This window comes from Dactylosporangium sp. NPDC051541 (assembly GCF_044454505.1).
GTDB lineage: Bacteria > Actinomycetota > Actinomycetes > Mycobacteriales > Micromonosporaceae > Dactylosporangium.
The window spans coordinates 1-57,671 of sequence record NZ_JBITDU010000031.1 but is presented as its reverse complement, the minus strand read 5'-3'; the positions used below and the strand labels follow the sequence as shown (position 1 = coordinate 57,671).

Below are 57,671 nucleotides of genomic sequence, written 5' to 3'. Positions count from 1 at the left end.
GTACTGCCGCTGCTGGTGGTGGTCATCCCGTTGGTACTGCTGCCCCGCCGACCAGTGATCGCGCTTGCCCTCATGCTGACCGGTTGCCTGGTCACCGCCGCCTACGTGTGGTCGTGGGAGTTCGGATACCTGCGCGACGTGCGGTTTCTGCAGTTCATCACGATCGATCTCACGGTCGGCTACATCGCCACGCACCGCCCGCCGCGGGTGTCGACCCTGGCGGCGATGGTGGCGTGTTTGGCCGAGATCGGCGCCATCGCCGCCGGCCGGCTCGCGAGCGCACCGTCGTTCGTCCTGGCCCTGGCCATGGCGATGCTCGCGGCCTGGCTGGTCGGCAACCGCAACCGGGAACGCCGGGCGCACGCCGACGCGGTACGCGCGCAGGAGGCGGCACAGGCGATCACCGCCGAGCGGCTGCGCATCGCCCGGGAGCTGCATGACATGGTCGCGCACAGTATCGGCGTCATCGCGATCCAGGCGGGTGTCGGCGCCCGCGTGATCGGCACGCGGCCGGTCGACGCGCACAACGCGTTACAGGCGATCGAGACGACCAGCCGCCAGACGCTGGCCGGCCTGCGCCGGGCGGTCGGGGCGCTGCGCGGCAAGGAGACCGTCGACGGTCGCCAGGCACCGCCGCTGGAACCGGTGCCCGGCTTGGCCGACCTCGACCGGCTCTTCGCGGCCACCGCCGACGCCGGCGTCACCGTCGAGCTGCGCCGGCAGGGGGCACGCCGCCCGCTGCCGCCCGATCTGGACCTTGCGGCGTTCCGGATCATCCAGGAGGCGGTGACAAACGTGGTGCGCCACGCCGGCACCGACGCCTGCCGCGTGACGATCGGCCACGGCGACGCCGAACTGACCGTCGAGATCGTCGACCGAGGCCCGGCCGGGCCGGCCGCGTCCGGCGCCACGGCGGAAGCCAAGTCCGGCGGCGGGTTCGGGTTGCTCGGTATGCGGGAGCGGACCGCACTGTTGGGCGGACACTTCACCGCCGGACCACGGACCGCCGGCGGATACCGGGTCGCCGCCCGACTGCCACTGTCCAGGACCAGCTGAACACCCGCCGGAGCGACATGATGCAACTACAGGACGGCCCACCGGTACGGCTCGTTCTCGTCGACGACCAACCACTGATCCTGGCCGGGCTGCGAGTGCTCATCGCCGACACACCCGGCATCGAACTCGTCGGCGAGGCCGGCAACGGCCAGGACGCGGTCCGGTTGGTCCGCTCGGTGCGCCCCGACGTGGTCGTCATGGACATCCGCATGCCCGGCATGGACGGGATCGAGGCGACCCGGCAGCTCATGGCCGAACCGGGCACAGCCCGGGTGTTGATCCTCACCACCTTCGACGAGGACGAGTACGTCTACGCGGCACTGCGCGCCGGAGCCAGCGGATTCCTCGTCAAGGACATGGCGCTCGAGGACATCGTGCAAGCGATCCGCGTCGTCGCCGCCGGGGACGCACTCATCGCCCCGAGCGTCACCCGCCGGCTGATCGCGGTGTTCGTCGCCGCGGCGGCACCACATGCCGAGCCGGGTAGGTACCGGCTGCCCGACAGCGTCACGCCCCGCGAGACGGAGGTGCTCACGCTCGTCGGTCGCGGCCTGTCCAACCAGGAGATCGCCGCACACCTCACCATCAGCGTCGCCACGGCGAAAGCCCACGTGGCACGGCTGCTCACGAAGCTGGACACCAGGGACCGGGTGCAGCTGGTCATCCGCGCCTACGAATATCAGCTCGTGCCGTGATTACGCCCCCAGCACTACCTGCCTCCCGCAGCTGCAGCCCACGGACCGACGACACGCCAGCTGATCACCAGCATCGTGGAGCTACGGTTCGAACACAGCAGGAGGACACATGACAGGAACACCTGCGGCACACATCGACGGGATACGCCTGACGCGCAGGCAAGCGATCGCGGCCGCGCTGACCGTTGCGGCGGCCGCGCCGATCGGGCTCGCGAACGGCTCCAGCGCGTCCGCCGCCCCGGTTCCGGCACAGCTCGTACTGCCCAGACCCACCGGACCGTACCCGGTCGGCACGGTACCGTTGCACCTCATCGACGGCTCGCGTCCAGGGCTGCGCCGCGAGTTGATGATCAGTATCTGGTACCCGGCGCAGCACGTCGACCGCCATCCACCGGCACCGTGGATGCCACCCGCGGTCCTGGCGGCGCTGCTGGCCTCGGCCGGGTTCGCCGCCGACATCGCCGCCGCGCCCTTGACCGCCGGGCACGAGGGCGCTCCGGTCCGGCACACCATCGGACGACTGCCGGTGATCATGTACTCCCACGGTGCGCATGGCCACCGGGCCGAGAACACCATCGTCGTGCAGGAACTCGCAAGCCACGGGTACGCGGTGGTCACCGTCGACCACACCGATGACGCGTTCAGCCAATTCCCCGACGGCCGGGTCATCGTCCCGCTGCAGGACCCGGAGCGGGCACTGGGCCCAGCGGACTTCGCCGCCGACATCCGCTTCGTGCTCGACCGAATCGTGGAACTCGCCGCCGGCGTCAATCCCGACGCTGCGCACCGGCCGCTGCCGGCCAACCTGTGCGGGGCCCTCGACCTGAATCGGATCGGCATGTTCGGCTGGTCCAAGGGCGCGACGGCAACCGTCCTGGTCATGAACGCGGACCGCCGAATCCAGGCCGGGCTGGCCATCGACGGCCCGATGCAGCCGGCGATCACCGCCGACCTGAACCGTCCGTTCCTGCTACTGACCGCCGCTTTCACCCGGGCTGAACCCAGCGTCGCCCAGCTCTGGTCACACCTGCGCGGATGGCGGCGCAATCTGCAGGCCACCGGCGCGGTCCACTCCTCCTACAGCGACTACCAGGCCCTGATGCCACAACTGGCCGTTGTCGCCGGCATGCGTGACGACGAACTACGCGACTGGATCGGCACCCTCGACCCGGCCAGGGCGGTACGCATCCAGCAGGCGTATCCGCTGGCGTTCTTCGACCTGCACCTGCGGCGACGTCGACAGCATTTGCTGGACGGTCCGAACCCGGCCTTCCCCGACGTGATGTTCGTACCGTAGCCGACGGCTGCGGCATGTCAGCACAGCACGCACGGCTCCGGCACAGATCAGGCCGTGACCGGAGCCGGAAGATGGCCTCGTTGCGGAGGCCGGCGAAGCCTTTGCCGCGGCCGGCGGCCCGGACGCGGCGGGTCACGTGGTCGCCGGAAAGCGGACCGGAGTCACATTGCCGACGTACGCCACGGCCGAGGCCGCCAGTCGTCTCGAAGTCAGCGGTTGCGCTGGCGCCGGCGACCGAAGGGAACGCACCGTGCAGGATTTCGGAGACGCATTCGAGTTCGTAGGCAGCACAACACCCGATGACGACGAGGCGTTCGAGGAGTACTCGCGGCTCGTCCAGCGCGGAACGCTCAAGGAGGCCCCGACCAACTGGAACGAGGTGTACACGATCGCCGATCAGCAGACCGATCCCGGGGTCCTGCTGCTGATGCTGCGCAAGCTGCGGCCGGCCGACGCCAAGCACGTGGACACGCACCTGCCCCTCGCCCGGCACCTCTGCCAGCTGTACAGCAAGCTCGTCACGGCGCCGCCGCCGCTGCCCGCGTTCACGGCGCCGCCGGCCCCGGTCCAGGCCGACTGGCCGGCGTTCCTGCAGGCGCTGCTGAAGACGGACGACCCGGGCAGCATCGCCGCGCTGCCGGCCGCGATGCTGCCCGCCGACACGGACGTGCAGGCCCAGGCCGCGGCCTTCGTCGCCGAGCGGAACCGGTCGCTCACCGGCCAGGTCGAGAGCCGGATGCTCAACGGGACGTCGGCGCTCGGGCTGGAACTGCAGGACCTCAACAGCTTCATCGCCGAGGTGCCGGACCTGGCGGTGGTCGACCCATGGCTGGCCGGGCTCGTGACCACGGTGCCGACGGTCCTCTGCGGCGACGCGTTGCTGTGGAAGGCCATCGGCGACGGTACCAACCTGGAGTTCGTCACCGAGCCCACCAACAACCGGCACGTGCTGACCCAGGTCCTGACCGAAGTCTGCGCGGTCCACGCCCTGCTGCGCACCGCGACGCCCGGTCTGTACCGCGTCGGCGGCCGGGTCATCGGCATCGTGAACGCCAAGTCGGTCAGCGACGGCGCGCAACCCCAGTTCAACGTCGACATGCCGCTCGCGCGAATCGTCCCGGCCCTGCTGCAGTTCGAGCTCGCGCTGGACGAGGACGCGGAGGTGGGCCACGCGCAGGCCGCCAGCGACCGGCGGTACACCTGGCTGTTCGGCGTCCAATCGAAGCTGTGGAGCGCCAAGAAGATCGACGAGGAGATGGGCGCCGTGGTACGTGCCGCCCGGGCGATCGCCGATCTCCCCGAGAAGGCGTTCGCATCGCTGGTGCCGCCGGGGATCCGCGCCTCGGCGAACCTCGACCAGATCCGCGGCTACCTGCTGCTCATGGCGATGTGCGCGAACCACCGGATCTTCTACGACAACGTCGACCTGCCGAAGGACATGCCGCTGCTGCCCAAGACCAACCTGGCCGACCTCACCAGGCAGCTGTGCGACGTCGGCTACCTGGCCGCGGACCCGCGAAAGGCCGCGGCGGACGTGCTGGCGTTCCTCGACAAGTCCGACTTGATCGCCGGCCGCTCGAGGAAACCCACCTGGTACCACGCTCGAATTCGCCTGATGGCGGAGCGGATGTCGGCCGGGAACCATCCCCTGGAACGGGTCGACGGGCTCACGCCTGCGGTTCGGGACGACCGGTTCTCGGTCGTGCTGGAGTTCCGCCGGGTCGGCATCCTGCCGGCCGGACAGTGGGTCACCGGCGCCCAGCGGGCGTTCGACGAGTTCGTCGCCGACCCTGACCGCCGCTACGGCTGAGACGCCTCGTCGCCAGGCTTGTCGGTGCGGTAGGAGACCTCGGCCCGGCTGGGCACTCACGCGAGTGCACCAACAAGCGCTGCGGGCGGCGGGAAGGGGTGTCAGCGTTCGCGGCGCATGAGAAACGGGGTGCCGGTCAGGCCGACACCGATGAGGCTGCCGCGGTTGTTCTCGGCGGTCACCAGGCTGAAGGGGCCGCCCTCGGCCGGTGGGTTGTCGACGAGGTCAGCCAGGTCGAGACGAACGCCCGGCCGGGGCACGATGAAGCTCTTGCCGACGTCGGTCGACGGTGCGCTGACCGCGGTGATGACGATCAGGTTCTGGTCGTTGAAGAGCAGCCGGTTGCTGATCGTCGGGGTCTCGGGGGTGCCTTCGACGAAATACTGGTGGAAGTGGTTCAGTCGGTCCCAGACGCCGATGCGCTCGGTGGCGGCGGGGTTGAAGGAGTAGCCCAGGACGTTGACCCGGTTGTTGATGCCGAGGCCCCAGGCGGTCGACTCGGTGGGAAGCGGCTCGAGGATCGTGCTGGTGCGGGTGAAGGGGTTGTACCGGAACGCCCGGGCGGGGGTGCCGGTGGGGTGCTCGGTGCCGGCGATGAAGCCCTCGTCGTCGAGCTGCCGCGGGTCGGGGTCGGCGACGTTGGCTCCGAAGCGCAGCACAGTGGAGTGCCCGCCGTTGTACAGCAGGTAGGTCGCGTGACCCGAGCCGTCGATCGACGCGACGATGGCCGAGCCGAGCCGGTTGAGGGCCACCACGTAGCTGGACTCCTCGCCCGGCCGGCGTGCGATGATCTCCGCCCGGGTGCCGGTGAAGATCGCCGCCTGCTCGACGAAGTTCGCCGGGTCGGTCAGGATGCTGCCACCGACCACGCCCAGCGAGTTCACGACGCGGGCGAGCGACGGCCGGGCCTGCAGAACGGTGGTCGTGCCGGGCGTCCACCGGGACACGTGCGGCACGAATTGACTGTCGTAGGTGTTGCCGTAGACGCGGTCCCGGTCGTCGATGCCGATGGTGAGGTCGTTGAAGACGTAGCCGTCAGGCAGCGGCGCTTCGGCGAGCGAGGTGTAGTGATACCCGATACCGGTCACATCCTGGGCCGCAGCGGCAGCGGCGCTGGTCGGCGTCGATACCGCGATGAGGAGAAAAGCCACCGTCAAGACCGCGTATCGATGCACTGGTCCGGCCCTTCCGAAGTCGACGCGCAACTGGCCACCTGCCGCTCCAGCAGTACATCGCCCATACTCGGATATTGACATCCTGCGATCAGCCACCGATGGCCGGTATCCGGGTGGCGTCAACGGTCCGAGGCGCCCCGGGTGGCGGTGGCGATGCCGTTCATGAAGATGTCCATCAGGCGGGCGGCCTGGGCGCGGCTGGTGGTGAGCGGGGCGACGGTGGAGATGCCGATCAGGGCGGCCGCTATGTCCTCGGCGGTGACGTCCAGGGCGATGGCATCGGCGGTGCGGCCGGCGGTGAGGATTTTGTCGATGGCGGCCAGGAGTTCGGTCCGGGTGTCGGAGTGGCCGAGCTGATTGCTGTTCATCATGGCTCGCAAGGTGTCGACCATGCCGTTCTTCGTGGCCAGCCACTCGCTGAACAGGTCCATCCAGTGGCGCATCGCCCGGGCGGGAGCGTGAGCGGCCAGGAGTTGATCGGCGCCCTCGGTCAGGCGGCGGACCTGGTCCTGGTACACGGCCTCGACCAAGGCCTCGCGGGTCGGGAAGTGCCGGTACAGCGTGCCGATCCCGACCTCGGCCTCGCGGGCGATCAGCCGCATCGAGGGTTCGTCGCCGGGGGCGGCCGCGATGAACAGTCTCGTCGCGATCTCGATGAGCGCCTGCCGGTTGCGGGCCGCGTCGCTGCGAACGGGGGAAGACACCGCGCCACTCTAGCGGAACACGCTCCGGTTGTGTACCGTCGCCCACGGAAACGGAACATGCTCCTATTAGCCGTGCGGAGAGTACCCATGCATGTCTTCATCACCGGCGGATCCGGCCTCACCGGGCCGGCCGTCGTCGCCGAACTCCTCGCCGCGGGCCACCGGGTCACCGGGCTGGCCCGCTCGACCGCCTCGGCCGAGCGCCTGACCAAACTGGGGGCCGAGCCGTTCGCGGGCTCCCTCGACGATCTCGACCGGCTGCACGCGGGCGCGAAGGCCGCCGACGGCGTCGTGCACATGGCCGCCGGCGGCGAGCCCGGCGACTGGGCCGGCATCACCAAGCGGGACGTCGACGCGATCGAGGCCCTCGGCTCCGCGCTGGCCGGCACCGGCAAACCGTTCGTATCGACGTCCGGCACGATGGTCATGACACCGGGGCGGGTGAGCGAGGAGACCGACGCGCCCAGCCGGGACGCGTTCGCCGCCTACCGGATCCCCGGCGAGCAGGCCTGCCTGGGCTTCGCCGAGCAGGGCGTGCGCTCCAGCGTGATCCGGCTCGCCCCGACGGTGCACGGGCCGGGCGACTACGGGTTCGTCGCCATGCTCGTCGCGACCGCTCGCAAGACCGGCGTGTCCGCCTACATCGGAGACGGGGCCAACCGGTGGCCCGCGGTGCACCGGCTCGACGCGGCCACCCTGTTCCGGCTCGCGCTGGAGCACGCGCCGGCCGGGACCGCGCTGCACGGTGCGGCGGAGGGCGGCATCCCGCTGCGGGACATCGCCGCGACGATCGGCCGCGGCCTCGACCGGCCCGTGGTGTCGGTCGCTCCGGACGAGGCCGGGTCGCACTTCGGCGGCGCCGCCCTGGCCTCCGTGTTCGCCGCCGACGTCCCGGTCTCCAGCACCCGGACCCGCGAGCTGCTCGGCTGGGCCCCGACCCACCACACGCTGCTCGAGGACCTCGAGCACGGCGACTACTGCAGCGGCTGAAGCCGTCACAGCCACCGGCGGACGCGGGCGCGGTAGTCGGCGTAGGCGGGGCCGAAACGCTCCGCCAGGTACCGCTCCTCGGGCCGGATCACCACCAGCCGCACGACGGCCACGACGACGGGCCCGAGCAGCAGCGGCCACCACGACCCGAGCAGCAGCGCGGCACCCACGTAGACGATGGCCAGCGCGGTGTACATCGGGTTTCGCGACAGCCGGTACGGCCCGCCGGTGACGAGGCTGGCGACCGGGCGGTGCGGCACGATCGTCGTGCGGTGCCGGATCACCATCGCCACGCCCGACGCGGCCAGCAACACGCCGAGCACCAGGACCACCGCCCCGATGTACAGGGTGGCCGGGCGTCCGCCGAGCGGTAACGCCACCACGGCGTTGAGTGCCATGCCCCCGGCCAGGCCGGCGGCGTAGTAGATGGGCGGCGGGATCGGGAACACCCGGGCGCCGCGGCCCGTCTCCGTGCTGGTGACCATCGTAGGCCCCTTTTCGGTAGTGGTAAACTCTATCCAATAGAGCACTACACTCGCCGAGTGGCTGTCAAGAGGCGGTACGAGTCGCAATACCGGCAGGAGCAGGCCCGGCAGACGCGGCGGGCGATCCTCGACGCGGCCGCGGCACTGTTCGTCTCCCCCGGCTACGCGGCGACGCCGTTGACCGCGATCGCCGCCGCGGCCGGGGTGGCGATCCAGACCGTGTACAAGACGTTCGGGACCAAACAGGCGCTGCTGTCCGCGCTCGTCGACGTGACCGTGGCCGGCGACGACGAGCCGGTCGCCCTGGCCGAGCGGCAGTTCGTCGCCGACATCCAGGCGCTGCCCGACGCGCGGGCGAAGCTGGGCCGCTACGCCCGGCACCTGGCCGAGACCCACGCCCGCCTGGCGCAGGTGATGTTGGCCGTGGCCACCGCCGCGACCGCCGACCCGGACGCGGCCGCGATCTGGCAGAAGAACAGCGACGAGCGCCGGGCCGGGATGACGATGTTCGCGGCCGAGCTCACCCGGACCGGTGAGCTGCGGCCCGAGCACACCATTGACACCGCCGTCGACGTGCTGTGGCTGGCGATGGACGTGCGCAACTACGACTGGCTGGTCCGGCAGCGCGGCTGGCCGGCGGAGCGCTTCGAGCGGTGGTACGTCGACACTGTCGCCGCGGCGCTGTTCATCCCGCGGTGACCGTCGCCAGCCACGGGTGGCCCGGGTGCACGAGCGCCAGCGCATCGGTCAGCCATCGACGCTGGTCGGCGTCGAGGGCCGGCAGTGTCACGGCGAAGTCGCGGGCGTCCTTGTCCCGCGAAGCCTTCGCCTTGAACAGCAGCACCACCTCGGGCGCCATGAACGGCAGGCCGGCGCCGTCGTGCCGGATCAGCTCGGCATACGGACGGCGAATCCGCTCGTCGCGGCGGCAGATCCACATCGCGCCGTCATGCGGCTCCCGGAACACATCGAACCGCCAGCGGTCCGCGGCGCGGTCGAGGGCCCACGTCTGGTGCTCCTGAGCCAGAAGTGCAGGCGTCGACGGTACCAACACGCCTTCGACCGGCACATGAAAGTCGACGTCGGGAAACCGCTCCGCGACCTCGCCGAACCGCGCGTGCGGCACCGCGAACTCCACGTCGCCGTGCTCGCGGGTCTGCCGCCCGAGAAACAGATCCAGCGCCCAGCCGCCCGCGAAACACCACGGCACCGCCACCGCGGCCAGCCGCTGCGCGACCACACTCGGATGCCACGGCTCCCACGCGTCGATGCCCGCCACGCATCGACGCTACCGCATGCTCGCGCCGGCTCGGCGTACGTATCGCCCGAGCAGGAACTCGCGCGCCGTTTTGCCGCATCCGCTGTGGGTAATGTGCTGCACAACCGGCGACACCTGGATGCCGGCGAACGCTTCGGAAATCGTGGGGCCCTACTGATGCGGCTCAGCATGACGGTGGCGCTGCCGCGGCGGACGTCGTCGGTCGGCGAGGCCCGCCACATCCTGGACGTGCTGCTCAGCCTGACCACGGCGTCGGAAGCGACCCGCGACTACCTGGCGATCCTGCTCACCGAAGCCTGCGCCAACGTGGTCCACCACGGCGACGCCGGCACCAGCATCGACCTGCGCATCACCATCGAGGCCGGCACCTGCGTGCTGGAGGTCGGCAACCACGGCCGCCGGCCCGACGGCGGCGACCCCTTCACGCACCTCGCGCCGCCGGACCAGCCGCACGGCCGCGGGCTGCCGCTGATCGCCGCCTTGGCCGACACCGCCGAGTTCCTCGACACGACACCCGGGTATGTGCTGCTGCGCATCGCCCGTCGCCTGCACGATCCCGGCGGCGAAGGAGCCGCGGACCTGTCCGGCCCGTAGCATGGTGCCCGCAGCTGGTAGATCGTCCGTTTCGAGCGGGAGCCTTCAGTGGACTTCTCCTTCACGACCAGGCCGGGCCGCGGTTGCCTCGTCGTGCGCCCGGACGGCGTGCTCGACCTGGGCACCGTCCCCGAGGTGCGCGAGCACCTGCAGCACGCGCTCGACGACGGTGCGCGGTTCGTCGTGCTGGACCTCACCGCCGTGCGGCTCATCGACTCCACCGCGCTCGGCATGCTGGCGTGGCTGCACAAGCAGCTGGTCGGTCGGGACGGCCGCGTCTACGTGGCCGCGGCCCGACCGGTCGTGCGCAACGTCCTCTCGCTGACGTCGGTGGACCGCCTCGTCCGCCTCAGTGACGACGTCGAGGCGGCCGAGGCCGACATCGCCGGCTGAGCACCGCCGCCGGCAACGGCGTTCAGCCGGGCAGGCGTCCGCTGGCCCGGTCCGAGTCGGCGCCCGAGCGGCTGCGCCGCCCCAGTATGTGCTCGTCGTACCAATCGATGATCAACAGCGTCGCATCGTCGGCGAGCACCGGACCGGCCACGGCCAGCACCGCGTCGGCCAACGCCCGGGTCGCCTCCCGCGGATGCAGCCCGGCGACCCGGCGCACCTCGGCGTGCAGGTCCAGCTGCGCCGCCCGCCGCTCCGTCATGCCGTCGGTCACGATCACCAGCCGGTCACCGGCCCGCAACGGCACATCGGCGCCGACGAACGTCGAGTCGGGCAGCATGCCGAGCGGGAAGTTCTTCGGCAACCGCACCGGCTCCACGTCGCCGTCGCGGACCAGCAGCGGCGGCAGATGCCCGGCGTTGATCAACGTGCACACGCCGCTGGCCAGGTCGACCCGGCCGAGGACCGCGGTGAGGAACGAGCTGCCGGCCCCCGCGTGCTCGGCCACCGCGGCGTTCGCCGCCTGCGCCTGCTCCACCAGGGTCCGCCCCTGACGGCGGGTGTTGCGCAGGCTCCCGACGCCCAGCGTGGCGGTCAGCGCGGAGGCGACACCGTGGCCCATCGCATCCGTCAGGCTGAAGTGCAGCAGGTCCCGCGCCAGGGAGTAGTCGAAGGTGTCCCCGGCGATGCTCGCCGCCGGCTCCAGCCACCCGGCCAGCGTGAACGCGCCCGCCTCGCAGGTGAACGCCCCCGGCAGCAGCCGCCGCTGGATCTCCGCGGAAAGATTGAACGGCGTGGTGCGCTGCCCCCACTCGAACAGGTCCGTGTGCCGCCGGTTCGCGATCACCACGAACCCGAGCAGGTGGGCGACCCGGCCGAGCTCCACCAGCGCCCCGACGGCCGGCTCGACCGGCAGCACCAGCTCCAGCAGCCCGATGGCCTCGCCGCGCTCCGTGACCGGCGCCCACACCGTCCAGGCATCACCGCCGGCGAACACCTGCGGCTCCTGCGTCCGCAGCGTCTGCTCCATCGGACCGCCGTCCAGCGGCAGCACCGTGGCGACCTCGTCATGACGCCGCCGCACGTCGTGCCCCCCGGCGTCACCGCTCGCCGCGTGCGCGAGCCGCACCAGCGCCCGGCCCCCGAAATCGGCGATCAGGAACGACGCGGAGCGGGCGTCGAGCGCTTTCGCCAGCTCCCGCGTGATCGCCTCCACCGCGTCGACCGGCGCCGCGTCCTCGACCGCACCGAGCATCGCCGCCATCATCGACGTGCCGCTGAGCTCCACCCTGGAAGCATACGGCGGGTCCACTCCCCCGCCGGGTGTGGTCAGGCCGGGCTGAGAAACACCACGACCTCGTCGGCGGTGTCCGGGATCGGGTGGGCCGGCTGCCAGCCGTGGCGCCGGTAGAAGCCGATCGCCTGCGCGGAGGTGGTCCAGGTCAGCAGCCAGGCCCGGCGGTCGGGGACCGTGGCGAGGGTCGCCTCCAGGAGCCGGCCGCCGACGCCGCGGCCCTGCACGGCCGGGCTGACGGCGACCTCGTCGATCTCCAGAGCGCCGACGAGCAGCTCGTCGGTGCGGCCCGGGCCGAGGCGGTCGCGGACGGCGCCGTAGGCCCGGCCGGCCGGGAACGGCCGCCGGGTGGGCCAGGCGGTGGTGAAGCCGGCCCAGCGCCCGTCGACTTCGGCGACGACGGCGCGGAAGCCTGGCCGGGCCGCGTCCTGCCGGAGGCGGGCACGGAACTCCTCGACACGGGCCTCGTCCTCGTTCCAGGGCGGCGCGGTGAAGACATCCCGGTACAGGCCGGCGAACCGGTCCGCGGCCGCCCGGGTGGCCGCCGCGTCGTACGTGTGCACGGTGAGTCCTCGGACCGTCACGGCAGTGCCTGGCGGATGCGGCGGGCCGGGGTGAACGTGTACAGGTCGAGGAGGTCGGGCGGGTCGGCGAGGCCGGGCCCACCGGCGCGGACCCAGGCGTCGATCATGTCGGTGGTGTCGGCCTGGTTGACGAGGCCGAGCCAGACGGGCCGGCCACCGGCGCGGCGCCCGGCCGGTGAGGGCTGCACGACGACGGCGTTGGCGTACTCGCAGGCGTCGAGGCAGTCGCTGGTGCGCACCTGGGCCGCGCCGTCGAGCCGCCGGCGCAGCTGCGCGAGCTGTGCGGGGTGGTCGAGGCCGGGGACCTTCGCGGTGCCGCAGCAGCAGCCCCGGCAGACCGTGACGGTGCACCCGCCGCCGTCCCGCCCCGCGGCGGCGCGCCCGGCCGTTCCGGTGATCATGATGCTGGAGTATAGGTCGCGCGCCTGATCATCGGGCGGGGGCCGGCGATCAGGCGCGCTGCACGTGACGGCCCCGGCGGGGTCGCCGCCCGCCGGGGCCGAGTTCGCCGGTCGGCTCAGAAGGCCGGCTTGATCACCGTCGAGCCGGTCGTGCCGAGGTGACCGCTCCACAGGTGGTCGGGGTTGTTCTCGACCTCCTGGACGGTCTCGCGCATCCGGGTCAGCACCTCGGGCTCGATCTCGTCGTAGACCTCGCCCTGCAGCAGCTTCAAGACGCTCAACCGGTACCGCGGGTCCTGCACGAACGCGCTGAAGAGCACGTTGAGCCGGTAGTACATCGTGATGAACGTGTACCAGTTGCGCACGCCGCGGCGCAGGGTCGTCTCGTAGTCGACGAACCGGGCCTTGCTGTAGTCGCCCGCCTCGGCCGCCTTGATGACGTCGGCGCTGAGCAGTCGGGCGCCGTTCATGGCGATGCTCACGCCGCTGGAGAAGATCGGGTCGACGAACCGGGCGGCGTCACCGACCAGGGCCCAGCCGTCGCCGACGATCTCCTTCATGCCGTAGCTGTAGTCGCCCTCGGTCTTGAACGGCCGCACCCGTTCCGCCGACGACAACGCGTCCACCAGCTCCGGCCGGGTCCCGACGCACTCCCAGAAGAACGCCTCCTGGTCGCCGCCGCCGGCCCGCAGCCGCTCCTTCTTCGTCACGATGCCGACGCTGGTGATGTCGTCGGTGATCGGGATCTGCCAGATCCAGCTGTCCGGGATCGGCAGGTGGTGGATGAAGATGTAGTCCTCCTGGCCGCCCAGGTCGCCCAGCTTGGCGATCGCCGCCTTGTCCAGGTTGCGAAACCACGTGTGCACGGCGTACTGGTTGAAGACCGGGTCGTTCTGCTTGAGCTTCAGGTGCCGGCCGAGGAAGGTCTGCCGGCCGCTGGCGTCGATCACCATGCCGACCCGGACCGTGTCGGTGCCGTCCTCGCGCTTGATGCGCAGCTTGTTCTCCCCCGCGGCCAGCTCCGCGTCCTGCACCCGCACGCCGTAGCGGACCTCGGCGCCGAGCGAGGCGGCGTGGTCCAGCAGCAGCTGGTCGAACTTGCCGCGGTCGACGTGGTAGGTGTAGGGCTGGTCGACGCCGAACTGCTTGCGCTCGCGGAAGCCGATGTGCGAGAAGTTGAAGTCGTGGGACATCCCGGTGAAGCCCAGCTTCGGGATCGACTTCGGCGCGGCCGAGGTCCAGGCCGCGCCATACTTGCGCGGGAACCCGGCCCCGTCCACCTTCTCCAGGGCGCCGATCTCCTCCAGCACCGGCGTGGTCGTCGGCACCAGGGACTCGCCGATGTGCGGGCGCGGGAAGTGCTCGCTCTCCAGCACCACCACGCGCAGTCCGGCGCGGGATAAGTACGAGGCGGCGGTCGAGCCCGCGGGGCCCCCGCCGATGATGCCGATGTCGTAGTCGTTCCTGGGCATGTTCACGTCCTCCAGAGGCCTGCGGTTGCTCAGGTGGTCGTTGCCGCGGGCGCGCGGAGCGTGCCCAGGTAGGGGTGCCACAGGTGGTCGGGGTTGCTCTCCACGGCGGCGACGATCTCGCGCATCGCCTTGAGCGCCTCCGGCTCCTCGCCGTCGTAGACGTCGCCCTGCAACATCTTGAGCACGTCGATGCGGTACCGCGGGTCCTGCACGAAGGCGGTGAACAGGATGTTCAGGCGGTAGTAGATGGAGATGAACTCGTACCAGTACCGCACCGCCCGGCGGATCTTGTCCTCGTAGGGCGCGAACCGCTCCTTGCCGAACTCGCCGGCCTCGAACGCGGCGATGATGTCGCGGGACGCGAGCCGGGCACTGTTGAGCGCGACGCTGACACCGCTGGAGAAGATCGGGTCGACGAACCGGGCCGCGTCGCCGATCAGCACGAACCGGTCGCCGCAGATCTCCTTCATCGAGTAGCTGTAGTCGCCCTCGGGCTTGAACGGCCGGACCCGGCGGGCCGCCTTCAGCGCGTCGTGCAGCTCGGGCCGGCTGGCGACGAAGTCCCAGAAGAACGTCTCCCGGTCGGAGCCGGCGAGGGAGAACCGCTCCTTCTGGGTCACCACGCCGACGCTGGTGATGGTGTCGGTGATCGGGATCTGCCACACCCAGGTGTCCTTGATGGGCAGGAAGTGCACGAAGATGTAGTCGACTTCCTTGGAGTCGCGGGCCAGGGCGGCCCGGTCCAGGTCCTCGAACCAGGTGTGTACCGCGTACTGGTTGAACACCGGGTCGGTGACCTTGAGCTTGAGCTGCTTGCCGATCGTCGTGTGCCGGCCGGAGGCGTCGACCACCATCCGGGCCGTGACGTCGAGCTCCTTCGGGCCCATCTTGCAGTTGGCCCGGACCAGCTCGGGGTCGGAGAAGTCGATGCCGAGGACCCGGACGCCGGTGAACACCTTGGCGCCGCGGCTCTCGGCGTGCTTGAGCAGGATGGTGTCGAACTTGCCGCGGTCCACATGGTAGGTGTAGTCCCGGTCGACGCCGGCCTGGCCGCGCTCGACGAACTGCACCTCGGCCGACCAGTCGTGGTTGAGGCCGCTGAACCCGTTGGCCGGCATGTGCCGGGTCTCGGCGGAGGTCCAGGCGGCGCCGTACTTGCGCGGGAACCCGGCCTCGTCGATCTTGTCGATCGCGCCGATCTCCAGCAGCACGGGCGTGGTGGCCGGCACCAGCGACTCGCCGACGTGCGGGCGCGGGAACAGCTCGCTCTCGAAGACGCCGACGGAGAGCCCGGCGCCGGCCAGATAGGACGCGGCGGTCGAGCCGGCCGGGCCGCCGCCGATGATGATGACGTCGAAATCGGTCTCGGTCATGGTGTCCGCCTCAGCCGCTCGTGACCGGCAGGGACTGGCAGATCATCGTCGCGATGTGCCGCACGTCGCGGAAGTTCTTCGCGTCGACGGCCATCGGCGGCACGGTCACGCCGAGCTCCTCGCGGATGAACTTCAGCAGCACCGCGGTGCTCAGCGAGTCGAGGATGCCCCACTCCAGCAGCGGCGTGGACTCGGTCAGCTCCTGGCGCTCGTCGCCGGACAGGAAGCGCTCCCGGATGAACGCGGTGATTACGGCGACGACCTCGTCTTCGGACATCTCGTTCCTCTCGGTGGTCATGCGGACTCCATCCCTTCGGCCAGTGCGACCCGGTCGACCTTGCCGTTGCGGGTGCGCGGCAGGGCCGCCACCACACGAATCTCGTCGGCCACCAGGTATCGCGGCAGGCGCTGGGAGCAGTGCCGCTTGAGGCCGAGAATGCCGGGCCGGCGGCCCGGTTTCGCCACGACGAACGCGGTCAGCCGGGCGTCGATGCCCGAGCCGACCACGAGCGCCGCGCAGTCGTCGACGTCGGGGTGCGTGCCCAGCGCCGCCTCGACGTCGCCCAGCTCGATGCGGTGGCCGCGGACCTTCACCATGTGGTCGCGGCGGCCGACGTAGTCGAAGGCGCCGTCGGGCAGGACCCGCACGACGTCGCCCGTCGGGTAGGGGCCGTGGTGGGGTTCCTGGCCCCAGTACCCGAGCATCACGGTCGGGCCGTCGACGATGAGCTCACCCTCGTCGCCCGGCCCGGCGACCCGGCCGTCCGGCATCGCCGCCCACACCTTGTCGCCGCAGACCGCCGCGCCGATCGGCACCGGGCGGTCGCGCCGCAGGTCCTCCGGGCGCACCAGCTGGGCGGTGCAGACGTTGGTCTCGGTCGGCCCGTAGAGGTTCATCAGCGTCGCGGCGGTCCACTCGGCGAGCCGGCGGACCTGGGCGATCGGGAACGGCTCGCCGGCGAAGAGCACGGCCCGCAGCGACTCCGGCGCGGGCCCGTCGAGCAGGCCGCCGTCGCGCATCATCAGCGTCAGGGCCGAGGGCACCGAGTACCAGACGGTGATCCGCTCGTCGTGCAGGAACTGCACCAGCTGCACGGGCGCGTAGGCCAGCTCGGCCGGGACCAGGTGCACGCTCGCGCCGACGGCGAACGCGGCGTAGAGGTCCAGCACCGACAGGTCGAACGTCAGCGGCGCGTGGTTGCTGAAGCGGTCCTGCGGCCCGGCGTCGATCGCACCCGCGGCCCAGTCGACGAACGCCCGGGCGTTGAGGTGCGAGATGCAGACGCCTTTCGGCTTTCCCGTCGACCCGGAGGTGTACAGGATGTAGGCGGGATCGTGCGGCCCGACCGGCTCGGCCACCGCCTCGGCCCGCGGCTCGCCGGCGGGCGGCACCTCGGCCAGATCGAGCAGTCCCGGGCCGGCCTCCTCACCGAACTCGGCGCGGACCTCGGCGAAGCGGTCGGCGGTGGTGCACACGACCCGGGCCGCGCAGTCCCGCGCCACGACCGCGACCCGGTTCAGCGGCGTGCTGCCGACCTGCGGCACGTAGGCGGCGCCGAGGCGCATGACCGCCTGCATGGCCACGATCCCGGCGGTGGACTTCTCGGCCCACACCACGACCCGGTCGCCGCGGCCGACGCCCAGCCCGCGCAGCCGGTGCGCGACGGCGTCGGCGGCCGCGTCCAGCTCCGCGTAGGTCAGGGTCCCGTCGGCCGCGCTCACGGCGAGCCGCTCGGGGAACCGCCGGGCGGCGCCGACCACGAGCTCGTAGAGGTTCACAGTCCCGCCTCCCGCGCGATGATGCCGCGATGGATCTCGTTGGTGCCGGAGAAGATGGCGCTCGGCACGGCGTCGCGCAGCTGCTGCTCCACGCCGGTGTCGCGCAGGTAGCCGGCGCCGCCGAAGATGCCGATCGCGTCCAGGGCGTTGGCCACGGCGGCCTCCGAGACGGCGACCTTCGACATCGACGCCTCAGCCAGATGGTCGCGGTCGTTGTCCATCAGCCAGCAGGCCCGGTGCAGCAGCAGCCGCGCGCTCTCCAGCCGCTGGCGCATGCCGGCGATGCGGTGCGAGACCGCCTGGAAGTCGCCGATCGCGTGGCCGAACTGCCGTCGCTGCCGGGCGTGGCCGACGCAGCGCTCCAGCTGCTCGGTCATCACGCCGAGGTACAGCGCGAAGAGGCAGGCCCGCTCCCAGCCCATCGAGTGCTGAAAGACGCGGCCGCCCTGCCCGGGGGTGCCGAGCAGGTAGCGGGCCGGCACCCGCACGCCGGTGAACGTGATCCGCCCGGCCGGGCAGCCGTGCAGGCCCATCTTGTGCAGCGGCGGGCTGACCGCGATGCCGGGCAGATCCATCGGGATCGCGAACGCGCTCACGCCGAGGAACCGGGCGCCGGGGTCGGTGACCGCGTAGGTGACGACGAGGTCGGCCAGCGGCGCGTTGCTGGAGAACGACTTGACGCCGTCGAGGACGAAGCCGTCGCCGTCCGGCACCGCGGTCGTGGCCAGCCGGCCCACGTCGGAGCCGGCGTCGTCCTCGGTCATCGCGTTGGCCGCGATGATGTCGCCGCCGGCCAGGCCGGTCAGCAGCGGGCCGCGCACGTCGGCCCCGGCGAAGTCGCGCACGGCGACGGCGCAGGCCAGCAGGTGGGCGGCGACGCCGAAGACGAGCCCGGTGTCGGTACAGCCGCGGCCGAACGCCTCCAGCGCGAGCGCGGTGTCGAGCGCGCCGAGGTCCTGTCCCCCGAACTCGGCCGGCAGGCACAGGCCGGTCAGGCCGAGCCGGGCGGCCGTGCGCCAGTCGTCCCGCCCGAAGTGCTCGGCGGGGGCGGCGGGCGAGCGGCCGGGCAGACTCTCCCGCACCGCGGTCAGGGTTTCGGTGTACCGCTTGTGCTGTTCGGGGGTGAGGTCGAAGTCCACGGCCGCCTCACCCCCCGGCCGGCTGATCGAGAAGCTTCACGACCGCGGCCGCCAGGTGGACGCCGGGCCCGAGGCCGAGCAGCAGCAGATGGTCGCCGGGGCCGGCCTGCCCGGTCGTCACCAGATGCTCGAGCGCCACCAGGTGGTCGCTCGCGCCGAGGTGCCCGACCGTCCGGCCGAAGTCCCAGACCGAACGCTCCAGCGGCAGGCCGAGCGCGGCCATGCAGCGCTGCTCGACCATCGGCCGGGAGAAGTTCAGGAACAGCACCCGGTGCACGTCGGCCAGGGTGATGCCGGCCTCGGCGAGCGCCCGGTCGGCCACGGCCATCGTCTGGCCGTGCACCTTCAGCAGCGAGGAGGTGCCGACGCCGTCCCGCTTGAGCTGCTCGCGGAAGCTGGTCGCACGGGCGGTGAAGTCGAGGTCGCGGCCGAGCGTGATAGGGGGCGGGAACAGCTCCTCGCCGGCCCGGTGCATCTCCTCGGCCTCGGGGACGCTGACCGCGCACACCGACAGCAGCTGCGCGAAGCCCGGCTCGCGGGTCAGCACGGCGGCGGCCGCGGCGTCGCCCGGGATGTAGCCCTCGCCGACGGTCCAGCGGTCGATCTTCGGGGTGCCGAAGTTGTCGGCGGCGACGATGAGCGCCGTGCGGCTGCCGGCGGCGAGCTGCCCGGCGGCGAGCTGCAGCGCGACCAGGACGCCGTTGCAGCCGCTGTGGATCTCGGTCGCCAGCACGTCCGGGGCGTCGAGGTGGCGCTGCAGGTAGGACTGCGGCAGCCAGCCGTCGGGGCCCTGGTGCCAGGTGTCGACGTACAGCAGCAGGTCGAGGTCGGCGCCGCGGTGCCCGGAGCGCTTCAGGGCGTCCTGGGCGGCCCACAGGGCCATCTCCGGCGCCGGGATCGGGCCGGCCACCGCCACGCCCGTCAGCTCACTGGTGCGGGCGGCCTCGGCCGGGTACCACTGCCGCTCGACGGCGGTGGCGACGCTCACCGTATCGGGCAGGTACACGCCCAGCCCACCGATGAACACCGGCGTGTCCACAAGCGTTGCCACGAAGCTGCCTCCTGGGATTTCGGTCTGTGGTCACAGTCGCGGCCGAGGCTTAAGCTGGCCTTCCGCCGCACTTCGGTTCAGGGCTCACCGGCCGGGACGACGATCGCGGTCAGCACCAGGCCGCGGGCCGCCTGCCAGCGCCCGGTCAGCTCGGTGACCGGCCCCGGCGCGAGGATGCCGGCCGTGAAGGTCCCCGCCGGGTCGATCGCGATCCGCGCGCCGTCGAAGTCCAGAAACGTGCGGGCCAGCGGGAACCACGCCTTGTAGACCGACTCCTTGGCGCTGAACAGCAGCCGGTCCCAGCACGGCCCGGGGCCGCCGGACCCGGCGAGCCGGTGCACCATCGCCCGCTCCTCGGGCCGCCCGATCGCGTCGAGGACGCCGACGGGCAGCGGGTCGTCGGGCTCGGCGTCGATGCCGATCGCGCGCACGTCGCGGCGGTGGGCCAGGGCCGCCGCCCGGTAGCCGGCACAGTGGGTCATGCTGCCGACCACGCCGGCCGGCCAGGTGGGCGCGCCCCGCTCGCCGGGAAGGATCGGGGCCGGCGGCCGGCCGAGGCGGTCCAGGGCCCGGCGGGCACAGTGCCGGACGGTGCCGAACTCGCGGCGGCGGCGCTCCACGGCCCGCGCGACGGCGGCGGCCTCCTCGGGGTACAGCGCCGCGGCGCCCTCGTCGTCGTAGGCCTCGACGGCGGCGACAGTGGCCGGCACCAGCCGGTCGAGCAACGGCTGGGCGCTGCGGACAGGTCCGATCACCCGGGCAGCGTGCGCCGCCCGCCTTGCCTGCACCTTGGATCCCCGGAAGCCGGGAAAGCCAAGGAATCCTTAAGGCCGGCCACCGAGACTCTCCGGCACGGCGGCCGACGGCCGACGGCAAACGGGGAGGCGATTTTCGTGTCTGATGTCGTGTCTGAAGAGGAGATCAGCGCGCGGCTGGTCCAGTTCATCCGCGAGCGGTTGCTCGACGGCACCGCCGAGCACGACATCGACGAGCGGACCCCCCTGCTCGACCGGGGCATCCTCGACTCGATGAAGACGGCGGTCCTGCTGAACTTCATCCGCACCGAGCTGGGCACGCAGCTCCCGCCGGCCGCGCTGGACGGCGCCAACTTCGTCGACGTCCGGACGATCGCCGCGATGGTGCACGCGCACTGAGCGCGCCGGTCGCCGCCTCAGACCGGGCCGGCGTGGCCCGGGCGCAGGCCGGTGGGCAGGTCGCTGCGGCGGCTGACATTGAGCTTGCGGTACACCCGGGTCAGATGCTGCTCGACCGTGCTGACGGTGACGAAGAGCATGCCGGCGATCTGCCGGTTCGTGTGACCCTGGGCGGCCAGCGACGCGACCCGCCGCTCGGCGTCGCTGAGCTCGGCGACCCCGCCGTCCGGGTCGCCGTCGGCCAAGGCCAGCCGGCCCTGGGCCATCGAGGCGATCGAGGCGGGCTCCGGCGTCGCGCCGGCCGCCTCGAGGTCGACGGGCAGACCGGCCGTCAGCCCCTCGGCCCCGCAGAGCCGGGCCAGGTCGCGGGCGTGGCGCACGGCGATGCGGCCCTCCCGCCCCTCGCCCAGCGCGAGGTGCGCCAGGCCGAGGTCGCGGTAGGCCTTGATGAGCTCGAGGCGGTCGCCGCTGATCCGCAGCGCATTGACGGCCCGGCGCAGCAGGTCGAGGCGCTCGGCCGGGTCCGCGGTGGCCGCCAGCACCCGCAGCGACGCGCCCCGGATGCGCGGATGCGCCTTCGGCAGCCGCGCCATCTGCTCCCGCATCAGGTCCCGGGCCCGCTGGTCGTGGCCCATCATGAGGCAGGTCTCGGCGGCGTCCGGGCGCCACGAGACGAACGCCGGCAGGTCGAGGTTCCAGCGGGCCAGCAGCTCGCCGCAGGACTCGAAGTCGGCCAGGGCCGCCGAGTAGCGGCCGGTGGCGTGGAAGTACCGCCCCCGGGCCTGCAGGTAGCGCACGCCCACCGGGGTCTGGAAGAGCGCCTCGGGCACCGGCTGGCGCAGGTGGCGCAGCGCCTCGTCGTAGCGGCCCATGCTGGTGCACGCGTGCAGCAGCACGGCCAGCGGCAGGCCCACCCCGACGCCCCAGCTGCGGGCCGCGATGTGCGTCAGCGCGGCCCGGGCCCGTCGCTCGGCGACCGCGAGCTGCCCCACCCGCAGCGCGGCGTCGGCGCGCAGGGTGGCGAACAGCGCCCGCAGGGTCGGGGCCCGGTGGCTCTGCTGTTCCTGCAGGAGCGCCTCGCGCCACGACGTGGTGCCCTCGATGCTGTCGCCGTAGACCAGGACCGCCATCGCCATCCCGGCGATCCGGGCCGGCCGCTCCCACGGGTAGCCGGCGTGCAGCAGGTGGGTGCGCTCCACCGTGGGCGGGTCGGCGCCGGGGACGAGCAGCAGTGAGCGGACCTGCCGGACCGGATCGCCGTCGGCCTCGTCCGGCGTCGCGGCGGCGGGCCCGGCCGCACCGGCCGCCGACTCGCCGGCGTGCTGGACGATGGCCGGGTACAGGCTGCTGATCACCAGCCGCGCGGACTGCATGCTCTCCATGAGGTCCGGCGACGGCGCGTCGAGCTTCTCACCGGCGCAGGCCGCCCTAAGGGTCTCCGCGGCCTGCCAGGCCTCCTCCACCCGGCCGAACCAGATGAGCCAGCTGATCGGGGCCAGGGCCTCCCGGGCCGTCAGGTAGCCGCCGGCGATGGCCTGGATCAGGTCGTCGACCCGGCGCAGCGCGCGCATCGGGTCGAACTGCCACTCCACGTGGGCCAGCGCGAGCCGGGTCTGTGCGCGCTGACGCTCGTCGGTGCCGCACTCGTAGGCCAGCCGCAGGCAGACCAGCGCCAGGTCCATCTGGTCGTCGTAGAGCGCCTGCTCGGCCGCCTCGTGCAGCAGCGGCACGACCCACGTGCCGGTCACGCCGTCGGCGGCCAGCAGGTGCCCGGCCACGGCCCGGGCCGGGGCGCCGTCGTCGTGCAGGATGCGCGCCGCCCGCCCGTGCAGCAGCGCCTGCTCGCCCGGCGGCAGCGCCCCCCGCACGGCGGCCTCCACCGCGGCCGCCCGGAACCGGCCGCCCTCGAGCAGGCCGGCCGCCTCGAGGGCGCGGATGTTCTGCGTCACCGCCTCCGGCTCGATCTCGAGCAGCCGTCCCAGCCGCGCCGGGCCGCCCGGCTCGCCGAGCACCGCGATGCCCTGCGCCACCTGCAGCATCGTGGGCTCGCACCGGTAGAGGCAGCTCACCACGGCCTGGTTGAAGCCGGCCTGGACGACCAGCCCGGGCTGGGCCCCGCCGCGGGCCGAGGCCCGGTAGTCGGTGATGAGCCCGTGTACCAGCAGCGGGTTGCCGCCGGAGATGTCGTAGGCCTCGTCGGCCAGCCGGTGCGCGACGCCGGCCCCGAGCTCCTCCGCGAGCAGCGCGTGCACGCCCTGGTGGGTCAGCGGGCCGAGCTGCATGCGGTGGGCGTGGGGCTGGCGCAGCACCTCGGCCTCGAACTCGGGCTGGGCGTGGCCCGACCAGGCGGTCTCGCTGAGCACCAACAGCGCCCGGGTCGAGTGCAGGCGGCGCACGAGGTACAGCAGGCAGTGCAGGGAGGCGATGTCGCAGAACTGGACGTCGTCGACGCAGATGACGGTGGACGTCTGCCGGATGAGCATGAGCAGGGCCAGGCAAAGCTTGTGCAGCACACTGGCCGAGGGCTGGTCGAGCGACTCGGTGAGCGGCTGGCTGAGCACGGCCGTGGAGACGCCCGTGTCGAGCAGCTCGATGATGCCGCCGGCGTAATCGGGCAGCCGGGCACTCTGCAGGAGCTGGCGCAGCACCCCGAAGGGCAGCTGGCGCTCGGCCCGCGAGGCCGTGGCACTGAGCACGTGCACGCCGGTTCGGGCGGCCTCATCGGCGAAGGTGCGCAGCAACTCGGTGCGTCCGGTGGCGACCGGCGCCGTCAGGAGCACGACGCGACCGCGGCCGAAATCGCTTTCGGTGAGAAAATCTCGTAAAACAGTGAGCTCGTGTCCGCGCTCGACTAACCCCATTATCTATTCGCATCCCCCGTGCAAAAAACCCGTGTGACCGGCGCGCGACGCTACCCTTACTTCGCCACGGCCTCGTAGTGAATATCGGGCAGACGGTGCCCCCTTTCGATCTGCACGTGCCGGTGCACGCTCGGCGAGCCCAGCGAACACCGAGCGGACTTGCGGGGAAGGACGATCAGATACATTGACGCGAGCTAAGCCGTCAACGCCATCGCGCCTCGCATCCTGGCACCGGCCCGAGGTTTTGGCAACGCTTCCGTCCGGTAACAATGCGCGACGCAACAATTGCCCAGCACAATGTCGGGTATCTATCCCAGCGAAAGCCGCCTACTCGGCGACCTTGGTGCGGGTCGTCCAGCGAAAGACGATCGGCAGGGTGGCCGGGTCGGCGTCGGTGGCCCGCTCGAAGTGCTCGTAGCCGCCGTAGTGCGGAACCTTGATCTTCGCGTCGGCGACCGGCTCCCGCACGGTCCGCAGCGCGGCCGGGATGTCGACCGGGCCGCCCTCGAGGACGGCGTGCACGATCTCGTCGGCCGCCTGCTGCTCCAGGTGTGTCATGGCGCCTCGTCTCCCTTGGATGTCGGGGTTGGTCACAGCGGGATGTTGCCGTGCGACCCGCGGCGGCGGGGCGCCGCGGCCATGACGGCGGCCACACACCGGGCGGTCTGCCCCGGGTCGATGACCGCATCGATGGCGCCGATCGCCGTGGCCCGGGCCACGCCCCCGGCGACGCGCTGCCGCTCGGCGGTGAGCCGGGTCAGCAGCTCCGCCCGCTCCCCCATCGTCGGCGGCGGCCGCGAGGGCCTTGCGGTGCAGCACCCCCACCGCGGCGGCCGCGTCCATGACGGCGACCTCGGCGCCGGGCCACGCGAACACCTTCGTCGCGCCGAGCGAGCGCGAGTTCATGGCGATGTAGGCCCCGCCGAAGCGGCGGAGCCCTTGGGCGGCCTAGTTCTGGGCGACGCGGGTGCCGACCACGTTGAAGCGGCCGAAGACGCCGGCCTTGACCTTGCCCGACATGCTGTCCCCGGTCACCGCGACGTCGAACGTGAGCGTCGCCTTCAGCTGCTGGAGCTTGGCCTTCCAGCGCAACTGCTCGCCGTCGGCCCGGCCGTCGTAGAGCTCGGTGCTCAGGTTGTTGCTCAGGTTGGTCAGCGTGCCACCGAGCTGGTCACCGTCCTGGGTGAGGCTCAGGGCCACGTTGGTCTTGCCCGTCGGGCTGTCGATCTCCAGGTGCCAGTTGCCGTCGGCGCTCATGCCGCTCCTCATTTCCTTCCGGCGGTCGAGGCGGTCAGTGTCCGACAACGGGCTAAAGCCCGGGCAATCCAGGCCGGCGCGCAAGCGCAGCTTAAGGCGGTTCGGTGACATTCGATCGCATGCAGCCGGCAGATGTGTTCGTCAAAGGGCTGGGTGTCCACGTACCTGAGGTCGAGGGCGGCGCCGCCGTGGCCGGCGAGCTGCCCGCCCCGGACATGGCGCTGCTCGCGGCGCGCCACGCGTTCTCCCGATGCGGCCACGAACCGACCGACGTCGATCTGCTGCTCTATGCCAGCACCTGGCACCAGGGTCCCGACGGCTGGCTGCCCCAGTCGTACCTGCAGCGGCGGCTGATCGGCGACGACAACCTCGCCCTGAGCATCGACCAGGGCCGCGGCGGCCTGCTCGCCGGGCTCGAACTCGCCGCGGGCTACCTGTGCGCGGACCCCGGGCGCCGCACCGCGCTGCTCGTCGCGGCGGACAACTTCGGCACGCCGCTGCTGCGGCGGCGCAGCGGCGGTGAGGTGCTCGGCGACGCCGGAGCGGCGCTGCTGCTCACCCGGGAGCTGGGCTTCGCGCGGCTGCTGTCGGTGTGCTCGGTGACCGTGCCCGAGGCCGAGGAGATGTACCGGGCCGGGGAACCGATGTTCCCGCCCGGCGCCACCACCGGCCGCGCGGTCGACCTGCCCGCGCGCGCCGACGTCTTCCGCCGCCGGCTGGCCGCCGAGCCCGCCGGCACCGCCCTGTGGCAGGAACTGGAGAAACGGATGGTCGAGATCGTCCACGCCGCCCTCGGGGAGGCGGGCGTCGAGCCCGGCGACATCGCCGCGGCCGCGCTCACCGCCCTGCCCGGGGGCGACCTGGAGCCCGTACTGCACGCCCTGCGACTGCCCCCGTCCCGCTCCACCGCGGCCGTCAGCCACCGCCTCGGCCAGCTCGGCGCGGCCGACCCGGTCGTCGCGCTCGACCACCTGGTGAGCGCCGGCGCCCTGCGCCCCGGCGACCACGTGGTCCTGCACACCACCGGCGCCGGGCTGACCGCGTCCTGCGCCGTCCTGCGCATCGAGGGGACGGCACCGTGGACCACGTGATCCCGGCGCCGGCGGCGGCCGTGCGGGCCGCACCGCAGTGGCCGTCGGACGAGGCGCTGGCGAAGGTCGCGGCCGAGCTCGCCACCCGGCCCCCGCTGGTCCGCCCGGACGACTGCCAGGCCCTGCGCCGGCGGCTGGCCCAGGTGGCCCGCGGCGAGGCCATGGTGGTGCAGGCCGGTGACTGCGCCGAGCTGTTCGCCGAGGCGACGCCGGAGCGGACCCGGCACAAGGTGGCCCAGCTGGGCGACCTGACCGAGGTGCTGCGCTCGGCGACCGGGCTGCCGGCCGTGCCGATCGGGCGGATCGCGGGCCAGTTCGCCAAGCCCCGCTCGAACGCGGTCGAGGTCACCGCGTCCGGGGCGCGGCTGCCGGTCTACCGCGGGGACGCGGTCAACGCGTTCGAACCGACCCACGCGGCCCGGGCGGCCGACCCGAGCCGGATGCTCACCGCCTACGACCGCTCCGCCGACGTGCTCCGGTCGCTCGACGCCGGCCACGCGGCCGGCGCGCCGAAGGTGTACGCCAGCCACGAGGCGCTGCTGCTGGAGTACGAGGCGGCGCTGATCCGGGAGGACCTGGCCGACGGCGTGACCTACGGCTCCTCCGGGCACCTGCTCTGGATCGGCGACCGCACCCGGCAGGTGTCCGGGCCGTACGTCGGCCTCGTGGCCGCCGTGGCCAACCCGGTCGCGGTGAAGCTCGGCCCGGATGTCGGCCCGGACGACGTCGCCGCGCTCGTCGAGCGCCTCGACCCCGACCGCGTCGAGGGCCGGCTGACCCTGATCGCCCGCCTCGGCGTGGGCAACGTCGAGGAGCGGCTGCCGGTCCTCGTCCGCGCGGTCCGGGCGACCGGGGCGCGGCCGGTCTGGCTCAGCGACCCGATGCACGGCAACACGATCCCGCACGCCGGACGGGGCAAGACCCGCGCGGTCAGCGACGTGATCGCCGAGACCCGCGCGTTCGCCCGCATCCTGCTGGCCCACGGCGCCCACCCGGGCGGCCTGCACCTGGAGGCCACGCCCGACGACGTGACGGAGTGCGTGCCGTTCCGCCACGACGCGGCCGCCGGCGTCGCGCTGCCCCGCTGGCGCAGCGCGTGCGATCCACGGCTCAACCCGCACCAGACCCTCCTCGTCATACACGCGTTCACCGCGGCGCTCGCCGGCCGCTGACCCGAAGGGACGCCCGGCTTGCGTACCCCAGGCATGTTCATCAACGGCATCGGCACGTTCCTGCCCGAGACCGTCACCGTCGACGCGGCCATCGCCCAGGGCCTGTGCGAGGCGGCCGAGATCGAGACCCACGAGCAGCTCGGCGCGGCGGTCGCCGGAACGGTGCCGGCGCCGGACATGGCCCTCGCGGCCGCGCGGCAGGCGTTCGACCGGTGCGACCTGCGCCCGACCGACGCCGATCTGCTGCTCTACGCCGACACCTGGCACCAGGGCCCCGACGGCTGGCTGCCGCAGTCGTACCTGCAGCGCCACCTCACCGGCGGGGCCGCTCTCGCGGTCGAGGTCGGGCAGGGCTGCAACGGCATGTTCGGCGCGATGGAACTGGCTGCGAGCTACTTGTCGGCGGTACCGGAGAAACGTCTGGCTTTGCTTGTCGCGGCCGACAATTATGGAACTCCCCTCAAGGACCGCTGGCGGATCGGACCGTTCATTCTCGGTGACGCCGCCAGCGCGGTGGTGTTGAGCAAGGAGCCGGGCTTCGCGCGCCTCAAGTCCATCCGCACGATCGCGGTCTCGGGCATCGAGGAGGCCGGGCGGGCCGGCGAGCCCATGTTCCCGCCCGGGCCGACGATCGGCCGGCCGGTCGACTTCCTGGCCCGCGGCCGCGCGTTCATGCGCGACCCGGCCGCCCGCAAGTCGGCCGCCGAGCGGTTCGCCCTGGTCAACCAGCGCATGAAGCAGATCGTCGACCAGGCCCTGGCCGAGGCCGAGGTCGCGCTGGCCGACATCGCCCGGATCGCGTTCATCAGCGTGGCCCGGGAGATCATGAAGCAGCGCGGGCTGGCCGCGCTCGGCGTGCCGCTGGAGATGTCCACATGGGACTTCGGCCGCACGATCGGGCACTGCGGGGCCAGCGACCAGATCCTCGCGATCGACCACCTGCTGCGGACCCGTCAGGTCGGCCCGGGCGACCACCTGCTGCTGATGAGCAGCGCGCCCGGCATCGTGCTGTCGTGCGCGGTGGTGCAGATCCTCGAACACCCATCCTGGCTGTCCTGAGATCCCGCCCCCGCGGCTGGACGGCCACGCACCGCGACGCCCGCTCCGGAGTTCCCCCCACCCGGAGCGGGCGTCGTGCGTCGTGCCGTCGGTCAGTGTTCGGCGGCCGCCGGGGCCGCCTCGGCCGGCTCCGCGTCGGGCGATTGCTTGAACGCGGTGCTGGGCAGGAACAGCGACACCACCAGGGCGATCCCGGCGAACGCGACCGTCCACCAGAACACCACCTGGAAGGTGTGGGCGAGGCCGTGCTGCGTGACCGGCCCGCCGGCGATGAGCTTGTTGAGCTCGCGCTGCAGCACCACGAACAGGGTCGCCGCGCCGGCCGAGCTGCCGAGCTGGGTCATGATGCGCACGGCGCTGCTGGCCCGGGGGATCGTCTCCTTGTTGAGCCCGACGAACGCCGCCGTCGTGACCGAGACCTGCACTGCCCCCGCGCCCAGGCCGATGAGCACCATGGCCAACGCCAGCAGCAGGCCGTTGGTGTCGGGCTCGATCTGGGTGAGGATGCCGAACCCGGCCACCGCGCAGACCAGGGACACCGCCACGATCCACCGCGCCGGCAACGAGTCGGTGAGCTTGCCCGCGACCATCAGCGCCACCGTGGTGCCGACGCCGAACGGGATGATCCTGATCCCGGCCTCGAACGCGGTCATGCCCCGGACTTCCTGGAAGAACAGCGGCAGCAGCAGTGCCGCGCCGAAGGCCACCGTGCTGAAGAAGAACAGCACGAGCGTGGCGGAGGTGAAGCTGCGGAAGCGGAACAGCCGGATGTCGATGATCGGCGCCACCTTCGGGCGCAGCGCGTGCCAGGCGTAGCCGAGCACGAGCAGCACGCCGAGGATGAGCGGGATGACCACCTTCTTGTCGGAGAAGTTGCCGTTGTTGCCGGCCTGGGACAGCGCGTAGACCAGCGCGACGAGCCCCGGCGAGAGCAGGCTCAGGCCGAGCACGTCGAGCTTGGAGCGCTTGCCGAAGTCGGTGTCGGGGACGACGCGCCAGGACAGCCACAGCGCGATGAGGCAGATCGGCACGTTGATGAAGAAGATCCAGCGCCAGCTGATGTCGGTGACGAACACGCCGCCCACGACCGGGCCGAGCACCGGACCGAGGATGGCCGGCACGGCGAAGACGCTCATCAGCTTGCCCCGCCGGGCGACGCCGGCCTCCTGGATCAGGATCGCCTGGCCCAGCGGCATGATCAGGCCACCGCCGAAGCCCTGCAGGAGGCGGAAGACGACCAGGCTCCACAGCGACCAGGACAGGCCGCACATCAGCGACCCGACCAGGAACATGGTGAGCGAGATCAGCCACATCCGGCGGGCGCCGACGCGCTGGGCCGACCAGCCGGCCAGCGGGATCACCAGGGCCAGGGCCAGCAGGTAGCCGGTGCCGACCCACTGCAGCTCGGCCAGGGACGCGTTGAACTCCCGCTTGAGCGCCTCGATGGCAACGCTGATGACGGTGCCGTCCAGCTGGATCGCGAGCGCACCGAGCATGACGACGACGGCGAGTTTGATCAGTTGGGGGGACAGCCGCGTGTCGTCTGGCGGCGCTGTTCCCGGCTCGGTGGCACTCACACTTGCCTCCCCGGAGGTCTGCAATAAATGTTTACAGAACGATAGCACGGCGGGGGTCACCGGCGCCGCCATCCAGCGGTGACCTTCTATCGACGCTTCAGCGCCGCTTTGCCGGCCGTGGAGGTCAGCCGGCCTTGGCCGGGCCCGTCATCCCGTCGATGACCTGCTCGATGATCTGGTCGCGCAGCTCCTGGCTGGGGTGGCTGCCCGTGGGGTCGCTCTTCATCACCTCGGTGAAGCGCGGGCCCATCACCGGCAGCAGGAACAGCGAGCCCAGGGCCACCCCGTAGGCCACCTCGAACGGGCAGTCGGCGCGGAACACGCCCTGCTCCTGACCCTTCTCGTAGATCATCCGCAGCGGCGGGGGCAGCGTCTCGACGTTCGGCAGCGGCCGGGTCGGCCAGCCGGCCAGGGCCTCGTGGATCGCCAGGCCGACCAGCAGCGGCCGGTCCGAGACCGCGTCGAACAGCCCGGCCAGCGCCGTGCGCATCGCCTCACCCGGCGGCAGCGTCACGGATTTGATGAGCACGGGCGCCCAGGCCTCCCGCATGCTGGCCCACTGCGCGTCCAGGACGGCCCGGTAGAGCCCGTCCTTGCTGCCGAAATGGTGGTAGATCATCCGCTCGTTGACGCCCGCGCGCTTCACGATGGACTGGATGCGGGTCCCGCGGAGCCCGTGCTTGGCAAACTCCGCGGTGGCCGCGTCGAGTAGGGCGGATTTACTACCGGTCATGGTGCCTATATCTACAGCGATTCCCGCGAATTGCAAAAGAGCCGCGCGGCCGGAAAGCCCTTTGGGCTGCGTCAAGGGCGGCTGAAGCGGCCTCGGGAAGAGTCGGGCGAAACACCGTACCGACCAATCGCCCAATGCTTGGAGGCAGCATGCGCGTTCTGTTCCTGCCCATGGCTTGGTACTCCCATTACCTGCCAATGGTGCCCCTGGCCTGGGCGTTCCGCACGGCCGGCCACGACGTGCGGGTCGGCTCGGGCCCGGCGCTCACGGCCGAGATCCGCCAGTCGGGCCTGCCCGCCGTGCCGCTCGGCCGCGACTACGACTTCCTGGCCGACAGTTTCGCCTTACAGAGCAAGATTCGCGAGCGGGTGCACAGCTCGGCCGGCGTGCAGACCCTTGGCAGCGTGACCCAGCTGCCCGCCGAACTGCGCCAGGCGATCGACGAGATGCGCTTCGGGCCCTACGCGCGGCTGATGGAGTCGATGGTCGACGACCTGGTCGCGCTGACCGACGACTGGCGCCCCGACCTGGTCATCGCCGACCCGTTCGTCTACGCGGCGCACGTGGCCGCGCAGCGCAGCGGCGCGCCGCTGGTGCGGCAGCTGTGGGGCCCCGACTTCCCGTGGCACCTGAAGTTCCTGCCCGGCCTCGGCGTCACGGGCCAGGCCGGCGGCCGCGACGCCTGGCCGGCGAGCCTGCTGGCCGTGTACGACCGGTTCGGCATCGCCCCCGCCGACGACATCGCCCGGCACACCGTCGATCCGTCCCCGGCCCGCCTGCAGGGGGCGGGCATCCCCAACCGGCTGCCGATGCGCTACATCCCTTACAACGGCCCCAGCACCCTGCCCGTGCGCGCCGCCAAGCGCGGATCGCGGCGGCGGGTCTGCGTCACGTCCGGCGTCGGCATGCGGCACTTCCTCGGCCAGGACGGCCTGCCCATCGGTCAGATCACGGCCGCGCTGGCCAGCCTCGACGTGGACGTGGTGGTGGCGGTCAAGGGCGCCGGGCGGGAGGTCCTGCCGGGCCTGCCGGCCGACGTCGAGGTGATCCAGGACCAGGATCTGCAGACCGTGCTGGCGACCTGCGACGCGATCGTCCACCAGGGCGGCGGCGGCATGATCCTCAACAGCATCCTGCGGGGCATCCCCCAGCTGATCGTGGCGCAGATCCTCGACCAGATCTACAACGGCGAGCGGGTCGCGGCGACCGGCGCCGGCCTGTGCCTGTCGCCCGGCCAGGCCGACGAGGCGTCGTTCAAGTCGGCGATGTCGACGCTGCTGTTCGACGACGGCCCGCGGCAGGCGGCCGCGGAGCTCCGGCAGGAGGCGCTCGACCAGCCCGCCCCGGCCCGGGTCGCCGAGGAGCTCGCGGCCCTGGTGTGAGCGCTTCGCAGTACCCACGAAGAAGCCCGGATCCGAGGAGTATCGGATCCGGGCTTCGGCGTCGGCCGCTCAGGACAGCCAGGGCGGGATGCTCTCCACGCGCACCAGGGCGCAGGACAGCGTGATGCCGGGGCCCATGCCGTGCAGCAGCATGTGGTCGCCGGGCTTGAGCTCACCGGTGCTCAGCAGGTGCTCGAAGGCCACGAACTGGTCGCTCGAGCCGAGGTGGCCCAGTCCCCGGCTGAACCGCGAGGTCGACTGCTCGGGCGTCATCCCGACCGCCGCGAGGCAGGGCTGCTCGAACATCTCGCCGGCCAGCACGGTGAACGAGATCCGGGCCACGTCGTCGATCTTCACGCCGGCCTCGTCGGTCACCTGGCCGATCACGGCGGCCATCTGCTTCTGGACCTCGAGCCACACCGCGACGCCGACGCCGGACGTGATCAGCTGACGCTGGAACGCACCGCCACGCACGCCGAAGTCGATCGGGGTCGCGGTCGTCACCCCCGGCGGGAACAGCGGCTCGCCGGCCCGGTGCAGCTCCTCGGCCTCGGCGACGGTCGTCGAGGCCATCGCCAGCACCCGGGCGAAACCCTCGTCCCGGCTGACCACGATCGCGCTGGCCCCGTCGCCGAGGAACGCCCCCGGGCTGCAGTTCCAGCGGTCGACCAGCGGGGTGCCGAAGTTGTCGCTGGCGACCAGCAGGGCCGTGCGCCGCTCCGGCGCCGCCCCGAGGTAGGCGTGTGCGAGCTCGAGCGCGCCGAACGTGCTGTTGCAGCCCTGGTTGACCGCCATCGACGGGGTCTTCCCGCCGACCAGGTGGTGCTGCAGGTAGGAGTGGGGCAGCCAGCCGTCGGGGCCCTGGTGCCAGGAGCCGCTGTACAGCATCAGGTCCACTTCGGACGGTTCGTGACCGGCCCGCTCGAGCGCCTGCCGGGCGGCCGTCAGCGCCATCTCCGGCGCCGGGGTGTCGCCGGCGACAGCCGCACCGGCGCCGGTCAGCGTGGCGGCCTTTTCGGCGGAGACCAGGCCCTGTTCGACCGCGGAGTCGACGTCCACCACGGGCGGCACGAACAGGCCGATCCCCTTGATGAACACATCTGGGGTTCGCATGCCGCCACCCTGGCCCGTCGGCCTTAAGCAGGACTTGGCCCCGGCACCGGTCATTAGGCCCGCACAAGCCCGCCGCAAGCGGTTCCTCGAACGATGAGGGTTCCGGTGTCCCCAGGGCCGCCGTTTCCCGCATTCCCGCACGAGAGGACCCGCCGTGGACAGCGTCGTTACCGAAGAGCTCGTGCTGTTCTCCGACGTCAAGGAGATCTCGCACACCGATGTGCGCATGGAGACCCGCCCGGGCGTCGGGCACAGCGTCGACTTCAGCGACGAGATCTTCGACGCCGAGGGCAACGTGATCGGCACGTCGAAAGGGCTCGCCGTGGTATTCGGCAACCCCGAGGACGGCAGCCTGTGGCAGCAGGTGTCGGCCACGGACACGCTGCCGGAGGGCACGGTGCTGTGGACCGGCACCTACCCGATGGAGCCGATCGACAAGGACCACTCGATCCCGGCCGTCGGGGCCAGCGGCTCGTACCTGGGGCTGGTCGGGTTCCGGCGCTTCCAGTACGTCGAGCGGCCCAACGACAAGACCACCATCCTGCGCTCCAGCCTGGTGCTGCGCCGGCCCGAGTAGGCCGGGCACCCACTTGGACCGCGCGCCGGTGGGGCGCTTTGGACGGCGCCAAGTCGACCGTTAGCAAGACCGGGAAGTCTGGGCCGGCGGCTGCAAGTGGCGCCGGCCCTTTTCGACGGCTCCCGGATCGGTGAGGACGAGAGGTTGCACACTGTGATGACGACCACGGCTGACGCGTTCGCGGTCATCGGCTTGTCCTGCCGCCTGCCCGGCGCGGGTGATCCGGCCGCGTTCTGGCGACTGCTCGCCTCCGGCACCAGCGCGGTGACCCCCACGCCGGAGGGGCGCTGGGCGCAGCCGGGCACCGCCGACGCGCCGCTCGGCGCCCGGCACGGCGGGTTCCTCGACCGGATCGACGGCTTCGACCACGACTTCTTCGGCATCTCGCCGCGGGAGGCGGCGGCGATGGACCCGCAGCAGCGGCTCGTGCTCGAGCTGAGCTGGGAGGCGTGGGAGGACGCCGGGATCCGGCCGGAGACCCTGCGCGACAGCGCGACCGGCGTCTTCATCGGAGCGATCTGGGACGACTACGCGAGCCTGTCGTACCGTGCCGGGCCGGACGCCTTCACCCCGCACACCCTCACCGGGATCAACCGCGGCATCCTGGCCAACCGGGTCTCCTACACCTACGGGCTGCACGGCCCGAGCCTGGCCGTGGACTCCGCGCAGTCCTCGTCGCTGGTCGCTGTGCACCTGGCGTGCGAGAGCCTGCGCCGCGGCGAGGCCGGCCTGGCCCTGGCGGGCGGCGTCAACCTCAACATCGTGCCGGAGAGCACGGCCGGGGCGGTGCGCTTCGGCGGCCTGTCGCCGGACGGGCAGTGCTTCACGTTCGACGCCCGGGCCAACGGGTACGTCCGCGGCGAGGGCGGCGGCCTGGTCGTGCTCAAGCCGCTCGCCGCCGCCGTCGCCGACGGCGACCGGATCTACTGCGTGATCCAGGGCAGCGCGGTCAACAACGACGGCGCCACCGACGGCCTGACCGTGCCCAGCGCCGCGGCCCAGGCCGAGGTCATCCGGCTCGCCCAGCGCGACGGCGCGGCCCGGCCCGGCGACGTGCAGTACGTCGAACTGCACGGCACCGGCACGCGGCTCGGCGACCCGATCGAGGCGGCGGCGCTGGGGGCGGCGATCGGCACCGCGGCGGCCCGCGACGCGGCGCTGCTCGTCGGGTCGGCGAAGACCAACGTCGGGCACCTCGAGGGCGCCGCGGGCATCGTCGGACTGCTGAAGGTGGCGCTGAGCGTCCGGCACCGGCAGCTGCCGCCCAGCCTCAACTTCGCCACACCCAACCCGGATATCGACTTCGCGGCACTGAACATCGAGGTCAACACCGGGCTGCGGGACTGGCCCGACCCCAGCCGGCCGCTGCTGGCCGGGGTGAGCTCGTTCGGTATGGGCGGCACCAACTGCCACGTGGTCGTCTCGTCGCCGCCCGCCCCTGCGCCCGCTCCCACGACGGCGGCCGCGGACGGGCCGGTGTCGTTGGTGCTGACCGGACGTACCCCCAAAGCGCTTGAGGAACAGGCCGACCGGCTCGCCGGGTGGCTGGCCGCAAACCCCGGCACCGACCCGGCCGCGGTGCGCGCCGCGCTGGCCCGGCGGACCCGCTTCCCGCATCGTGCGGCCGTCACCGGCGCCGGCGGCGAGCTGCTCGACGGGGTGCGGGCCTTGGCCGCGGGTCGGCAGCATCCGTTGGTCACCCGTAACGGCGGACCCGTGGCCGGGCGGCTGGCGTTCCTGTTCAGTGGCCAGGGCGGCCAGTACCCAGGCATGGCCGACGAGCTGTACCGCACCGAACCCAGCTTCGCCGCCGCCTTCGACGAGGCCCGGGCCGAGCTGGACCGGCACCTGCCGCGGCCTCTCGCGGAAGCGATCGCGGGCGAGGAGGTGAACGGCACCCTCTACACCCAGCCGGCGCTGTTCGCGGTCCAGGTCGGGCTGCACGCGGCGCTGGCCGCGCACGGCATCCACGCCGGCGCGTACGCGGGGCACTCGCTCGGCGAGCTGACCGCCGCGCACCTGGCCGGCGTGTGGAGCCTGCCCGACGCCGCCCTCCTCGTCACCACCCGGGCCCGGCTGATGAATACGATGCGGGCCGGCGCGATGCTGGCCGTGCAGGCCGGCGAGGACGAGACCCGCGCGGCCCTGGCCGACCTCCCCGAGGTCGCGATCGCGGCGCTGAACACCGCCGACAGCACGGTGGTCTCCGGGGACGCCGCCGACCTCGACGTCGTGCAGGCGCATTTCCGCGCGCTCGGCCGCAAGACCAAGCGGCTCAACCTGACGCTCGCGGGCCACTCGGCGCACACGGACCCGATCCTGGAGGAGTACCGCGCGGTCGCGGCCACGCTCACCTATCACGAGCCGCGCGTCCCGATCGTCTCCAACCTCACCGGCCGCCCAGCCGAGCCGGGGCAGCTGGCCAACCCCGACTACTGGACGGCGCACATGCGCCGGCCGGTGCGGTTCCACGACGCGGTGACCGCGCTGCAGAGCGAGCCGACGGCGTTCCTGGAGCTCGGGCCCGACGCTACCCTGACCCCGCTGATCGATGGCTCGGTGGCGATCCCGACCCAGCAGCGCAGCCGACCGCAGGCGCTCACGCTGGCCAAGGCCCTCGCGGCGGTGGCCACGCACACCGACATCGAGGTCACCTGGCCCGCCGCCGGCCGGGTCGACGACCTGCCGACGTACCCGTTCCAGCGGTCCCGGCACTGGCTGACGGTGCGTTCGGCCGCGGCTGCGGTCGATGCCCCGCTCGACGCACCGGTCGATGTCGTTGTCGATGCCGTTGCCGACGCTCCGGTCGCCGACGCGCTCGATGTCGCCGATCTGGTGCGGACCACCGTCGCTGTCGTGGCGGGGCAGGCGAGCCCCGAGGCGATCGAGATGGACCGGTCGTTCAAGGACCTCGGGTTCGACTCGCTCATGACCGTCGAGCTGCGGGACCGGCTCAACGTCGCGACCGGGCTGGCGCTGACCTCGGCGCTGTTCTACAGCCACCCGACGCCGGAGGCGCTGATCGCCCGGCTGCAGTCGTCGTCCACCGACGTTGCCGGTGGTGTCACCAGGAGTGTCGCCAGTGCCGCGGCGGCCGACGAGCCGATCGCGATCGTCGGTATGGCGTGCCGGTACCCGGGCGGCGTGGGCTCGCCGGACGAGCTGTGGCGGCTGGTCGCCGACGGCACCGACGCGATCGGGCCGCTCCCCGCGAACCGCGGCTGGGACCTGGAGCGCCTGTACCATCCCGACCCGGACCACCCCGGCACGACCTACGCGCGGGGCGGTGGTTTCCTGGCCGACGCCGGCGCGTTCGACGCCGGGTTCTTCGGTATCAGCCCGCGCGAGGCCCTGGCCATGGACCCGCAGCAGCGGCTGCTGCTGGAGACCGCGTGGGAGGCCATGGAGCGGGCCGCGCTCGACGCGGCCGCGCTGCACGGCAGCCGGACCGGTGTATTCGTCGGCGCGACGGCGCAGGACTACGGCCCGCGGCTGCACGAGGCCTCGACGGGAGTCGACGGGCATCTGCTGACCGGCAACGCGGTGAGCGTCGCCTCGGGGCGGATCGCGTACACGTTCGGCTTCGAAGGGCCCGCGCTCAGCATCGACACCGCCTGCTCGAGCTCGCTGGTCGCGATGCACCTGGCCGCGCAGGCCCTGCGGCGGGGCGAGTGCAACCTGGCCCTGGCCGGTGGGGTCACCGTCATGGCCACGCCGGGCATGCTCGTGGAGTTCAGCCGGCAGCGGGGGCTGGCGACGGACGACCGCTGCAAGCCGTTCGCGGCGGCGGCCGACGGCACGGCCTGGTCCGAGGGTGCGGGCATGCTGGTGCTGGAGCGGCTCTCGGACGCGCAGGCGAACGGGCACACGGTGCTGGCGGTGATCCCCGGTTCGGCGATCAACCAGGACGGCGCCAGCAACGGGCTCTCCGCGCCGAACGGCCTGGCTCAGGAGCGCGTCATCCTGCAGGCGTTGTCCAGCGCCGGCCTCTCCCCCGCGGACGTCGACGCGGTCGAGGCCCACGGCACCGGCACCACGCTGGGCGACCCGATCGAGGCCCAGGCCCTCGCCAACACCTACGGCCGGGACCGCCAGACCCAGCCGCTGCTCCTGGGCTCCATCAAGTCCAACATCGGCCACACCCAAGCGGCCGCCGGTGTCGCCGGCGTCATCAAGATGGTGCAGGCGATGCGGCACGGCACGCTGCCCCAGACCTTGCACGTCGACGCGCCCAGCCCGCACCTGGACTGGGACTCCAGCGGACTCCAGCTCCTGACCGAGGCGACCCTGTGGCCCGCGGTCGACCGCCCCCGCCGCGCCGCCGTGTCGTCCTTCGGCATCTCGGGCACCAACGCGCACATCATCCTCGAGCAGGCCCCGGCCCCGGTCGCGGCACCGCCGGCACCGGGACTGGAAGTCCACGACCTGCCCATCCTGTGGCGGCTCTCCGCCAAGACCCCCGAAGCGCTGCGCGAACTGGCCCGGCGACTCCCGCTGGACGCCAATCCCCACGAGGTCGCCGCGACCCTCGCCACCCGCACCGCCCACCCTTACCGGGCCAGCATCATCGGCGACGACCGCCACGCCGCCCTCCACGCCCTCGCCACCGGCGAAGAACACCCCAACCTCGTCTACGACGGGCAAGCCGCCCCGTCGAACCCCGGCAAAACCGTCCTCGTCCTCCCAGGGCAGGGCAGCCAGTGGCCCGGGATGGCGCGGGACCTGTACCGCACCACACCCCTCATCCGGGACCACCTGCACGCGTGCGCCGAGGCGCTCAAACCACACACCGGCTGGGACCTCATCGAACTCCTGCAACAGGACGAGATCCCGCAAACCCCCGACGTCATCCAGCCTGTGCTCTTCGCCATCAACACGGCGCTCGGGCACCTGTGGCAGACCTTGACCCCGATCCACGCCGTCATCGGGCACTCCCAGGGTGAGATCGCCGCCGCCTACCTCACCGGTGCGCTGACTCTGCAGGACGCCGCGGCCGTCGTCGCCCGCCGCGCCCAAACCCTCACCACCCTCGCCGGCACCGGCACCATGCTCTCCATCCCCCAACCCCACGACACCATCGCCCTGCCACCCAACACCACCATCGCCGCCATCAACGGCCCCGCCACCACCATCGTCAGCGGCCCCGTCCCTGAACTCGACGCCCTGCTGGAGACATACCCCGCCAGCCGACGCATCAACGTCGACTACCCCAGCCACAGCCCACACATCGAACCCCTCCAACACGAAATCCTCACCCAACTCGCCCACATCACCCCCACTACCGGCCACACCACCTTCTACTCGACGATGACCGGCCAACCCCTGGACACCAGTGCACTCACCAACGACTACTGGTACCAGAACCTCCGCCGGCCCGTCCGGCTCCAGGCCACCATCGAACAGCTCCACACCGACGGCTACCGCACCTTCATCGAAGCCAGCCCCCACCCGATCCTCACCAACCCCATCCACGACACCCTCACCGACAAACCCCACACCGCCCTCGGAACACTCCGCCGCAACCAGGGCACCTGGCACACCATCCACACCAACACCACGACCGCCTGGCACCACGGCCTCACCATCGAATGGCCGACAACCCCCAACACCACCACCCCGCTGCCCACCTACCCGTTCCAGCGCCAGCCCTACTGGCTGCGCAGCACGCCCAAGACTGACGCCCAGCATCTGGGCCTCACCGCCACCAAGCACCCGCTCGTGCCGACCGCCGTGCAGGCCGCCGACAGCGACACGCTCATCCTCACCGGCCGTCTCGACCCCGCCGTCCAGACCTGGCTGGCCGACCACGCGATCCACGGCACCGTCGTGCTGCCCGGCGCCGCGATCCTCGACCTGGCCCTGCACGCCGGCACCCACGTCGACGCGGCCGGTGTCGAGGAGCTCACGCTGCACAGCCCGCTCACCATCGCCAAGCCGACCCAGCTGCAGGTGACCGTCACCGGCTCGGAGATCGCTGTCCACTCGCGGACCGAGACCACCGACGGCCAGGAAGCCGAAGCCTGGACCCGGCACGCCACCGCCACCGTCGCCACCGAGGCGGCCCTCCCGCGCCCGCCGTCGGCGCAGTGGCCGCCGGTCGGCGCCACCCCGGTCGACCTCGACGACTTCTACGAGGGGCTGGCCGACAAGGGGTACGAGTACGGGCCGGTCTTCGCCTGCCTGAGCGCGGCGTGGCGGCTCGGCGAGGACGTCTACGCCGAGATCCAGCTCCCCGACGGCGTCGACCCGGCCGGCCACGCGATCCACCCGGCGCTGCTCGACGGCGCACTGCACGCCCTGGCGATCAGCGGCCAGCTCGCCGCCGGCGACCGGCTGCAGCTGCCGTTCGCGTTCACCGGGGTCACCGTGCACGGGCCGGCCGGCACCGGCGCCCGGGTCCGGGTCACCCCGGCCGGCCCGGACGCGGCGACGCTCGTGCTCACCGACCCGTCCGGGGCCGCCCTGGCCACCATCGACCGGCTGACGACCCGGGCCATCGCCCCGGACCAGCTCGGCGCCGGGCGCGACGTCGCCCGGGCGCTGCACGCCGTGTCCTGGGTGCCGATCGCCGCGAGCCCCGCCGAAGCCCCGGCCGCCACGATCACCACGATCGCCGGCGACCCCGCGGACGACGTGCCGGCCGCGACCCACCTCCTGACCGCGCAGGCCCTGTCGGTACTGCGCGACGGTCTCGCCGCACCCGACCGCCGGCTCGCCATCGTCACCCGCGGCGCCGTCGACTGCGGCGGCGAGGTGACCGACCTGCCGGCCGCCGCCGTCTGGGGCCTGGTGCGCAGCGCGCAGACCGAGCATCCGGACCGGATCACGCTCGTCGACACCGACGACACCCTCCCGGTCGAGGCCGCCCTGGCGACCGGGGAGCCGCAGCTGGCGATCCGCGAGGGCCGGCTGTATGCGCCCCGGCTGGAACGGATCGAGCAGCCGCCGCTCGCCCCGCTCGACATCGTCGGGCCGGTCCTGATCACCGGCGGCACCGGCACCCTCGGCGTCCTGCTCGCCGAGCACCTCGCCACCAACCACGGCGTGCACGACATCGTCCTGGCCAGCCGCAGCGGCACCCCGGCCGGCGGCGGGTTCACCACCGTCGCCGGTGACGCCGGCGACCCCGAGCAGCTGCGGGCGCTGCTCGCCGAGCGCGACTTCGCCACCGTCATTCACGCGGCCGGTGTGCTCGCCGACGCGGTCGTGGAGACGCTGACCTCCGACCAGCTCCAGGCCGTGTTGCGGCCCAAGGTCGACGCGGCGTGGCACCTGTCCCGGCTGCTGCCGGCGCAGACGCGGCTGGTGCTGTACTCCTCGGCGACCGGCGTGCTGGGCAGCCCCGGCCAGGCCAACTACGCCGCCGCGAACACGTTCCTCGACGCGCTCGCCCAGCGGCGGCCCAACACCATCAGCATCGCCTGGGGCCTCTGGGCGTCGGCGAGCGGGCTGACGGGCGGCATGAGCGACGTCGACCGCAACCGGCTGCGCGGGATCGGCCTCGCCCCGATCACGAGCGGCGAGGGCCTGGCGCTGTTCGACGCGGCGCTCGGCACCGGCCGGGCTAACGTGGTCGCCAGCCGGCTCGACACCGCGGCGCTGCGCGGCGCGTCGGTGCCGGCGGTGCTGCGCGGCCTGGTCCGCACCCGGCCCGGCGCGGCGCCCGGGAGCGCCGGATGGCTGCGGCACCTGGCCGGGCTGCCCGCTGACGACCGGCGGCGGGCACTCCTGGACCTCGTCCGCGTGCAGGCTTCGGCGGTGCTCGGACACGGTACCGCCGCCGGGGTTGACGTCGACTCGACCTTCAAGGACCTCGGCTTCGACTCGCTGACGTCGCTCGAGCTGCGCAACCGGCTGCGGACCGCGACCGGGCTGGCGCTGCCGGCGACGCTGATCTTCGACTACGCCACGACGACGGCCCTGGCCGGCCACCTCGACGACCGGCTCGTCGACGCACCGGCCCCGGTCGTCGCCGCCGTGGCCGCGCGGCCGGTCGACGACGACCCGATCGCGATCGTCGGCATGGCCTGCCGGTATCCGGGCGGTGTCGCGAGCCCGGACCGGCTGTGGGACCTGGTCTCGGCCGGCACCGACGCGATCGCGGGTTTCCCGACGAACCGCGGCTGGGACCTGGACAGCCTCTACCACGCCGACCCCGACCACCCCGGCACCGCCTACGTCCGCGAAGGCGGCTTCCTCCACAACGCCGACCAATTCGACGCCGACTTCTTCGGCATCAGCCCCCGCGAAGCCCTCGCCATGGACCCCCAGCAACGACTCCTACTCGAAACCGCCTGGGAAGCCCTCGAACACGCCGGCATCGACCCGACCACCGTCCGCGGCACGAGCGCGGGCGTGTTCGCCGGCGTCATGTACGGCGACTACGGCGGCCGGCTCGCGCTGCACACCCCGGACGGGTTCGAGGGACAGATCGGCACCGGGAACTACGGCAGCGTCGCCTCGGGCCGCGTCTCCTACGTGCTCGGCCTCGAGGGCCCGGCGGTCACGGTCGACACGGCCTGCTCCAGTTCCCTGGTCGCGATGCACCTGGCGGCGCAGTCGCTGCGGCAGGGCGAGTCGAGCCTGGCGCTGGCCGGCGGGGTCGCGGTGATGGCCACGCCGTCGACATTCGTGGAGTTCAGCCGGCAGCGGGGGCTCGCCGCGGACGGTCGCTGCAAGCCGTTCGCGGCCGCGGCCGACGGCACCAGCTTCGCCGAGGGTGTCGGCCTGCTCGTCCTGGAGCGCCTCTCCGACGCCCAGGCCAACGGCCACCAGGTCCTCGCGGTGATCCGGGGCAGCGCCATCAACCAGGACGGGGCCAGCAACGGCCTGACGGCACCGAACGGCCCGTCCCAGGAGCGGGTCATCCGCCAGGCCCTGGCCAACGCCGGCCTGACCACCGCGGACGTCGACGCGGTCGAGGCCCACGGCACCGGCACCACGCTGGGTGACCCGATCGAAGCCCAGGCCCTCGCCAACACCTACGGCCGCGACCGCCAGACCCAGCCGCTGCTCCTGGGCTCCATCAAGTCGAACATCGGCCACACCCAAGCCGCCGCCGGCGTCGCCGGCGTCATCAAAATGGTGCAGGCGATGCGGCACGGCACCCTCCCCCAGACCTTGCACGTCGACGCACCCTCCCCACATCTGGACTGGGACACCAGCGGACTCCAGCTCCTGACGTCGCCCACCCCATGGCCGGCAGTCGACCGGCCCCGCCGAGCCGCCATCTCCTCCTTCGGCATCTCCGGAACCAACGCCCACCTCATTCTCGAACAACCGCCAACCCCTGTCGTGGCACCGGTGACACCAGGACTCGAAGTCCTAGACCCCCCAATCCTCTGGCGCCTGTCCGCGAAAACCCCTGAAGCGCTTCGTGCCCTAGCCCGGCAGCTCCCGCTGGACGCCAATCCCCACGAAGTCGCCGCGAGCCTGAACCTGCGCGCCGCGCACCCCTACCGGGCCAGCATCATCGGCGACGACCGCCACGCCGCCCTCCACGCCCTCGCCACCGGAAACGAACACCCCAACCTCATCTACGACGGGCAACCCGCCCCGTCAAACCCCGGCAAAACTGTCCTCGTCCTCCCAGGCCAAGGCAGCCAGTGGCCCGGCATGGCCCGAGACCTCTACCAGACGACACCCCTCATCCGGGACCACCTCCACGCGTGCGCTGAGGCGCTGAAGCCACACACCGGCTGGGACCTCATCGAACTCCTGCAACAGGACGAGATCCCGCAAACCCCCGACGTCATCCAGCCCGTCCTCTTCGCCATCAACACCGCCCTCGGGCACCTGTGGCAGACCCTCACCCCCATCAACGCCGTCATCGGCCACTCCCAAGGCGAGATCGCCGCCGCCTACCTCACCGGCGCGCTGACCCTGCAGGACGCCGCGGCCGTCGTCGCCCGCCGAGCCCAAACCCTCACCACCCTCGCCGGCACCGGCACCATGCTGTCCATCCCCCAACCCCACGACACCATCGCCCTGCCACCCAACACCACCATCGCCGCCATCAACGGCCCCGCCACCACCATCGTCAGCGGCCCCGTCCCTGAACTCGACGCCCTGCTGGAGACATACCCCGGCAGCCGACGCATCAACGTCGACTACCCCAGCCACAGCCCACACATCGAACCCCTCCAACACGAAATCCTCACCCAACTCGCCGCCATCAACCCCGTCACCGGCCACACCGTCTTCTACTCGACGATGACCGGCCAACCCCTGGACACCAGCGCGCTCACGAACGACTACTGGTACCAGAACCTCCGCCGGCCCGTCCGGCTCCAGGCCACCATCGAACAGCTCCACGCTGATGGCTACCGCACCTTCATCGAAGCCAGCCCCCACCCGATCCTGACCAACCCCATCCACGACACCCTCACCGACAAACCGCACACCACCCTGCACACCCTCCGCCGGAACCACGGCACCTGGCACACGATCTACGCCAACACCGCCGCCGCCTGGCACCACGGCCTCACCATCACCTGGCCCGACACGCCCCGCGACACCACACCCATTCCCACCTACCCGTTCCAGCGCCAGCCCTACTGGCTCCACACCCCGGCCGGCACGGCCGGCAACCCGCGGCACCTCGGCCAGACGGCGACCAACCACCCGCTCCTGCCCACCGCCATCCAGACCGCCGACGGACAGCACCACATCTACACCGGCCGCCTCGACCCGGCCGTCCACACCTGGCTGGCCGACCACACCGTCCACGGCACCGTCATCCTGCCCGGCACCGCCATTCTCGACCTCGCGTTGCACGCCGGCGCCGCCGGCATCGACGAGCTGACCCTCCAGGCCCCGCTCACGATCACCGGGCCCACCCAGATCCAGGTCACCGTCACCGGCACGGAGATCGCCGTGCACTCGCGGAGCGAGGCCACCGACGGCCCGGAGCCCGGGTCCTGGGTTCAGAACGCCACCGGAACGCTCGCCACCAGCACCACGTCACCGCCGGCCGGACCGGCCGAGTGGCCGCCGGCCGGGGCGACGCCGGTGCCGTTCGAGGGCGCCTACGACACCCTCGCCGACGCCGGCTACGAGTACGGGCCCGTGTTCCAGGGCCTGCGAGGACTGTGGCGGCGCGGTGCCGAGGTGTTCGCCGAGGTGGCCATCGACGCCGACCGGGCCGGGTACGTCGTGCATCCCGCGCTCCTCGACGCCGCCCTGCACCCGCTGCTGCTCGGCGCGCTCGGTGCGCAGGAGCCGAACCTGCTGCCGTTCTCCTGGACCGGCGTGACCAGCTACGCGACCGGCGGCACCGACCGGCTGCGGGTGCGGCTGTCGGCGGACCGGGCGGCGAGCCTGCGCCTGTCCGCCACCGACGCCGACGGCCGGCCCGTGCTCATGGTCGAGTCGCTGGCACTGCGGGCGGTCGCGCCGGAGAGTCTGGCCCGGCACGGGGAGCGGCAGCTGTATGGGGTGGACTGGACACCTGTACCCCCGCAACCGGCTCTTTCGCCGGCCGAGTTCGCGGTTGTCGGCCCGGACGAGCTCGGCGTCGGCGATGCGCTGGCGGCGGCCGGACACGGTATCGTCCGCCTGGCCGACCTGGCCGACGCCCCGGAGTCTTGGCCGGCCGACGTCCTGCTGCCCTGCGCGGCGGCCGACGTCCGCGCGACGCTGACGTGGCTGCTGAAGCTGCTCAACGACGAGCGGCTGGCCGAGCGCCGGGTCACCGTCGTGACGCGGGGCGGCGTGAGCACCGGCGGCGGCGACCCGGCCGAGGAGCCGGCGGCCGCGGCCGCGTGGGGCTTCACCCGATCCGCGCAGACCGAGCACCCGGGCCGCTTCGTGCTGCTGGACCTCGACCGGGCGGGCGACCTCGAGGCCGACGCGGCGGCGGTGCCGGCCGCCCTGGCCACCGGCGAGCCGCAGGTCGCCGTGCGCGCCGGTCGCATCCTCGCGCCCCGCCTGGCCCGGCTCGAGACCACCGCCCCGGCCGCCGACCCGGCCATCGACCCGCGGGGCACGGTGCTCATCACCGGCGCCACCGGCCTGATCGGCGCCGCGATCGCCCGCGACCTCACAGCGAACCACGGCGTCCGGCACCTGCTTCTGGTGAGCCGCAGCGGCGCCGCGGCCGCCGGCGCGGCGGAGCTGACCGCCGACCTGACCGCGCTCGGCGCCACCGCGACCGTCGCCGCCGTCGACGCGGCCGACCGCGCGGCGATGGCGGCGCTCCTCGCCGCCGTGCCGGCCGAGCACCCGCTCGTCGGGGTCGTCCACGCCGCCGGCGCGCTCGACGACGCGCCGCTGCACGCGCTGCGCCCGGAGCAGCTCGACGCGGTGCTGCGGCCGAAGGTCGACGCCGCGCTGGTCCTGGACGAGCTGACGGCGGAGCTGCCGCTGTCGATGTTCGTCCTGTTCTCCTCGCTCGCCGGGCACATCGGCAGCGCCGGCCAGGCCAACTACGCCGCGGCGAACACGGCCGTGGACGCCATCGCCCGCCGGCGCCGGATGTCGGGGCGGGCCGGAACCTCGGTGGCGTGGGGCTGGTGGGCCGAGGGCAGCGGCCTGACCGGCGGGCTGGAGGACCGGGACCGGCTGCGGATGCGCCGGGCCGGCCTGGCCCCGATGACGACGGCGGCCGGGATCTCCCTGTTCCACGCGGCGCGGGGCTCGTCGGCGCCGGTGGTGGTCGCGGCCGGGTTCGACCTACCGGGCCTCCGGTCCGGCTACGACACGGTGTCGCCGCTGCTGCGGGGCCTGGTCCGGGTGAGCGCCCGCGCCGCGAACGGCTCCCTCGACCGCCGCCTCGCCGGCCTGACCGCGCAGGAGCAGCTCGAACTGGTGCTCACCACGGTCCGCGGCACCACCGCGACGGTGCTCGGCCATGCGGGTGCGGACACGATCGACGCCGACCGGCCGTTCCAGGAGCTCGGCTTCGACTCCCTGACCGCGGTCGAACTGCGCAACCGGCTCAACACGACCACCGGGCTGCGACTGCCGGCCACCCTCATCTTCGACCACCCCACCCCGCGCCAGGCCGCCCAGTTCGTGCATCAGACGCTCACCAACGCCGCGGCTCCCAGCGCCCCGGCGACCACCGCGGCGCCGGCCGCCGACGAGCCGGTCGCGATCGTCGGCATGGCCTGCCGCTACCCGGGTGGCGTCGCCGACCCGGACGGCCTGTGGAACATGGTCGCCGCCGGCGCCGACGCCATCTCGGGGTTCCCGACGAACCGTGGCTGGGACCTGGAGCGCCTGTACCACGCCGACCCGGACCACCCCGGCACCGCGTATGTCCGCGAGGGCGGGTTCCTGCACGACGCCGACCGGTTCGACGCCGACTTCTTCGGCATCAGCCCCCGCGAAGCCCTCGCCACCGACCCGCAGCAGCGGCTCCTGCTCGAGACCGCGTGGGAGAGCCTCGAGGACGCCGGCATCGACCCGGCCACCCTGCGCGGCAGCAGCACCGGCGTGTTCACCGGCATCATGTACGGCGACTACGGCGGCCGCCTCATGTCCCATGCCCCCGACGGGTTCGAGGGCTATCTGAGCACGGGCAGCGCGGCGTCGGTGGCGTCGGGCCGGCTGTCCTACACGTACGGCTTCGAGGGCCCGGCGGTCAGCGTCGACACCGCCTGCTCCAGCTCCCTGGTCGCCATGCACCTGGCCGCGCAGTCCCTGCGGCAGGGCGAATGCGACCTGGCCCTCGCCGGCGGCGTCACCGTCATGGCCACGCCCGGCGTGTTCATCGAGTTCAGCCGCCAGCGCGGCCTGTCGCCCCAGGCGCGCTGCAAGTCCTTCGCCGCCGACGCCGACGGCGCGATCTGGAGCGAAGGCGTCGGCCTGCTCGTCCTGGAACGCTTGTCGGACGCCGAGGCGAACGGCCACCAGGTTTTGGCCGTGATCCGCGGCAGTGCGGTGAACCAGGACGGCGCCAGCAACGGCCTGACGGCACCGAACGGCCCGTCCCAGGAGCGGGTCATCCGCCAGGCCCTCGCCAGCTCCGGCCTGACCACCGCGGACGTCGACGCGGTCGAAGCGCACGGCACCGGCACGGCCCTCGGCGACCCGATCGAAGCCCAGGCCCTCGCCAACACCTACGGCCGCGACCGCCAGACCCAGCCGCTGCTCCTGGGCTCCATCAAGTCGAACATCGGCCACACCCAGGCCGCCGCCGGCGTCGCCGGCGTCATCAAAATGGTGCAGGCGATGCGGCACGGCACCCTCCCCCAGACCTTGCACGTCGACGCACCCTCCCCACATCTGGACTGGGACACCAGCGGACTCCAGCTCCTGACGTCGCCCACCCCATGGCCGGCAGTCGACCGGCCCCGCCGAGCCGCCATCTCCTCCTTCGGCATCTCCGGAACCAACGCCCACCTCATTCTCGAACAACCGCCAACCCCTGTCGTGGCACCGGTGACACCAGGACTCGAAGTCCTAGACCCCCCAATCCTCTGGCGCCTGTCCGCGAAAACCCCCGAAGCACTCCGCGCCTACGCCACCCAGCTGCAACAGGTCGACGCCAACCCCCACGAAGTCGCCGCGAGCCTGAACCTGCGCACCGCGCACCCCTACCGGGCCAGCATCATCGGCGACAACTTCCACGCCGCCCTGCACGCCCTGGCCACCGGCGAAGAACATCCCAACCTCATCCACGACGGGCAAGCCGCCCCGTCAAACCCCGGCAAAACTGTCCTCGTCCTCCCAGGGCAGGGCAGCCAATGGCCCGGCATGGCCCGTGACCTCTACCAGACGACACCCCTCATCCGGGACCACCTCCACGCGTGTGCTGAGGCGCTGAAGCCACACACCGGCTGGGACCTCATCGAACTCCTGCAACAGGACGACATCCCGCAAACCCCCGACGTCATCCAACCCGTCCTCTTCGCCATCAACACCGCCCTCGGGCACCTGTGGCAAACGCTGACCCCCATCCACGCCGTCATCGGCCACTCCCAAGGCGAGATCGCCGCCGCCTACCTCACCGGCGCCCTCACCCTCACCGACGCCGCCACCATCGTCGCCCGGCGCGCGCAAACCCTCACCACCCTCGCCGGCACCGGCACCATGCTGTCCATCCCCCAACCCCACACCGCCATCACCCTCCCACCAGACGCCACCATCGCCGCGATCAACGGACCGGCCACCACCATCATCAGCGGGCCCATCGACACCCTCGAAACGCTGCTGCACGAATACCCCGGCAGCCGACGCATCAACGTCGACTACCCCAGCCACAGCCCACACATCGAACCCCTCCAACACGAAATCCTCACCCAACTCGCCCACATCACCCCGAGTACCGGCCACACCGTCTTCTACTCCACGGTCACCGGCCAGCCGACGGACACCACGACGCTCATGAACGACTACTGGTACCAGAACCTCCGCCGGCCCGTCCGGCTCCAGGCCACCATCGAACAGCTCCACGCTGACGGCTACCGCACCTTCATCGAAGCCAGCCCCCACCCGATCCTCACCAACCCCATCCACGACACCCTCACCGACAAACCCCACACGGTCCTCGGCACTCTCCGCCGCAACCAAGGCACCTGGCACACCATCCACACCAACACCACGACCGCCTGGCACCACGGCGTCGACATCACCTGGCCGGCCGCGCCCACCGACACCACGTCGCTACCGACCTACCCGTTCCAGCGGCAGTCGTACTGGCTGCACAGCGTCAGCCGGACCAACGCACACGACCTGGGTCTCACCGCGACCAACCACCCCCTGGCCCCCTCCGCCATCGAGACCCCCGCCACGAACAGCACCACGCTGACCGGCCGCCTCGACCCGAGTATCCAGACGTGGCTGGCCGACCACACCGTCCACGGGACCGTGGTCCTGCCCGGCACCGCCATCCTCGACCTGGCCCTGCACGCGGCCGAAACGCACGCCGAAGTCGCCGGCATCGAGGAGCTCACCCTCCAGGCCCCGCTCACGATCACCGGGCCCACCCAGATCCAGGTCACCGTCACCGGCACGGAGATCGCCGTACACTCGCGGGCCGAGACACCCGGCGACGACGAACCCCGGCCCTGGACCCGGCACGCCACCGCGACCCTCGCGACCGGCGCCACCCCGGCGCCGCCGACGGCACCGGCGTGGCCGCCCACCGGCGCCACCCCGATCGACGTCGACGACTTCTACGACACCCTCGCCGACATCGGCCTCGGGTACGGCCCGGCGTTCCAGGGCGTCGTCACGGCCTGGCGGCACGGCGGCGACATCTACGCCGACCTCGCCCTCCCCGACACGGTCGACCCGGCCGGCCACACCGTCCACCCGGCGCTGCTCGACGCCGCACTCCAGGCGAGCATGCTCGGTTCGCTGACCCCCGACAGCCCGGCCCGGCTCCCGTTCGTCCTGGCCGGCGTGGCCCGGCACGGCGCGGCCGACTCGAGGCTGCGAGCCCATGTGCACACCGTGGACGGCGACTCGTTCGCGCTGGAGGTCAGCGACGACCGGGGCGCGCCGGTTCTCACGATCGCGTCGGTGACGGCCCGCCCGGTCGCCACCGAACTGTTCCGGGCCGACGCCCCTGAGGAGGGCCTCTTCACCCTCGAATGGACCACCGTGCCGGCTCCGGCCGCGCCGGCGGCACCGGCCGAGGTGCTCATCATCGCCGCGTCCGCCGCCCAGGCAGCGGACGTCCCGGCCGAGACGCACCGCCTCGCCGAGGAGACCCTGCGGCTGCTGCAGGACGCCCTGCGCGGCGAGGCGCCCATCGCGGTCGTCACCCGCGGCGCGGTACCCATCGGCGACATCACGGACCTCGCCGCCGCCGCCGTCTGGGGACTTGTCCGCAGCGCCCAGACCGAGCACCCCGGCCGCATCACCGTCGTCGACACCGACGACACCCTGGCCCTCGAGACCGCCCTGACCACCGGCGAGCCGCAGATCGCCATCCGCGAGGGGAAGCTGTACGTCCCGCGCCTCACCCGCCGGACGGCAACGCAGACGGCACCCGCCTTCGTGGGCCCGGTGCTCATCACCGGCGGCACCGGCACCCTCGGGCGGCTCCTCGCCGAGCACCTCGCCACCGAGCACGGCATCCACGACATCACCCTGGCCAGCCGCACCGCCGGTCCGCCCGCCGTCAGCTGCGACACCAGCGACATCGAGCAGCTCCGGAAGCTCCTCGCCGAACACCACTTCGGCACCGTCATCCACGCCGCCGGCGTCCTCGCCGACGCCACCGTCGACGCCCTCACCACCGAACAGCTCCACACCGTCCTGCGCCCGAAGGTCGACGCGGCCTGGAACCTCCACCGCCTCCTGCCGCCGACCACCCGCCTGGTGCTGTACTCCTCGGCCGCCGGCATCCTGGGCACGGCCGGCCAGGCCAACTACGCCGCCGCCAACGCGTTCCTCGACGCCCTCGCCCACCTCCGCCCCAATACCACGAGCGTGGCGTGGGGCCTGTGGGCGCAGACGTCGGAGCTCACCAAGCAGCTCGACCCGACCGGCCACCGCCGCCTCGCTCGCATCGGCATCCGGCCCCTGGACACCGGGCACGCGCACCGCCTCCTCGACGCCGCGGTCGCCGGCGGCCACCCGCTGCACCTGGCGGCCGACATCGACCCCCGGACGCTCCGCACTCAAGATCATTTCGCGGTGGTACTGCAAAAGCTCGCACCATCCCGCAAACGCCGCACCAGCAGCCAGCCCATGGCCGCCCGGCTGGCCGGGCTCGAGGGGCCCGCGCTCGGCGAGGCGCTCCTCGACCTCGTCCGCGCCCAGACGGCCACGGTGCTGGGCCACACCGACGGGCGGGCGATCACCGACGAGCGCGGCTTCCTCGACCTGGGCCTGGACTCGCTGACCGCGGTGGAGCTGCGCAACCGGCTCGCCACCGCCACCGGCCTACGGCTGCCGGCGACGCTCGTCTTCGACTATCCGACGCCGAACACCCTGGCCACCTTCCTGGGCAGCCGCCTGTCGAGCGACGGATCCGAGTCGGCCCTCGCGCAGCTCGACCAGCTGGCCGCGCGGTTCTCGACGTTCCCCGCCGAGACCCGGGCCGAGCTGCGGGGCCGGCTGCAGGACCTGCTGTCCCGGCTCGGCGACGCGCTGCCGGACGGCGGCGCACCGGAGCGGACCGAGTTCTCCTCCGACGACGACATCTTCGACTTCATCGACAACGACCTGCAGGTCTCGAAAATGGAAGAGGAATAGGTCGGATGGCGAACGAGGACAAGCTCCGCGACTATCTCAAGCGCGTCACCGCCGACCTGCAGCAGGCCCGGCAGCAGCTGCGTGACGTCCAGGCGCAGCGCCGCGAGCCGATCGCGATCGTCGGCATGGCCTGCCGGTATCCGGGCGGGGTGACGTCGCCGGACGGGCTGTGGGACCTCGTCGCCGCGGGCACCGACGCCATCGACGGCTTCCCGGCCAACCGCGGCTGGGACCTCGAGCGGCTGTACGACCCGGACCCGGAGCACCCCGGCACCTCGTACGCCCGCGAGGGCGGCTTCCTCTACGACGCCGACGGCTTCGACGCCGAGTTCTTCGGCATGAGCCCCCGCGAGGCCCTGGCCACCGATCCCCAGCAGCGGCTCCTGCTCGAGGTGGCGTGGGAGGGCCTCGAGGACGCCGGCCTCGACCCGGCGACGCTGCGGGGCAGCCGGACCGGCGTCTTCACCGGCGTCATGTACGGCGACTACGGCGGCCGGCTCATGATGCACGCCCCGGACGGGTTCGAGGGCTTCATCGGCACCGGCTCCGCCGCCTCGGTGGCGTCCGGCCGGCTGTCCTATGTGTACGGTTTCGAGGGCCCGGCCGTGAGCGTCGACACGGCCTGCTCGTCGTCGCTGGTCGGGGTCCACCTGGCGGCTCAGGCCCTGCGGCAGGGCGAGTGCGACCTGGCGCTGGCCGGCGGCGTGACGGTGATGGCCACCCCGGGCGCCTTCCTCGAGTTCAGCCGCCAGCAGGGCCTGTCGGCCGACGGCCGCTGCCGCTCGTTCTCCGCCGACGCCGCCGGGACCGGCTTCGCCGAGGGTGTCGGGCTGCTGGTGCTGGAGCGGCTCTCCGACGCCCAGCGCCGCGGGCACCGGGTCCTCGCGGTGATCCGCGGCAGCGCGGTCAACCAGGACGGCGCCAGCAGCCAGCTCTCCGCCCCGAACGGCCCGTCGCAGGAGCGCGTCATCCGCCAGGCCCTGGCCAGCGCCGGCCTGTCCACCGCGGACGTCGACGCGGTCGAGGCGCACGGCACCGGCACCAAACTGGGCGACCCGATCGAAGCCCAAGCCCTCGCCAACACCTACGGCCGCGACCGCGACCAGCCTCTGCTGCTGGGCTCAATCAAGTCCAACATCGGCCACACCCAGGCCGCCGCCGGTGTCGCCGGCGTCATCAAAATGATCCAAGCCATCCGCCACGGCCTGCTCCCCCAGACGCTGCACGCCGACCAGCCCTCACCACACCTCGACTGGTCCGACAGCGGCCTGCAACTCCTGACCGAGCCGACCCCGTGGCCGGCCGTCGACCGCCCCCGCCGCGCCGCCGTCTCCTCCTTCGGCATCAGCGGCACCAACGCCCACCTCATCATCGAACAGCCCCCCACCGCCGACCCGCCACCGGTCGAAGTCCATGAGCAGCCGGTCACCTGGCGGTTGTCAGCAAAGACCCCGGACGCCTTGCACGACTACGCGACGCGACTCGAACGGGTCGACGCCACCGCGGCCCAGATCGCCGCCGCGCTCGACCGCCGCCCTGTGCTGTCGCACCGGGCCGTCATCACCGCCGACCACACCGACGCCCTCCACGCCCTCGCCACCGGCGCCGAGCACCCGAACCTCACCGTCACCCCGGCCGGTGGGCTGATCACCGCCCGCACAGCGTTCCTGTTCTCCGGCCAGGGCAGCCAATACCCCGGCATGGCGCTCGGCCTGTATCGGTCGGACCCGGTCTTCGCCGCCGCCTTCGACACCGTCCGCGAAGCCCTCGACCCGCAACTGCCCAAACCCCTGCTCGAGGTCATCGACACGCCCGAGCTGAACACGACGCTGTACACCCAGCCCGCTCTCTTCGCGATCCAGACCGCACTGCACGCCACCCTCACCCACCACGGCATCAAGCCGACCCACTACGCCGGACACTCCATCGGCGAGCTCAGCGCCGCCTACCTCGCCGGCATCTGGAGTCTGGCCGACGCCGCGAAGATAGTGACCGCCCGCGCCACACTCATGCACACCATGCCCCCCGGCGCCATGCTCGCCATCCAGGCCACGGAGCCCGAAGTCGTCGACGTCCTGCGCGAGCACCCCGACGTCGACATCGCCACCATCAACGGCCCCACCAGCATTGTCGTCGCCGGCAACAAAGACGACCTCGAACCGGTCCGGGCGCAGTTCGAACAACTCGGCCGCAAGACCAGAACCCTCAACACCGCACACGCCTACCACTCACGCCACACTGACGCGATCCTCCGGCAGTTCCGCGAGGTCGCCGCGACGCTGACCTACAACGAGCCGCACACCCCGATCGTCACCGACACCGGCGGCGACCCGACGAGCCCCGACTACTGGACCAACCACATCCGCAAAACCGTCCGCTTCCACGACACCATCACCAAGCTCGCGGATCTCGGCACCAACACCTACATCGAGGTCGGGCCGCACGCGACACTGACCCCGCTCGCCCCGCCGGACACGCTCGCCATCGCCACCCAGCGCCGCGACCAGCCGCCGGCCGGCACCCTCGCGGCCGCGATCGCCACCGTCCACACCCACACCACCACGGCCGTCACCTGGCCCCAGCCGAACGGCACGCCGGCGACCATTCCCGGCTACCCCTTCCAGCACGTCTCGTACTGGCTCCACGACACCAACCCGAGCGGCCACCACACCACCAGCCACCCGCTGCTCTCCACCGCGATCCAGCTGGCCACCGACGACACCCAGGTCCTCACCGGCCGCCTCGACCCCGCCACCCAGCCGTGGCTGGCCGAGCACACCGTCCACGGCACCGTCGTGCTCCCCGGCGCCGCCCTGCTCGACCTGGCCCTGCACGCCACCACGAGCGTCATCGAGCAGCTGAGCATCCACGCCCCGGTCGCCGTCACCGCCGCCACCGAGCTCCAGATCGCCACCACCGGCCGCGAGCTGACCATCCACAGCCGGGCCGCGACCACCGGCGACGAGCCGCAGCCGTGGACCCACCACGCCACCGCCACCCTCACCACCGACAGCCCCCGTACAGTGCCCACGCCCGGCGAGTGGCCGCCGGCCGGTGCCGTGGCGGTCGACCTCGACCCGCTGTTCGACGCGCTGGCCGACGCCGGGCTCGGCTACGGTGCCACGTTCCAGGGTGTGCGGGCCGCGTGGCGCCGCGACGGCGACGTCTTCGCCGAGGTCGTCGTCCCCGACGCGACCGGGTACGCCCTGCACCCGGCGCTGGTGGAGGCGGCGCTGCGGGTGGCCGGTCCGGCCGATTCGCAGTACCACTGGATGCGTTGGAACGGCGTCGAGCTGCACGGGGCCGCGACCGGTGCCGTGGTGCGGGTCAGCCGGGTCGGCGCCGGCCTCACGGTGGCCGAGGAGGACGGCACCCCGATCGCCACCGTCGCCGCCGTCGCCGGTGCGCCGATCGACCTGACCCGGCTGCGGACCGGCGACGACTCGCTGTTCCACCTCGAGTGGAGCGAGGTGCCCGGCGACGGCGCCCCGGCGGACTTCGAACGCGCCGACGACCTGGCCGCGCTCGCCACCGCGGCGTCCGATGCGCCGCCGGTCCTGGTGATCGACCACCGCTCCGCGGCCGGGCCCGTCGCCGAGACCCACCGGGTGACCGGCACGGCCCTCGCCGCGCTGCAGGCCTGGCTGGCCGACCCGGCGACCGCCGGCACCCGGCTCGTCGTCGTCACCCACGGCGCGGTCGCCACGGTCCCCGGCGAGGATGTCACCGACCTGCCGGCCGCGGCGCTGTGGGGACTGCTGCGCAGCGCGCAGACCGAGTACCCGGACCGGATCGCCGTGGTCGACGTCGACGGCGACGCGACCTCGGACACCGCGCTGGGCGTGGCCGTGGCGACCGGCGAGCCGCAGCTGGCGATCCGGGCCGGCCGGCTCCTCGCCCCCCGCCTCGCCCGCGGCGTGCCGGCCGGGGCGCCCGTCGAGCTCGACCCCGACGGTACTGTCCTCATCACCGGCGGCACCGGCGCGCTCGGCGGCCTGCTCGCGGCCCACCTGGCCGAACGGCACGGCATCCGCCGGCTGCTGCTGGCCGGCCGCCGCGGACCCGACGCACCCGGAGCCGCCGAGCTGGTGTCCCGGCTGGCCGCGCTCGGCGCCGAGGCGACCGTGGTCGCGTACGACACCACGAACGCCGCCGACGTCGCCGCGCTCATCGCCGCGGTCCCCGCGGAGCACCCGCTCACCGCCGTCGTCCACGCCGCCGGCGTCCTGCACGACGCGGTGCTGTCGGCGCTGACCCCGCGGCAGCTCGAGGCCGTGCTGCGACCCAAGGTCGACGCCGCCTGGCTGCTGCACGAGCACACGAAGCACCTCGACCTCGCGGCGTTCGTGCTGTACTCGTCGGTCTCCGGCGTCCTCGGCAGCGCCGGCACAGCCAACTACGCCGCCGCCAACACGTTCCTCGACGGCCTCGCCCAGCACCGGCGCGCGCACGGCCTCCCCGCGACCTCGCTCGCGTGGGGCCTGTGGGAGGTCGCCAGCGGCCTCGCCGCCGACCTGGATGAGACGCGCCAGGCGCAGGTCGCGGCCCGGATCGCGCGCAGCGGCCTGACCCCGATGCCGGCGGAGCGGGCGCTGGCCCTGTTCGACGCGTGCCTCGCCACCGACCATCCGGCGCCGGTACCGGCCACCCTCGACCTGGCCGCCCTCCGCGAAACGCCGCCGGTGGTGGCCCGCTCCCTGCTCCGGGCCGCCCGCACCCGCCGCCCGGCCGGCTCCGGTGGCGCCCCGCTCGCGGCCCGCCTCGCCGGCCTCGACCCGGCCGCGCAGCACCAGCTCCTCGTCGACCTGGTCCGGCTGCAGGTCGCGACCGTCCTCGGGCACGGCTCGCCCGACGCCGTCGACCCGGAGCGGGCGTTCCAGGAGCTCGGGTTCGACTCACTGACCGCGGTCGAGCTGCGCAACCGGCTCGGCACCGCGACCGGCCTGACGCTGCCGGCGGCGCTCGTCTTCGACTACCCGCGCAGCACCGCCATCGCCGAGTACCTGCGCGCCGCACTACTGGAGACCGCCCCCGCCACCGCCCGGGCCACCCGATCGGCGGCCGCGCCGGACGAGCCGATCGCGATCGTCGGCATGGCCTGCCGCTACCCGGGCGGCGTGTCGAACCCGGACCGGCTGTGGGACCTCCTCGCCGCCGGCAACGACGCCATCACCGGTTTCCCGACGAACCGCGGCTGGGACCTGGACAGCCTCTACCACGCCGACCCCGACCACCCCGGCACCGCCTACGTCCGCGAAGGCGGCTTCCTCCACAACGCCGACCAATTCGACGCCGACTTCTTCGGCATCAGCCCCCGCGAAGCCCTCGCCATGGACCCCCAGCAACGACTCCTGCTCGAAACCGCCTGGGAAGCCCTCGAACACGCCGGCATCGACCCGACCACCGTCCGCGGCAGCGCCACGGGCGTGTTCGCCGGCTCGAACGGCCAGGACTACCTGACCCGTCTCCTCGCCGACGGCGAGGGCACCCAGGGCTACCTGGCGACCGGCGGCTCGGCGAGCGTCATCTCCGGCCGCCTGTCGTACGTGTTCGGCCTCGAGGGCCCGGCCGTCACCGTCGACACGGCCTGCTCCAGCTCCCTGGTCGCCATGCACCTCGCCGCCCAGTCGCTGCGCCACGGCGAGTGCGACATGGCTTTGGCCGGCGGCGTCACGGTCATGGCCACGCCGGTGGCATTCGTCGAGTTCAGCCGCCAGAAGGGCCTGGCCGCCAACGGCCGCTGCAAAGCCTTCGCCGCCGGCGCCGACGGCACCGGCTGGGGCGAGGGCGTCGGCCTCATTGTCCTGGAACGCCTGTCGGACGCCGAAGCCAACGGCCACCAGGTCCTAGCCGTCATCCGCGGCAGCGCCGTCAATCAGGACGGCGCCAGCAACGGCCTCACCGCCCCCAACGGCCCCTCCCAAGAACGCGTCATCCACCAAGCCCTGGCCAACGCCGGCCTCACCACAGCCGA

At 72.6% G+C, this 57,671-nt stretch carries 35 protein-coding genes and 2 pseudogenes (1 of these 37 running past the window's edge); 16 read left to right on the top strand and 21 right to left on the bottom strand.

Translation table 11 applies throughout. The annotated features are described in order from the left end of the window. From ACIA8L_RS54520 to ACIA8L_RS54505, 4 genes are all read left to right on the top strand, one after another. Positions 1–1,056: the 3' portion of a sensor histidine kinase gene (locus ACIA8L_RS54520; protein ID WP_395917917.1), read on the top strand. 114 nt of this gene lie to the left of the window's left edge; only the last 1,056 of its 1,170 coding nucleotides appear in the window; its start codon lies beyond the left edge, outside the window; its stop codon occupies positions 1,054–1,056. A 17-nt stretch (positions 1,057–1,073) separates the two neighbouring features. Then, positions 1,074–1,751, top strand: a complete 678-nt coding sequence (locus tag ACIA8L_RS54515) for a response regulator (protein WP_395917915.1) — start codon at positions 1,074–1,076, stop codon at positions 1,749–1,751. Positions 1,752–1,860: 109 nt separating this feature from the next. Beyond that, positions 1,861–3,048 (top strand): alpha/beta hydrolase family protein, encoded by a 1,188-nt coding sequence (locus tag ACIA8L_RS54510; protein WP_395917913.1) that lies wholly within the window; start codon positions 1,861–1,863, stop codon positions 3,046–3,048. A gap of 250 nt (positions 3,049–3,298) precedes the next feature. Beyond that, positions 3,299–4,858, top strand: coding sequence for a hypothetical protein (locus ACIA8L_RS54505; RefSeq protein ID WP_395917912.1), 1,560 nt, complete (start codon positions 3,299–3,301; stop codon positions 4,856–4,858). Between the two features lie 101 nt (positions 4,859–4,959). Here the strand turns inward: ACIA8L_RS54505 and ACIA8L_RS54500 are convergent, their stop codons facing one another. Beyond that, positions 4,960–6,009, bottom strand: a complete 1,050-nt coding sequence (locus tag ACIA8L_RS54500; RefSeq protein ID WP_395917910.1) for a hypothetical protein — start codon at positions 6,007–6,009, stop codon at positions 4,960–4,962. 143 nt (positions 6,010–6,152) lie between these two features. After that, entirely contained in the window at positions 6,153–6,737 is a 585-nt protein-coding gene (locus ACIA8L_RS54495; RefSeq protein WP_395917908.1) for a TetR/AcrR family transcriptional regulator, read from the bottom strand. Positions 6,738–6,824: 87 nt separating this feature from the next. On the opposite strand from ACIA8L_RS54495, the gene ACIA8L_RS54490 reads away from it, so the two are divergent. Further along, entirely contained in the window at positions 6,825–7,727 is a 903-nt protein-coding gene (locus ACIA8L_RS54490; RefSeq protein WP_395917906.1) for an SDR family oxidoreductase, read from the top strand. Between the two features lie 5 nt (positions 7,728–7,732). Here the strand turns inward: ACIA8L_RS54490 and ACIA8L_RS54485 are convergent, their stop codons facing one another. Further along, complete coding sequence (locus tag ACIA8L_RS54485; RefSeq protein WP_395917905.1) at positions 7,733–8,212, bottom strand: methyltransferase family protein; 480 nt, start codon at positions 8,210–8,212, stop codon at positions 7,733–7,735. A gap of 57 nt (positions 8,213–8,269) precedes the next feature. Between ACIA8L_RS54485 and ACIA8L_RS54480 the strand changes: the two genes are divergently transcribed. Then, positions 8,270–8,911 (top strand): TetR/AcrR family transcriptional regulator, encoded by a 642-nt coding sequence (locus tag ACIA8L_RS54480; RefSeq protein ID WP_395917903.1) that lies wholly within the window; start codon positions 8,270–8,272, stop codon positions 8,909–8,911. On the opposite strand, the gene ACIA8L_RS54475 is transcribed toward ACIA8L_RS54480, so the two are convergent. After that, complete coding sequence (locus ACIA8L_RS54475) at positions 8,898–9,491, bottom strand: nucleotidyltransferase domain-containing protein (RefSeq protein WP_395917901.1); 594 nt, start codon at positions 9,489–9,491, stop codon at positions 8,898–8,900. The two genes, ACIA8L_RS54480 and ACIA8L_RS54475, sit on opposite strands and share 14 nt — an antisense overlap. Before the next feature lie 156 nt (positions 9,492–9,647). On the opposite strand from ACIA8L_RS54475, the gene ACIA8L_RS54470 reads away from it, so the two are divergent. Both ACIA8L_RS54470 and ACIA8L_RS54465 read left to right on the top strand, forming a co-directional pair. Further along, the gene (locus tag ACIA8L_RS54470; protein WP_395917900.1) at positions 9,648–10,085 is read left to right on the top strand and encodes an ATP-binding protein; all 438 of its coding nucleotides are present in this window, start codon (positions 9,648–9,650) and stop codon (positions 10,083–10,085) included. A 48-nt stretch (positions 10,086–10,133) separates the two neighbouring features. Next, positions 10,134–10,478, top strand: a complete 345-nt coding sequence (locus tag ACIA8L_RS54465) for an STAS domain-containing protein (protein ID WP_395917898.1) — start codon at positions 10,134–10,136, stop codon at positions 10,476–10,478. 22 nt (positions 10,479–10,500) lie between these two features. Here the strand turns inward: ACIA8L_RS54465 and ACIA8L_RS54460 are convergent, their stop codons facing one another. The 10 genes from ACIA8L_RS54460 to ACIA8L_RS54415 form a co-directional block, all read right to left on the bottom strand. After that, a complete protein-coding gene (locus tag ACIA8L_RS54460) occupies positions 10,501–11,763 on the bottom strand; it encodes a PP2C family protein-serine/threonine phosphatase (RefSeq protein WP_395917896.1) in 1,263 nt (420 codons plus the stop codon). Between the two features lie 41 nt (positions 11,764–11,804). Next, complete coding sequence (locus tag ACIA8L_RS54455) at positions 11,805–12,332, bottom strand: GNAT family N-acetyltransferase (RefSeq protein ID WP_395917895.1); 528 nt, start codon at positions 12,330–12,332, stop codon at positions 11,805–11,807. Positions 12,333–12,349: 17 nt separating this feature from the next. Next, positions 12,350–12,754 carry a (2Fe-2S) ferredoxin domain-containing protein gene (locus tag ACIA8L_RS54450; protein ID WP_395917893.1) on the bottom strand — a complete coding sequence of 135 codons (405 nt, stop codon included), beginning with the start codon at positions 12,752–12,754 and terminating at the stop codon, positions 12,350–12,352. Between the two features lie 116 nt (positions 12,755–12,870). Then, positions 12,871–14,226, bottom strand: a complete 1,356-nt coding sequence (locus ACIA8L_RS54445) for an NAD(P)/FAD-dependent oxidoreductase (protein ID WP_395917891.1) — start codon at positions 14,224–14,226, stop codon at positions 12,871–12,873. A 29-nt stretch (positions 14,227–14,255) separates the two neighbouring features. Then, positions 14,256–15,599: an NAD(P)/FAD-dependent oxidoreductase gene (locus tag ACIA8L_RS54440; RefSeq protein WP_395917889.1), complete on the bottom strand. Its 1,344-nt coding sequence runs from the start codon at positions 15,597–15,599 to the stop codon at positions 14,256–14,258. A 10-nt stretch (positions 15,600–15,609) separates the two neighbouring features. Continuing rightward, the gene (locus tag ACIA8L_RS54435; RefSeq protein WP_395917887.1) at positions 15,610–15,897 is read right to left on the bottom strand and encodes an acyl carrier protein; all 288 of its coding nucleotides are present in this window, start codon (positions 15,895–15,897) and stop codon (positions 15,610–15,612) included. Then, complete coding sequence (locus tag ACIA8L_RS54430; RefSeq protein ID WP_395917885.1) at positions 15,894–17,378, bottom strand: amino acid adenylation domain-containing protein; 1,485 nt, start codon at positions 17,376–17,378, stop codon at positions 15,894–15,896. Before ACIA8L_RS54430 ends, ACIA8L_RS54435 begins: the two co-directional genes overlap by 4 nt. Beyond that, positions 17,375–18,517, bottom strand: a complete 1,143-nt coding sequence (locus ACIA8L_RS54425; RefSeq protein ID WP_395917884.1) for an acyl-CoA dehydrogenase family protein — start codon at positions 18,515–18,517, stop codon at positions 17,375–17,377. Before ACIA8L_RS54425 ends, ACIA8L_RS54430 begins: the two co-directional genes overlap by 4 nt. A 7-nt stretch (positions 18,518–18,524) precedes the next feature. Further along, the gene (locus ACIA8L_RS54420) at positions 18,525–19,568 is read right to left on the bottom strand and encodes a ketoacyl-ACP synthase III family protein (RefSeq protein ID WP_395917882.1); all 1,044 of its coding nucleotides are present in this window, start codon (positions 19,566–19,568) and stop codon (positions 18,525–18,527) included. 77 nt (positions 19,569–19,645) lie between these two features. Next, on the bottom strand, positions 19,646–20,323 hold the full coding sequence (locus ACIA8L_RS54415; RefSeq protein WP_395917880.1) for a 4'-phosphopantetheinyl transferase: 678 nt from the start codon (positions 20,321–20,323) through the stop codon (positions 19,646–19,648). 138 nt (positions 20,324–20,461) lie between these two features. On the opposite strand from ACIA8L_RS54415, the gene ACIA8L_RS54410 reads away from it, so the two are divergent. After that, complete coding sequence (locus tag ACIA8L_RS54410) at positions 20,462–20,722, top strand: acyl carrier protein (RefSeq protein ID WP_395917878.1); 261 nt, start codon at positions 20,462–20,464, stop codon at positions 20,720–20,722. Between the two features lie 17 nt (positions 20,723–20,739). On the opposite strand, the gene ACIA8L_RS54405 is transcribed toward ACIA8L_RS54410, so the two are convergent. The 4 genes and pseudogenes from ACIA8L_RS54405 to ACIA8L_RS54390 form a co-directional block, all read right to left on the bottom strand. After that, positions 20,740–23,583 carry an AAA family ATPase gene (locus tag ACIA8L_RS54405; protein ID WP_395917876.1) on the bottom strand — a complete coding sequence of 948 codons (2,844 nt, stop codon included), beginning with the start codon at positions 23,581–23,583 and terminating at the stop codon, positions 20,740–20,742. A 327-nt stretch (positions 23,584–23,910) separates the two neighbouring features. Next, positions 23,911–24,141: a DUF5988 family protein gene (locus tag ACIA8L_RS54400; RefSeq protein ID WP_395917874.1), complete on the bottom strand. Its 231-nt coding sequence runs from the start codon at positions 24,139–24,141 to the stop codon at positions 23,911–23,913. A 32-nt stretch (positions 24,142–24,173) separates the two neighbouring features. Beyond that, a pseudogene (locus ACIA8L_RS54395) lies at positions 24,174–24,516 on the bottom strand (carboxyl transferase domain-containing protein); the annotation flags it as partial. Positions 24,517–24,531: 15 nt separating this feature from the next. Continuing rightward, positions 24,532–24,840, bottom strand: a complete 309-nt coding sequence (locus tag ACIA8L_RS54390; RefSeq protein ID WP_395917872.1) for a hypothetical protein — start codon at positions 24,838–24,840, stop codon at positions 24,532–24,534. Between the two features lie 119 nt (positions 24,841–24,959). On the opposite strand from ACIA8L_RS54390, the gene ACIA8L_RS54385 reads away from it, so the two are divergent. The 3 genes from ACIA8L_RS54385 to ACIA8L_RS54375 are packed head-to-tail and all read left to right on the top strand — an operon-like array spanning position 24,960 to position 28,162. Next, on the top strand, positions 24,960–25,931 hold the full coding sequence (locus ACIA8L_RS54385; protein ID WP_395917870.1) for a ketoacyl-ACP synthase III family protein: 972 nt from the start codon (positions 24,960–24,962) through the stop codon (positions 25,929–25,931). Beyond that, complete coding sequence (locus ACIA8L_RS54380) at positions 25,919–27,103, top strand: 3-deoxy-7-phosphoheptulonate synthase (protein ID WP_395917868.1); 1,185 nt, start codon at positions 25,919–25,921, stop codon at positions 27,101–27,103. Before ACIA8L_RS54385 ends, ACIA8L_RS54380 begins: the two co-directional genes overlap by 13 nt. Before the next feature lie 18 nt (positions 27,104–27,121). Continuing rightward, the gene (locus ACIA8L_RS54375; protein WP_395917866.1) at positions 27,122–28,162 is read left to right on the top strand and encodes a ketoacyl-ACP synthase III family protein; all 1,041 of its coding nucleotides are present in this window, start codon (positions 27,122–27,124) and stop codon (positions 28,160–28,162) included. Between the two features lie 92 nt (positions 28,163–28,254). Here the strand turns inward: ACIA8L_RS54375 and ACIA8L_RS54370 are convergent, their stop codons facing one another. Both ACIA8L_RS54370 and ACIA8L_RS54365 read right to left on the bottom strand, forming a co-directional pair. Beyond that, a complete protein-coding gene (locus ACIA8L_RS54370) occupies positions 28,255–29,739 on the bottom strand; it encodes an MDR family MFS transporter (protein WP_395917864.1) in 1,485 nt (494 codons plus the stop codon). 124 nt (positions 29,740–29,863) lie between these two features. Continuing rightward, on the bottom strand, positions 29,864–30,472 hold the full coding sequence (locus ACIA8L_RS54365) for a TetR/AcrR family transcriptional regulator (protein WP_395917863.1): 609 nt from the start codon (positions 30,470–30,472) through the stop codon (positions 29,864–29,866). A gap of 149 nt (positions 30,473–30,621) precedes the next feature. On the opposite strand from ACIA8L_RS54365, the gene ACIA8L_RS54360 reads away from it, so the two are divergent. Further along, entirely contained in the window at positions 30,622–31,854 is a 1,233-nt protein-coding gene (locus ACIA8L_RS54360) for a nucleotide disphospho-sugar-binding domain-containing protein (protein WP_395917861.1), read from the top strand. 69 nt (positions 31,855–31,923) lie between these two features. On the opposite strand, the gene ACIA8L_RS54355 is transcribed toward ACIA8L_RS54360, so the two are convergent. Beyond that, positions 31,924–32,967 carry a ketoacyl-ACP synthase III family protein gene (locus tag ACIA8L_RS54355; protein WP_395917859.1) on the bottom strand — a complete coding sequence of 348 codons (1,044 nt, stop codon included), beginning with the start codon at positions 32,965–32,967 and terminating at the stop codon, positions 31,924–31,926. 154 nt (positions 32,968–33,121) lie between these two features. On the opposite strand from ACIA8L_RS54355, the gene ACIA8L_RS54350 reads away from it, so the two are divergent. From ACIA8L_RS54350 to ACIA8L_RS54340, 3 genes and pseudogenes are all read left to right on the top strand, one after another. Further along, positions 33,122–33,544, top strand: coding sequence for a hypothetical protein (locus ACIA8L_RS54350; RefSeq protein WP_395917857.1), 423 nt, complete (start codon positions 33,122–33,124; stop codon positions 33,542–33,544). Between the two features lie 156 nt (positions 33,545–33,700). Beyond that, on the top strand, positions 33,701–51,697 hold the full coding sequence (locus tag ACIA8L_RS54345; protein WP_395917856.1) for an SDR family NAD(P)-dependent oxidoreductase: 17,997 nt from the start codon (positions 33,701–33,703) through the stop codon (positions 51,695–51,697). Positions 51,698–51,744: 47 nt separating this feature from the next. Beyond that, positions 51,745–57,671, top strand: a pseudogene (locus tag ACIA8L_RS54340) (SDR family NAD(P)-dependent oxidoreductase); the annotation flags it as partial.

What these genes read in the sequence shown, in the direction of transcription:
- ACIA8L_RS54515 (WP_395917915.1), top strand. Translation starts at nt 1,074, where the DNA reads ATGATGCAACTACAGGACGGCCCACCGGTACGGCTCGTTCTCGTCGAC.
- ACIA8L_RS54510 (WP_395917913.1), top strand. Translation starts at nt 1,861, where the DNA reads ATGACAGGAACACCTGCGGCACACATCGACGGGATACGCCTGACGCGC.
- ACIA8L_RS54490 (WP_395917906.1), top strand. Translation starts at nt 6,825, where the DNA reads ATGCATGTCTTCATCACCGGCGGATCCGGCCTCACCGGGCCGGCCGTC.
- ACIA8L_RS54485 (WP_395917905.1), bottom strand. Translation starts at nt 8,212, where the DNA reads ATGGTCACCAGCACGGAGACGGGCCGCGGCGCCCGGGTGTTCCCGATC.
- ACIA8L_RS54470 (WP_395917900.1), top strand. Translation starts at nt 9,648, where the DNA reads ATGCGGCTCAGCATGACGGTGGCGCTGCCGCGGCGGACGTCGTCGGTC.
- ACIA8L_RS54450 (WP_395917893.1), bottom strand. Translation starts at nt 12,754, where the DNA reads ATGATCACCGGAACGGCCGGGCGCGCCGCCGCGGGGCGGGACGGCGGC.
- ACIA8L_RS54445 (WP_395917891.1), bottom strand. Translation starts at nt 14,226, where the DNA reads ATGCCCAGGAACGACTACGACATCGGCATCATCGGCGGGGGCCCCGCG.
- ACIA8L_RS54440 (WP_395917889.1), bottom strand. Translation starts at nt 15,599, where the DNA reads ATGACCGAGACCGATTTCGACGTCATCATCATCGGCGGCGGCCCGGCC.
- ACIA8L_RS54435 (WP_395917887.1), bottom strand. Translation starts at nt 15,897, where the DNA reads ATGACCACCGAGAGGAACGAGATGTCCGAAGACGAGGTCGTCGCCGTA.
- ACIA8L_RS54405 (WP_395917876.1), bottom strand. Translation starts at nt 23,583, where the DNA reads ATGGGGTTAGTCGAGCGCGGACACGAGCTCACTGTTTTACGAGATTTT.
- ACIA8L_RS54400 (WP_395917874.1), bottom strand. Translation starts at nt 24,141, where the DNA reads ATGACACACCTGGAGCAGCAGGCGGCCGACGAGATCGTGCACGCCGTC.
- ACIA8L_RS54390 (WP_395917872.1), bottom strand. Translation starts at nt 24,840, where the DNA reads ATGAGCGCCGACGGCAACTGGCACCTGGAGATCGACAGCCCGACGGGC.
- ACIA8L_RS54385 (WP_395917870.1), top strand. Translation starts at nt 24,960, where the DNA reads ATGCAGCCGGCAGATGTGTTCGTCAAAGGGCTGGGTGTCCACGTACCT.
- ACIA8L_RS54365 (WP_395917863.1), bottom strand. Translation starts at nt 30,472, where the DNA reads ATGACCGGTAGTAAATCCGCCCTACTCGACGCGGCCACCGCGGAGTTT.
- ACIA8L_RS54360 (WP_395917861.1), top strand. Translation starts at nt 30,622, where the DNA reads ATGCGCGTTCTGTTCCTGCCCATGGCTTGGTACTCCCATTACCTGCCA.
- ACIA8L_RS54355 (WP_395917859.1), bottom strand. Translation starts at nt 32,967, where the DNA reads ATGCGAACCCCAGATGTGTTCATCAAGGGGATCGGCCTGTTCGTGCCG.
- ACIA8L_RS54345 (WP_395917856.1), top strand. Translation starts at nt 33,701, where the DNA reads ATGACGACCACGGCTGACGCGTTCGCGGTCATCGGCTTGTCCTGCCGC.